Source organism: Pseudoduganella lurida (genome assembly GCF_007830455.1).
Classification (GTDB): Bacteria; Pseudomonadota; Gammaproteobacteria; order Burkholderiales; family Burkholderiaceae_D; genus Rugamonas; species Rugamonas lurida.
On record NZ_VLLB01000003.1, the window covers coordinates 57672 to 115342 of the forward strand.

The window sequence follows — 57671 nt, forward strand, 5'->3', positions numbered from 1 at the left end:
GCCATCAGGCTCGTGGCACTGGCAGCGTCGCTGGGCGTCTCGGCAGGCGCCGCGGCGCAGGCCAAGGGCGACTGGACCGTCAAGGTCGGCGTCAACAAGATCACGCCGAAAGTGGAAAGCGGCGATGTCAGCGCGCCCGCGCTGCCCGGCACGAAGGCCGACGTGGGCCCGGACACGAAGCCGATCCTGAACCTGGCCTACTTCATCACCGACAATATCTCGGCGGAGCTGGACCTGGGCGTGCCGTACCGGCATAAACTGTTCGGCGCCGGCTCGATCGACGGCACCGGCCAGCTGGGCACCGCCGACGTGCTGCCGCCCACGCTGTTCGCGCAGTACCGCTTCTTCCAGCCGGAAGCCGTGTTCCGTCCCTACGTGGGCCTGGGCGTGACCTATGCCTACTTCCGCCGCGAGCGCGGGTCGGCGCAGCTGACTTCCGTGCTGAACACGGGCGGCCCGGATTCCACGTTCTCGCTGGAGGCGAAATGGGCCGCCAGCGCGCAGCTGGGCGCCAGCTTCCGCCTGAACGAGCGCTGGTCGATCGACGGCGGCGTGATCGCCACCAAGCTGAAAACGACGGCCACGTACTCCACCGGCCAGACGCAGGCAATGAAGCTCGATCCGATCGCCATCAACCTGGGCGTCGTGTTCAAGTTCTGATGGCCTGACCTGTCCCGCCAAGCCGGCCTCGCGCCGGCTTTTTTGCGTTTGGGAACTGAACCGTCCACCGGCCGGCCCCTTCGCTATACTCGGCCAAAGACTGGACGGAGCAAATCGATGGCAGGCGGCACGGCGGCATTCCTGACGGGCGAAGGCGACATGGTGGCGCTGATGCGCAGCCACGACTGGACCGGCTCTCCCCTTGGCGCGCCGGAGGACTGGCCGGCGCCCCTGCGCACCGTGGTGTCGTTGATGCTGGGGTCGAAGTTCCCCATGTTCGCCGCCTGGGGCCCCGAGCTGGGCTTCCTGTACAACGATGCGTATGTGGACATCCTCGGCGACAAGCACCCGCGCGCGCTGGGCCGCGCCTTCCACGACATCTGGGCCGAGATCTGGGACGACCTGCTGCCCAGCATCGAGCTGGCCATGGCGGGCGAAGCCAGCTACCACGAGAACCTGCTGCTGACGATGTGCCGCAAGGGCTATGACGAGGACACCTGGTTCACGTTCTCGTATTCGCCGCTGCGCGACGAGGCAGGGGGCGTGCGCGGCATGTTCTGCGCCTGCGTGGAGACCACCGAGCAGGTGCTGGCCGCGCGCCACCGGGCCGAGGAAGTGGAGCGCATGCGCCAGCTGTTCCAGCAGGCCCCCGGCGCCATCGTCGTGCTGCGCGGCCCGGAGCATGTCTACGAGATCGCCAACGATGCCTACCAGCGCCTGGTGGGCCGCACCGCGCTGGTGGGCCGTGCGCTGGCCGAAGCGCTGCCCGAGGTGCGTGGCCAGGGCTTCATCGAGCTGCTCGACCGCGTGTACGACAGCGGCGAAGCACACGTGGGCCATGCGATGCCGATCACCCTGCGGCGCGGCGCGGACGGTGCGCTGGAAGAGCGCTATGTCGACTTCATCTTCCAGCCCACGCGCGACCACCGCGGCGCCGTCTCCGGCATCTTCGTGGAAGGCAGCGACGTGACGGATGCCGTGCTGGCGGCGCGCGCCGTGGCCGAAAGCGAAGAGGGCCTGCGCCAGCTGGCCAACGCGGTGCCGCAGATGGCATGGATGGCTACCGCGGACGGCACCGTGGACTGGGTCAACGAGCGCTGGGTGCACTACACGGGCATGGGGCTGGACGTGGCGCGGGAACAGGGCTGGCAGCAGCACTTCCACCCGGACGATCTGCCATCCATGCTGGAGAGCTGGAGGGGCTCGCTCGCCAGCGGCCAGCGCTACGAGGCCCGGGCACGCATCCGCGCGGCGAACGGCGAGTACCGCGGCTTCCTGATCACGGCCGCGCCGCTGCGCGATGCGGAAGGCCGCATCGTGCGCTGGTTCGGCACCAACACGGATGTGACACCGATCGAGAAGGCGCAGCAGGAACTGCGCGATGCCGGCCGCCGCAAGGACGAGTTCCTGGCCATGCTGGCCCACGAGCTGCGCAACCCGCTGGCGCCGATCGCCACGGCGGCCGAGCTGCTGCGCCTGGGCGTGCTCGATCCGGCGCGCGTGCAGCAGACCAGCGGCGTGATCGCGCGCCAGGTCGACCACATGACCAAGCTGGTGGACGACCTGCTCGATGTCTCGCGCGTCACGCGCGGCCTGATCACGCTGCGGCGCGAACCGCTCGACTTCAGCGCCGTCGTGGCCGAAGCCGTGGAACAGGCCGAGACGCTGATGAACGCCAAGGGCCACCGCCTCACCGTGGAACTGCCGGACGATGCCGGCTGGGTGCTGGGCGACCGCACGCGGCTGATCCAGGTGCTCTCCAACCTGCTCAACAACGCGGCGCGCTACACACCGGCGCGCGGCACGATCGCGGTGCGCGTCACCAGCGATGCGGGCCAGGTCTGCGCCAGCGTGGAGGACAGCGGCATCGGCATCGCCGCGCCGCTGCTGCCCCATGTATTCGAACTGTTCACGCAGGCCGAGCGCTCGTCCGACCGCTCGCAGGGCGGGCTGGGACTGGGGCTGGCGCTGGTGAAAAGCCTCGTCGAACTGCAGGGCGGCACGGTGGACGTGCGCAGCGAAGGGCAGGGCCTGGGCAGCCGCTTCACGGTGCGGCTGCCCCGCATCGGCATGCCCCTCTTCGCACCGGCAACGGCGGCCGACGCACAGGCCGTCCACGGTACGGCAGGGCGTCACATGATGGTGGTGGATGACAACCTGGACGCCGCGCGCATGCTGGCGCTGCTGCTGGAATCGTCCGGCCATTCGGCCGAAGTGTGCACCGACGGGTTCATGGCGCTGGAAGCGGTGGTGCACAGCGCACCCTCGGCGCTGTTCCTGGACATCGGCCTGCCGGGCATGGACGGCTACGAGCTGGTACGGCGCCTGCGCGCGCTGCCGGAAACCTCGCACGCCTGCATCGTGGCCGTGACGGGCTACGGCACCCCCGAGGACCGCGCCCGCGCGCTGGCGGCAGGCTTCGACGAGCACCTCGTCAAGCCCGTGCAGCCGAAGGCGCTGTACACGATTCTCGCGCGGCTGGCGGGGGAGAAGTCAATGTGACAGCGGCAGGGAAAGGGGACCAAGGAAAGGAAAGGGGACAGGCACCTATTCATTTGCAACACGAGTGTTGCAAATGAATAGGTGCCTGTCCCCGATGTCATCTCTCCGCGCTTACTGGAACGCCTGGATGCCCGTCTGCGCGCGGCCCAGGATCAGCGCATGGATATCGTGCGTGCCTTCGTAGGTGTTGACCACCTCCAGGTTGACCATGTGGCGGATCACGCCGAATTCGTCGGAGATGCCGTTCCCGCCCAGCATGTCGCGGGCGACGCGGGCGATGTCGAGCGCCTTGCCGCAGGAGTTCCGCTTCATCATGGACGTGATCTCGACGGCGGCCGTGCCTTCGTCCTTCATGCGGCCCAGGCGCAGGCAGCCCTGCAGGCCCAGCGTGATCTCCGTCTGCATGTCGGCCAGCTTCTTCTGCACCAGCTGGTTGGCGGCCAGCGGACGGCCGAACTGGTGGCGGTCCAGCACGTACTGGCGCGCCGTGTGCCAGCAGCTTTCCGCGGCACCGAGCGCGCCCCAGGCGATGCCGTAGCGGGCCGAGTTCAGGCAGGTGAACGGCCCCTTCAGGCCGCGCACGTCGGGGAACGCGTTCTCTTCCGGGCAGAACACATTGTCCATCACGATCTCGCCGGTGACGGAGGCGCGCAGGCCGAACTTGCCGTGGATGGCCGGCGCGGACAGGCCGGCCATGTCCTTTTCCAGGATGAAGCCGCGGATCGCGCCGTCGTCGTCCTTGGCCCAGACCACGAACACGTCGGCCACGGGGGAGTTGGTGATCCACATCTTCGAACCCGTCAGCGCGTAGCCGCCCGGGACTTTCTTCGCGCGCGTGATCATCGCGCCGGGGTCGGAGCCGTGGTTCGGTTCCGTCAGGCCGAAGCAGCCGATCCATTCGCCGGTGGCCAGCTTCGGCAGGAATTTCTGGCGCTGCGCCTCGGTGCCGAATTCGAAGATGGGCACCATCACCAGCGAGGACTGCACGCTCATCATGGAGCGGTAGCCGGAGTCGACGCGTTCCACTTCGCGGGCGATCAGGCCGTACGCCACGTAGTTCAGGCCGGGGCCGCCGTACTGCTCGGGAATCGTGGGACCCAGCAGGCCCAGTTCGCCCATCTCGCGGAAGATCGACGTGTCCATCCGCTCATGGCGGAACGCTTCGAGGATGCGGGGCGCCAGCTGGTCCTGGCAGTACGCGGCGGCCGCATCGCGCACCATGCGTTCGTCGTCGGCAAGCTGCTCGTTCAGCAGCAGGGGATCGTCCCAATGGAACTGGGCGCGCGGGTGGCTCATGGTCGGGTCTCCGATTATCGTGTCCGGCGATTCTATGCGCGGCGCGACGGGCGGGCTTTTGAAATAACGACACCGATTTGCGGCTTTCGGCGGCGCCCGCTCCCGTTATGCGGACAGGTGCAGGCCGCTCAGCCGGCCGCCATGGAACACCAGCGGTTCGCGCGGATGCACCTCGCAGTGCTCCACTTCGCCCACGAAGATCACGTGGTCGCCTTCCGGATAGCGGCTGCGGTTGTGGCACTCGAACCAGGCCGTGCAGCCCTTCAGCACAGGATGGCCGGTGCGCGACAGCTCGAACTCCACCTGGCCGAACGGGTCCTCGCCGCGCGTGGCGAACAGGTGGGCCAGATGGGCCTGGTCCGCCGCCAGGATATTGATCACGTAGTGCGAATTGCCCGAGAAGATGGGCATGCTGGACGCCTGCGACTTCAGGCTCCACAGCACCAGCGGCGGGTCCAGCGACACGGAATTGAAGGAGCTGGCCGTCAGGCCGCGAAAGCTGCCGTCCGCCAGCCGGGTGGTGATCACGGTGACGCCGGTGGCGAATTGCGACAGGGCCTGCTTGAAATGCACGCTGTCGAAGCCGGGCGTGGCGGCGCGGGGAGAGCTGGTATTCATGGGGGCATTATGCCAAAGATTGCCGCGCGCGAGCGCAGCCACGGTGCGGCATGGCGGCGGCCGGCCAGCCGCACTGCATCACCCTGCCAATTGCGTTACAGTAGACCATCAATGAATGCGTGAGGAATCTATGGCACAGACTGAAATCGCCGTGCTGGGCGGCGGGTGTTTCTGGTGTACGGAAGCCGTGTACCTGGAAGTGAAGGGCGTCACCAAGGTGGAGTCGGGGTACACGGGTGGCCCGCAGCCCGATCCCACCTACGAACAGATCTGCACGGGCACGACGGGGCACGCGGAAGTGGTGCGGCTGGAGTTCGATCCGGCAGCGATCAGCTACCGCGACATCCTCGAGATCTTCTTCACGATCCACGACCCCACCACGCTCAACCGCCAGGGCAACGACGTGGGCACGCAGTACCGCTCCGTGATCTATTACCAGTCGCCGGAGCAGGAAGCCACGGCGCGGCAGGTGATGGCCGAGATGGCGCATGTGTGGGATGCGCCGATCGTCACCGAGATCTCGCCGGCCCAGCCGTACTACAAGGCCGAGGAGTATCACCAGAACTACTTCGAGCAGCATCCGCTGCAGGGTTATTGCGCGTTCGTGGTGGAGCCGAAGGTGGTCAAGTTCCGCAAGATGCATGCGGCGCGGGTGAAATAACTTCGGGGACAGGCACCTATTTTCATCGGGGACAGGCACCTATTTCCGAGCAACGTTAGCGATGTTGCTCGGAAATAGGTGCCTGTCCCCTTTCAGCTGCGCCTTTCTAGCTGTACATGTACTCCCGCGACCACGGCAGCACGCGCGGATGCCGGCCGGCCTTGCCGCAGACGATCTGGTACAGGCTGATCCAGTCCTGGTCGAACGCATAGGAGCAGCCGGCCAGGTAGACGTGCCAGATGCGGAAGCGCTTGTCGCCGGCCAGTTCGCGGGCCCGGTCCGCCCGGGCCTCGAAGTTGTCGGTCCAGATCGACAGCGTGCGGGCGTAGTGGCGGCGCAGGTTTTCCACGTCGTAGGCTTCCAGGTTCCCGCGCTGCATGGCCTTCAGCACCTCGCCGATGTGCGCCAGCTCGCCGTGCGGGAACACGTATTTCTGGATGAATTCGCCGCCGCCGTACGGCGTCTCGCCGTTGTCCGGATCGGTGGACGTGATGCCGTGGTTCATGGCCACGCCGTCCTCGGCCAGCAGGCGGTGGATGATGGCGAAGTAGTCCGGCAGGTGGCGGATGCCCACGTGCTCGAACATGCCGACACTCGTGACGCGGTCGAAGGTGCCGCGCACGTCGCGGTAATCCTGCAGGCGGATCTCGACCAGGTGTTCCAGCCCGGCCGCCTTGACGCGCTGCCGCGCCAGCGCGCACTGGTTCTCGGACAGCGTGATGCCCACGCAGCGCGCGCCGAACTTCTGCGCCGCGCGGATGACCAGCGCACCCCAGCCGCAGCCGATGTCGAGCAGCGTGTGCCCCGGCTGCACGCGGATCTTGGCGAGGATGTGGTCGATCTTGCGGATCTGCGCGGTGGCCAGGTCCTCGTCGCCGCGCGCGAAGTAGGCACACGAATACACCATCTGCGGATCGAGGAACTGCTGGTAGAACTCGTTCGACACGTCGTAGTGGTAGCGGATCGATTCGGCATCGCGCTTGCGGTCGTGCGTGAAGCTGCGCACGATGCGGGCCAGCTTGCCGTCCGCCTTCAGCGTGCTGCGTGCCAGCGCGTTGACGATGTCGATCATGTCGTGCGCCGCGCCCTTCACCTCGATGGCGCCTTCCACGTAGGCCGTGCCCAGGTTGGATAGCGAGGGCGTGAGCAGGTAGCGCGCGGCCGATGCCTGGGGCAGGCGGATCGTCACGCGCGGCACGTCGTTGGAAAAGTCGATCTTCTGGCCGTTCCACAGTTCCACGCGGAGCGGCAGCTTGATCTGGCTGGTGACGCCGGCGACCCAGGCGGCAAGACGGTTCTGGACAAACATGGACGGCCTCCTCGATTCAACGAAAATCGACTGCGCTGCGCTGGCGGCCATTGCCTGTCTCTTACGGCTGGATCCTTCCCTTGGTCCAGCTGCCGTCTGCCTGCAGCTCAAACACGATGCGGTCATGGAAGCGCGAGGCGCGTCCCTGCCAGAATTCCACCCGCTCGGGCACCAGGCGGTAGCCGCCCCAGTGCGCCGGCCGTTGCGGCTTGCCCGCGGCGGCTTCCTCGGCGGCGGCAAACTGCGCTTCCATGTCGGCGCGGCTGCCGATCGGCGCGCTCTGCGCCGAGGCGATCGCCCCCAGCTGGCTCTTCACGGGCCGGCTGTAGAAATACGTGTCGCTCTCGGCAGGCGACGTGCGTTCCACGCGGCCTTCGATGCGCACCTGGCGTTCCAGCTCCGGCCAGAAGAACAGCAGCGCCGCGTGCGGGTTCTGCGCCAGCTGCGCGCCTTTCCGGCTGTCGTAGTTCGTGTACCAGGTAAAGCCGCGCGCATCGAACTGCTTGATCAGCACGATGCGCGAGGAGGGCCGGCCGTCGCCGTCGACGGTGGCCACGCTCATCGCATTCGGCTCGTTCACCTGCGCCTTCATCGCCTCGTCGAACCACTTGCCGAACTGCGCCACCGGATCGGCCAGCGTGTCGTCCTCGGACAGGCTGGCGCGCCCGTAGTCCATGCGCAGGTCCGCCAGCGCGATGCCGCCGCCGACCGTGGTGCCGTTCCCGTTCGCCGGTGCCACGCCGCGCCGGCGCGCCATCGCCTCGCCCATCACGCCCATCTGCACTGGGCTGAACAGACGCTTCGCCATCGGCGCGATATGCGTCTCCTCGGTCGTCATGTGCGAGGTGTAGGCCTGCACGAAGCGCTGCACGCTTTCCGGCGCCAGCTCGCCGGAACTGCCATTCGCCACCTTGTCCAGTTGACCGTTAATAATAAGCCAATCATCGTCCATCTGCTTGTGCTGTGCAAGGATCTGCGGCCGCAGCGAGCGCACCAGGTCCAGGTCTTCGCCCGTTGCCGTCGCTTCCAGCATGGGGAGAAGATCGAGTTCCTCGTCGTCGTGGTGGAAGTGGGCCGCCACGTTGAAATATTTTTGAACGGCCACCGCCGCCTGTTGCGCGGCTGCGTCAGGTCCGTGCGCCGGCAGGTGCGCCAGCAGCTTTTCCAGCGTGGCGAGCTGCTGGCGGATCTTGTCGTGGCAGTGCTTCAGCATGGCGATCGGCTGGTCGAAGCCGGGGGCGGCGGGCAGGAGGGAATCTTTCATGGGGGAATCCTTGGTTCGCGATCGGCCGATTGTAAAAGAATCCAACAGGCCGTGTCCGTTAAAATGGCGGCATGAACGACATTCCCGACCCCACGCAAGATATCGAGCACAACGTCGCGAACGACAGCGAACACGATATCGGTAACGACCGCGCGCACGACATCGAGCACGACATCGATTATGACCGCCGCTTCGGCGGCATCGCCCGGCTGTACGGCGACCTGGCGCTGGCCCGCTACCGCACGGCGCACGTGTGTGTGATCGGCGTGGGCGGCGTGGGTTCCTGGATCGTCGAGGCGCTGGCGCGCAGCGCGATCGGCCGCCTGACCCTGATCGACCTGGACAACGTGGCCGAATCGAACATCAACCGCCAGCTGCAGGCATTGACCGACACCGTCGGCATGGCCAAGGTCACCGCCCTGCGCCAGCGCATCGCCCAGATCAATCCGTATTGCCAGGTGACGGAGATCGAGGATTTCGTCACGCCCGACAATCTCGATGAAATGATCGGCGCGCACGACTACGACTACGTGATCGACGCCATGGACAACACGCGCGCCAAGACGGCGCTGGTGCACTACTGCCGCACCAAGGCCATCCCGCTGATCCTGATCGGCAGCGCCGGCGGACAGACGGATCCGACCAGGATCGAGGTGCGCGACCTGGCCCGCACCGAGCAGGAGCCGCTGCTCAAGAAGGTGCGCCGCCGCCTGCGCAACGAATACCACTATCCGCCGAACGGCAAGAACAAGCTGGGCGTGGACGCCGTGTTCTCGATGGAGCCGCTGAAGTTCCCCGAACCGGACGATGCCTGCGAGGTCGGCCCCGATGCCGTGCAGGCGCCGAAGCAGGGCCTCACCGGCATCAACTGCGCGGGCTTCGGTTCGGCGATGGTGGTCACGGCCACCTTCGGCATGATCGCCGCGGGGCATGTGCTGAAGAAGCTGGCCGAGCAGGTCACGCCACAGGACAGGATGGCCGGGAGCTGAAGTGGCGGGCAAATGAAGCGGCGGGTTTGTCGTGAACCTGTCACATCGCTTCTCTACACTGGCGGCTGGCGTCCGGTCGGGCGCCCGCCCAACCTGATGAGGATTCCCATGAAAGCACGTCCGGCTTCCCGCCTCGCCCTTGGCCTTTCCGTGCTGACCCTGGCGCTGCTGAGCGCCTGCGGCAGCGACAACGATCCGCCGCGCGCCTCCAACACCAGCATCGACAGCTTCGTGGCCGACTACAACCGCGGCCTGGCGTCGGTATCGAACATGAATGCGGCCACGTTTGCCGACCTGGTGGACGACAGCTTCCTGGACGCCGGCTACAACAAGGCGCAGCTGCTGTCGAACGTGAAGGCCGATGCCGCCGCGCTGGCCGATGCGAGCAACGAGATCCCCGCCGACCAGGTCTTCCCGCTGCTGACGATCAAGGATGCCGCCGTCTCCAACTGCGACGACAGCACGGGCATCTGCACGCTCACCGCCACCTATGTCAATCCGGACAAGGACGCCACGTCCGCCCCGATGACGGTGCAGGTGCGCTTCCAGGACGGCCGCTTCCGCCTGTACGGCGACCAGAAGAGCGCCTGAAACCCGGCCCGCGCCGGCGGGCCTGCCTTCAGTGCGCGCCGATCGACACCATCACGTGCATCGTGCCGGACTTCTCGAATTCGATCGCCAGGGGATAGCTGCGGCCCAGCTCGAGCGGCTGCTTCAGGCCCACCAGCACCAGGTGCGCGCCGCCCGGTTTCAGCACCGTGTCCGGCCGCACCTCGATGCCCTGCGCTGCAGGCTTGCCGCCGCGCCCGCGCACTTCCACGCTGGTCGCGATGTCGCTGCTGGCACGCAGCAGCCGGTCGCCCTGTTCCACGCCGTCGAAGTGCATGTACACGTCGGCACGGGTGGCCTTTGGCGGCGAGGGATCGGCCCACGGATGGATCAGCGTGAAGCCCTTGCCGTAGTACTCGTGGGCCAGGGCGGCGCCGGACAGCGCCAGGCAGGCAACTGTGAAGAAGAAGCGTTTCATGAAGACCTTCCGGTGGAAAAACGGATCGCATAATCCCAGGACGCCAGTTGCGCCGGGATGGCATTGAAGGCCAGCGTGAGGCGTTCGCCGCCTGCGTTGGCCGGCACCTCGTGCAGCAGGTAGCTGGGGAACAGCACGGCATCGCCGGCGTCGCCGGCCGGGGCCACCCAGCGGTCGGCATTGAAGGCGGTGACCTCGACACCGGGCCCGGCGTGGCTGAACGCGAAGTCGTTCCCGCCCAGCCCGCGCAGGAAGACGGTGCGCGCCGACGCGTCGGACGTGGTCACGTACACCACGCCGGAAATGAAGCTGTTGGCATGCCTGTGCACGCCCTGGCTGCCGCCCGGCGCCATGCGGTTGCCCCACAATTCCTTGATCGACCAGTCCAGCGCCGCGCCGAACATCTGCTCGCCCAGCGCCACCAGCCGCGGGGCGAGCCGTTCCGCCAGCATCGCAAGGAGCGGATGCCCGTCCAGCCGCAATGGCGCGCTGTGTGTGAGCCGGTCGCTGCGGCTGTTGGGTACCTGGTCCGACTGCATGCGCAGCCACGCCGCCAGTTCGGCCGCTTCGGCCGCATCGAGCAGGCCCGTACAGCTGAGGAACGGTGTCGGGAACAGGCCGATCAGCTGGTCCATCAGGCCCCCGCCGCCAGCACCGCCACGCGCGCGATGGTCCAGTAGGCGGCCATCGCGCCGATGCCGTACAGGGCGGGGCGGCGCAGGCGCTGGTACCACGTGAAGCGCGCCAGCAACCGGTGCAGCAGCCAGGCCAGTCCCAGCACGAGCAGCTGGCCCAGTTCCACGCCGAGATTAAATGTCAGCAGCGCCGTGAACAGGTGCGATGCGGGCAGGCCGATCTCCTTCAGCGCGCCGGCAAAGCCCAGGCCGTGCACGAGGCCGAACAGGAAGGCCACCAGCGCCGGCCAGCGCCGCGACCAGGTGGGCCGGTCGTGCAGCGCCTCGGCCGCCACCAGCATGATCGACAGCGCGATGGTTGCTTCCACGGGCGGGCTGCGCAGGGCCAGCCAGCCCAGCGCGCTGCTGGCCAGGGTCAGGCTGTGCGCGGCCGTGAAGGCCGTCACCGTCCATGCCAGCCGGCGCCGGAAGCCGACCAGGAACAGCAGGCCGAACACGAACAGCAGGTGGTCGATGCCGGACAGGATGTGCTCCACCCCCAGCACCGTGTAGGCGCGCGCGATCATGCCGGCATCGCGCCGGTCGTCCGCGCTGCCCAGCAATTGCACGGTGGGCTGGGCGGCCGTCAGCGTGTAGACGCGGACCTGGCCGTCGCGCCAGCGCACCTTCACGAGCGCGGCCGAGTAGGCCTTGCCGACACCGTCCACCGACAGTGGCCCGGTCAAACCGTCCGGGCCGCAGTGCAGTACCTGGGCTTCGGCCTGGCAGCCGGCCGGCCACCGGGGCGTCAGGTCCTCGGCGATCGGCCGCGGCGTGCCGGCGGCGCCCCAGTTCCACAGGAATTCGCCCGGCGCGTATTCGTGCAGCGTCAGCTCCGCCATGCTCATCTCGTGCGCTTGGCTGACGGCGGGCAGCAGGCCGGCCAGCAGCAGGAAGAGGACGAAAAAGCGGGCCAGTGAAGGGCGCAGCGTCACGAGCGCACTCCCGGCGCCTGCACCGTGTACTTGCGGCCCAGTTCCCGCACGGCGCGGGTGCGCATGGCCTGCAGCGTCTGGTCCTTCCAGTCCTGCAGCACGCGGCCGCGCACGTCCTCGAAGCGCACCGGTTCGCCGGCATGCAGCCCTTCGAGGCGCACCACGTGGTAGCCCTGGCTGGAGCGCAGCACCTGCCAGCTGCCGGCCGGCAGCGCGACGAGCGAGGCGGCAAACGGCGCGCCATAGCCCAGTTCCAGGCTGTTGCGGGGCCGGCCCTTGAACACGCGCAGGTCGCTCTCGACGCTGGCCGCACCCCGCCCGTTCAGCGCGGCGGCAAACTGGGCGGCAGTGGCCGGATCGGGCCGGCCCTGCATGACGGCTTCCAGGAAATCGACGCGCTGGGGCGCATCGTAGGCGGCGCGGTGTCCCTCGAACCAGGCGCGCAGCGTGGCATCGCTGGCCGGCGGCAGCGTCAGGCCCGCCTCGATCATGCTGAGCGCCTTGAAGATCACGCGCTCGCGGATGGTCGGGTCGCCCTGGTCCATGCGCAGCGCCAGGCCTTCGCGGTACAGCACCTCGTTGTCGACCCAGCGCTGGCGCAGCGTGGCGCGTTCCTGGACGGTGGGGGCGCGGCCCATCGACGCGGCAAACAGGCGGGCCGCTTCCGTGTCGACCTGTTCCGTCACCTCGATGCGGGCGGCCGGATCGGCGCCGCGGGTGTGCAGCCAGTCGGCGCCGAAGATCAGGGCGCCCAGCAGAAGGAAATGAAGGAGAGGTTCGCGGGCCAGGCCGCGCAGGGAAAGGGGAAGGGCAGGGAAGGACATGTGTTCGGTTCCAGCTGAAAAAGCAAATGCGCCGGCCGAAGATTCGGCCGGCGCGCAACGGCCCGGTGCTTACTTGATGCCGGCGACCTTGACCGACTTGGCCACTTCGATGAACACCGGATTACTGTAGAACCACAGGTCGGCCCACGCCGCCACGTCGTAGCTCGAGGTGCGCTGGCCGTTGGCCGTCTGCAGGTGCGCCGGGCAGCCCGCTTCCGTGCACGGGATCTTGAACTCGGCGCCGAAGTCCAGCAGCGGGTTGCCGGCGGCATCCGTCTCGAACGGCGTGGCGACCGGCAGGTTGGTGCCGCGCAGGCGCACGTACTGCGACTGCGTGACGGCCGGGATGCGGAACGTCATGCGGCGCGTGCCGTCCGTCGACGCGGTCCAGCTGGTGCTGTTGAAGGTCTTCAGCAGCGCGGCCGACGGATTGGTGGCGGCAGGGGAGCCCAGCGCGCCGGCATAGGCGGCCAGGTTGGTGGGCGCCACATAGCCGGTGACATTGCCGCGGATGACGTCCACATGATCCAGCACGGGCTGGTTCAGCGGCTGCGTGATGCCCACCTGTTTCAGCGACGGATTGGCGAAGCTGTACGGCGAGTTGTTGTTGCCGGCCGGGTCGCGCAGGATGATCGACACGATCAGGTCGGCACCGGGACGCACCACCAGTTTTTCGCCCATCGTGGCGCAGCCGTTCATCACCACGTCGCCATTCTTGCCGACGGCGGCCGCGGCGGCAGCTTCCAGCGCGCCATGCTGGGCCTTGCGGATCACGGCCGGGTTGCTGGCGCAGACGACGAACGACAGGCGGTCGATCAGCTGGCCGTTGGCGACGAAGCTGTTCCCGCTGCGCAGGCCGTCGATGATCAGCTGCGGCGTGACGCTGTTCGTTCCATTCCTGACCAGCACGTGGTCGCGGGTGTACTCGCCCGGATAGAAGTCGGCCGTCGATTCGCGCTGGTCCGGGCCGAAGGTGCCGCGGTTGTGGTAGTCGGAGCTGGCGAAGAAGAACCAGTTGCGGCCTTCGCCCAGCAGCGCATCCCACACGCCGCCGATGGCTGCCGCGTACACGCCGGTGCCGCCATACGTGCCGCCGCCGACGGCGCCCGTGCTGTAGCTGCCGCGGTCATGCTCGGCCTGGTGGCCGGGCATCGATTCGAAGCCGAAGGCCACGGTGGGCGCGGCGTTGTTGAAGTCGCGCAGGCTCTCCACGTTGAAGCCGTTGTTGCCGTTCGGGTTGAACGCGCCGGCACGCTCCAGGTGGGCCGGCACGTAGTAGCTCGTGTTCGGGTACTTGGCGGCCATCCACTTCACGCCTTCGACGGCCTTCACGTGGCCGGCCGTGCCCGAACCCGTGCCGCTGGCGACGATGATCTTGCGGGCGGCCGCGTCCAGCAGGCCGTTGTTGGCACTGTTCGGCACGGCGCAGTCCCACTGGTTTTCGGCACCGCGGCTGCGGTCCGTGTCGCTGCGGTCGAAGCAGTATTCGAACTGCGCCATCGCGTTGGCATTGCCGCTGCCGGTGGCCGGCAGCTGGCCTTCGAAGATGGTCGAGCTCACGTGTTCGTGGCCCGGCGCGTTCTGTTCCAGGCCGATCCAGATCGGCTTGTTGCGGTCGCGCGCTTCCTTCTCGATGACGGGGTAAGAGTATTCCTTGATGTTCTGCCAGCGCCACATATTGCGCTGCGCATCCGTGCCGGACACGTCGCCCTTGATGGCCGCGTTGCCGATGGTGGACGTCCACGTCTGGTTCGGGCCCTTGCCGGCCGTGGCGGGCTGGCCGCCCGACGGGTAGGTGGGCGGTACCGTCAGGCCCAGCGCCGGGGCGACCGGTTCGAACGGGTCCTCGGCCAGCGTGCAGTTGCGCGCGCCGTTGCCGCCGTGTTCGGACTGCACGAACCAGTCCAGGCCGAAGGTATTGGCCGACTTGTCCACCAGCTTCTTCAGCGAGATGGTGCCGTCCGTGCAGGTGGTGTGGTTGTGGAAGTCGCCGGTGACGTATTTGCCGGCCGGCTTGTTGGCGGCCTTTTCCGCGGCCTGCGCCGGCGCGGCCTGCAGCCCCAGCATGCTGACGCCGACAGCACCCATCATGACGAACCCCATGCGGGACGAATTGTTTTTCATCGATGCGACTCCCCGATAGTCCAGTATGACCGGGCAGACACCCGGCAGTTCGGACTAGGTTAGCCGCGCAATATGACAGCATGACGACTTGGAAAGTCTAACCGGCAAACTCTTCTCTGGACAGGTGGTCGCCATGGCGGTCGACCGGAACGTAGCGTCCGTCGGGCAGCGATTCCACCAGCACGGCCCGGTCCACGTGCCAGGTCACCGGTACCAGGGGCGCGGCGGATGGCGCTTCCCTGGCCTCGCGCGCCAGCGTCACGTGCGGCCGGAACGCGTCGTGCGTGGCGGCGGAAAAGCCCGCTGCTGCCACCCGCCGGACCAGGTCCTCGTGCAGCGCCACCAGTGCCGGCGGCACGTCGCTCATGCCGGCCCAGGCGATGCGAGGACGGGTGAAGTAGCCGTAGCAGTCGACGACCAGCGCCAGGGGCGGGACGACGAGGGCGTCGCGGATGTCCAGCAGGGCAGGGACGGCATCGGCCGGCACCTGGCCCAGGAAGGCCAGCGTGAGGTGCAGTTTCGCCGATGGGGTGAGGCGGCCCGCCACGCCGTCCTGCAGCGAGGCGAGCGCCTCGCGTGCCGCCGCGTCGGGCCACAGCGCATAGAAAAGCTTGCGGGTGGCGGGGCCGGTCGGTTGATTTGCTATCATGATGCCGCCTCGAATCCGGCTTTGTTCAAACAAGCCCAGTCCAGAAAGAATACATGATGACCCGTCTGTCCCGTTTCCAGTTGTCCCTGCTGACCGCGCTGCTGAGCGGCGCTGCGTTCGCCCAGGCGCAAGCGCCTGCCGCTCAGCCGGCCTCCGCCACCCAATCCGCCACCCAGAGCGCCATGCAGGCCGCGGGCTCGGCCGCCAACGAGCCGCAGGCCGCCGCGCCGGCCGCCGAGGGTCCCGTCGTCGTCGGCTCGGCCGCGCCCGGCCCGGCCGCCGAGAAGCTGATCATCAACGAGGTGAAGGCCGGCACCGGCCGCGAAGCCACCACCGGCAGCAAGGTGTTCGTGCACTACACGGGCTGGCTGTACCGTCCGCTGGCGCGCGCCCAGCATGGCCGCCAGTTCGATTCCTCGCGCACGCGCGGCGAGCCGATCGACTTCCAGCTGGGCGCCGGCCAGGTCATCAAGGGCTGGGACCAGGGCGTCACCGGCATGAAGGTGGGCGGCAAGCGCACCCTGATCATTCCTGCCGAGCTGGCCTATGGCGCGCGCGCGCAGCCGGGCATTCCCGCCAATTCGGCGCTGATCTTCGACGTCGAGCTGATGGACGTGAAGTAAACGGGGTTGGTAACCAAAGTCAGTGGGCATGGCCGTGATGGCCGTGTCCATGATCGTGGTCGTGGTCGTGATCGTGTTCCGCGTGATCATGATCCGAGTGATCGTCCGCGCCGGCCTCCTGGCGCAGGCAGCACGCATGGTCCGTCGTGCCCTGTTCCGTCTGCAGCGTGCTGTGGTGGATGGCGAACTCCTCGCGCAGCGTGCGGGCGATGGCGTCCAGCGCCTCGTCGCCCGGGTAACCTGCCGGCATCACCAGGTGGGCCGTCAGCGCCGTCTCCGTCGTGCTCATGGACCAGATATGCAGGTCGTGGATGTCCGTCACGCCGGGCCGGCCGCGCAGGAATGCCTCCACCTTCGCCGAATCCACATTGGCCGGCACGGCCGCCATCATCATCCGCAGCGAGGTCTTCAGCAGCGACCAGGTGCCCAGCACGATCATCACCACGATGCCGAGGCTGACGAGCGGGTCGAGCCAGATCCAGCCCGTGAACATCACCGCCAGGCCGGAGACCAGCACCCCCAGCGAAATCGCCGCATCGGCCGCCAGGTGCAGGTAGGCGCCGCGGATATTGATGTCGTCCTTGCTGCCGGCCATGAACAGCCAGGCCGACACGCCGTTGACGAGGATGCCGACCCCGGCCACCACCGACACCGTGCTGCCATGCACCGCCACCGGGTGGATCAGCTGCAGCACCGCTTCCCACGCGATCGCACCGCAGGCCGCCATCAGCAGCATGCCGTTGAACAGCGCCGCCAGCATCGAACTGCTGCGCAGGCCGTAGGTGAAGCGGCGCGATGGTTCGCGCTTGGCCAGGATCGCCGCACCCCATGCCAGCATCAGGCCCAGCACGTCGGACAGATTGTGGCCCGCATCGGCCATCAGCGCAGTGGAATTGGCGACGAAGCCGTAGCCGAATTCCACCGCCACGAACACGGTGTTCAGGACGATGGCGATGGCGAACGCGCGGCCGTGGTCCGCCGGGTCGCCGTGGTGATGGTGGTGGCCTTGGCCGCCGTCGTGGTCATGATGATGGTGGCCGCTCATGCGTCGCTCCCGGTGGCTGGTTCGGCGATATGTTCGAGCATGTCGCGCAGGACGCCGCTGATGTGCGCATCGGCGGTGGAATAGAACACCTGCTTGCCCTGCCGCTCGGACTTGACGATGCGGGCCGCGCGCAGCAGGCGCAGGTGGTGGCTGACGAGGGAATTGCTGAGTTCCAGCGTGCCGGCGATGTCGCCGACGGCAATCGGTGCCGCGACGCAGGCCAGCACGATGCGCAGGCGGGTCGGGTCGCCCAGCAGGTGGAACAGGTCGGCCAGCTGGGCCACCGATTCCTCGTGGACCGCGGCGTTCAGGTCGTGCATATCTCGTCCATAACATATGAATACATGTTCATATGTTAGTCGCTATGCTGCACTTGTGCAAGTTATGCGATAGAACAGCGAATGGATGAGCCCGTGTCCTGGTGCCTGGCCCCGGGACACGAGCTCTCCAGTTTGCAATCAGGTCCCGGATTCCACTGTCGAGCTTGTGTCACAGTGCCTGATCCCGTGTGGCACTGGCCCCATGCGACACGGGCTGGGCCGTAGCAGGGCCACGGCGAGCCGGTCAGTTAATGAACCGCAGCAGTCCCTGCATGGCGTGAATGACGGTCTGTTCGCGCACGGCGCGGCGGTCGCCCGGGAAGACCAGGCGTTCCGTGTGGACGGTGTCGCCGTTGGCCCAGCCGAAGCAGACCGTGCCGACCGGCTTGCCGGGCACGGCGCCCGTGGGGCCGGCGATGCCGGTGGTGGACACCGCCACGTGGGCATTGCTGTTGGCCAGCGCACCCTGGGCCATGGCCGCCGCCACTTCCTCGCTCACGCTGCCGAACTGCGCGATCAGCGCGGCCGGCACTTCCAGCAGCTCCTCCTTCGAGGCGTTGGAGTACGACACGAAGCCGCAATCGAACCAGCCCGTCGAGCCGGCGATTTCCGTGATCGCCTGCGCCACGCCGCCGCCGGTGCATGACTCCGCCGTCACCAGCAGCAATCCGTTGTCCTGCAGGGCCCGCCCTACCTGGGCGGCCAGTTCGTTGATGTCCGTACTCACGGGTATCTCCTCGGGAAAGTGTCGGGACCATTCTAGCGCGCCACCTTCACGGCTGGCCACGCACGCTGCAAAAAAGTGGCGCCGCTGGCGGTTTGCTACCAAGCTCGCGCTGCCGCCCCGAACTGAGCGATAGAATGAACCGACAACCCATCACATCAGGCGGCTGTGCAAGGTGCCACATCGAGAGCTCATCCGGAGAAGCATCCTGATCCCCATGCAGGAGCGGGCCATGCCGCCGGCCGTGGCCCGGTGCGCGCCGCCGGGAGCGTCCCGATGATCCGCCTGCGCTCGCTGCGCAACAAGCTGCTGGCCGTGATCGCGCTGGTGATGCTGCCGGCCGTGCTGGTCTCGATCGGCACCATCGTCGTCTACGACCTGCACATGTACGAGCAGACCATCACGGACGACATGACGACCCAGGCCGAGCTGCTGGGGCATATGAGCGCCCCCGCGCTGTCCTTCGACGACCGCCGCCTGGCCTTCGAGAACCTGGCGCTGCTGCGCCTGCGCCCGCAGGTGAACGCCGGCGCCATCTACGATGCGAAGGGCCGGCTGTTCGCCCGCTACGCCGCCTACAACGAGCTGGCCGGCGTGCCCGCCGCGGCCGGTCCGGAGGGCTTCCGGATCGAACACGGCAAGCTGCAGCTGTTCAAGCGCATCGAGGACAACGGCGAGCTGCTGGGCACCGTCTACCTGCGCGCCAACTATGAAGTGCTGGCCCGCTTCCTCGACTATGTGCTGATCGGCTTCGTGGCCGGCCTGCTGGCGCTGTTCTGCGCCTGGCTGGTGAGCCGCCGCCTGAACGACGTGATCACGCGCCCGATCCTGTCGATCGCCCACGTGGCGCGCGAGGTGATGGCCACCGGCGACATGGCGCACCGCGCGCCGCGGCTGGGCCAGGACGAGGTGGCGGATCTGGCCGACACGTTCAATCGCATGCTGGCCGAGATCGAGGTGCGCAAGCGCGAACTGGAATCTTCCAACCGCGAGATCGCCCGCGAATCCGAGCAGCGCCACGAGGCCCAGCACGAAGTGATGCGGCTGAACGAGGAACTGGAGCGCCGCGTGCACGAGCGCACGATGCAGCTGGAGACGGCCAACCGCGAGCTGGGCCTGGCGATGGAGGAGGCGAAAAGCGCCAACCAGGCCAAGTCGGCCTTCCTGTCGTCGATGAGCCACGAGCTGCGCACGCCGCTCAACGCCATCCTCGGCTTCGCGCAGATCCTCACATCGGACCGCCTGCCGTCCACGCTGGTGCAGAAGAAGGAGTTCGCCAACCACATCCTGAAGTCGGGCCGCCACCTGCTCACGCTGATCAACGAGATCCTCGACCTGGCCAAGATCGAGTCAGGCGCCGTGGCGCTGTCGATGGAGCCGGTGGCGCTGCCCGAGGTGCTGCAGGAATGCGACGCGATGATGGCGCCGCTGGCCGCGGGGCGGGGCATCCGCCTGCTGTTCCCGCAGCGCTGCGCGTTCAACGTGCAGGCCGACCGCACGCGCCTCAAGCAGATCCTGCTGAACCTGCTCTCGAACGCCATCAAGTACAACCGCGAGGGTGGCGCGGTCGTCATCGACTGTTCGGTGCCGGCGCCCGGCCTGCAGCGCGTGACGGTGCAGGATACCGGCATGGGCCTGAAACCCGAACAGGTGCGCATGCTGTTCCAGCCGTTCAACCGGCTGGGCCAGGAGGCCGGCGCGGAGGAGGGCTCCGGCATCGGCCTGGTGGTCACCAAGCGCCTGGTGGAACTGATGGGCGGCACGATCGGCGTTTCCAGCAGCCCGGGCGTGGGCAGCATGTTCTGGATCGAGCTGGCCTCCACCGAACCGGTGCCGGCGCCGCGCGCCCCTGCGGCCCTCCCACCGGCCGCCGGCAGCGCGGCGCCGCGCGACAGCATCACGCTGCTGTATGTGGAGGACAATCCGGCCAACCTGAAGCTGGTGCAGGAAATCATCCGCTACCGCCCCGGCCTGCGGCTGCTGTCCGCGCCGGACGGCCAGCTGGGCCTGGAGATGGCGCGCGCCCACCTGCCGGACCTGATCCTGCTCGACATCAACCTGCCCGGCATGAACGGCTTCGAGGTGCTGCGCCAGCTGCGCGCCGAGCCGGCCACCGCCCACATTCCCGTCATCGCCCTGACGGCCAACGCGATGCCGCGCGACGTGGAACGGGGAATTGCGGCAGGATTCTTCCGCTACCTGATCAAGCCGATCAATATCGACGAGTTCACGGCAGCGGTGAACGGCACGACCGCCCGGCTGCGCAGCGATGCGCCCGCGCCGGCGGCAGCTGCCAGTCCGACAGGCGAACGACGTCCCGCGCAGACGGCCCCTCTGCCGCCGGACCGGAAGGAGGAACGATGATCAACCGGGCCGACATCCACAACGCGAGCATCCTGATCGTCGACGACCAGCCGGTCAACGTGCAGCTGCTCGAATACCTGCTGCAGTCGACGGGCTACACGCACGTCACGTCCACCACCGATCCGCGCGTGGTGGCCGGCTGGCACGCCCAGTACAACTACGACATCATCATCCTCGACCTGCAGATGCCCGGCATGGACGGCTTTGCCGTGATGGCGGCGCTGCGCCCGCTCGAGCCGGAGGGCTACCTGCCGGTGCTGGTGGTGACGGCCGATCCGGACAAGAAGCAGGCCGCCCTCGATGCCGGCGCGCGCGATTTCGTCAGCAAGCCGTTCGACCCGGTCGAGGTGCTCACGCGCATCCGCAACCTGATCGAGGTGCGGCTGATGCAGCGCGAGGCCAAGTTCCACAACCTGGTGCTGGAACGCACGGTGCGCGAACGCACGGCCGACCTGCAGCGCTTCCGCAGCGCGATGGATGCCACGGCGGATGCGATCTTCCTGATCGATCCGCAGTCGATGCGGCTGGTGGACGTGAACGACGGCGCCTGCCGCATGCTCGATTATTCGCGCGCCCAGCTGCTGGGCCAGGAGCCGGAGCGCATCGGCCTGGGCGACCGCGAAACGCTGCAGCGCCATGTCGCCGAAGCGCATGCCGCCGCGCAGTCCGAGGCCAGCGCCACGCTGGCGCCCGTGCTGAGCGAGATCGAGCTGCTGCGCCAGGACCTGGGCACCGTGCCCGTCGAGGTGTACTGGCAGCTGCAGGAGCAGCTGCACCGGGAAGGCGAAGGGGCCGCCGACACGCTGATGTGCGTGGCGCGCGACATCAGCGAACGGCGCGCCGCCGCCGGGCGCCTGCTGCACATGGCCCATTACGACAGCCTCACGGGCCTGCCGAACCGCACGCTGTTCTACCGCACCCTGGCCGAGGCGATCGACCTGGCGCGCGACAAGGAGTGGCGCATCGTCGTGCTGTTCATCGGCCTGGACCGCTTCAAGAACATCAACGATTCGCTGGGCGCGGCGATGGGCGACCAGCTGCTGCGCGAGTTCTCCAACCGGCTGGTGCGCTGCGTGCGCATCCGCGACACGGTGGGCCGCCTGGGCGGCGACGAGTTCGGCCTGATCCTGACGATGCCGCGCGACCAGCAGGATGCCGTGCTGGTGGCGAACGAGGTGCGCGAGGCGCTGCACGCCCACTTCCAGCTGGGCGAGCAGCAGGCCACCATGACGGCCTCGATCGGCATCGCCGTGTATCCGGACGATGCGGCCGATCCGGAAACGCTGGTCAAGTACGCCAACACGGCGATGAGCCAGGCCAAGGAAGCGGGCAGCGATGCCTACCGCTTCTTCACGGCCGGCATGAACGTGCAGGTGCTGGCCCGCCTCGACCTGGAAATGGCGCTGCGCCGCGCCGTCGAGCAGGACGAGCTGGAGCTGTTCTTCCAGCCGAAGGTGAACCTGCTGACGGGCCGCGTGTCCGGCGCGGAGGCGCTGCTGCGCTGGAACCGGCCCGGCCACGGCACCGTGTACCCGGCCGAATTCGTGGGGGTGCTGGAGGACACGGGCCTGATCGTCCGCACCGGCAACTGGATCATCGACGCGGCCTGCCGCCGCATCGCCGAGTGGCTGGCCTCGCCCGTGGGTGCGGTGCACGTGGCCGTCAACGTGGCCTCGCGCCAGTTCGCCGAGGGCGACCTGGAAAAGGAAGTGGCCGAGGCGCTGCAGCGCCATGGCGTGCCGGCCGAACTGCTGGAGCTGGAGCTGACGGAAACGGCGCTGATGTCGAATGCCGAGCGCACCATCGAGGTGCTGACGAACCTGCGCGAACTGGGCGTGAAGGTGGCCATCGACGATTTCGGCACGGGCTACTCGTCGCTGGCCTACCTGCAGCGCTTCCCGATCGACAAGCTGAAGATCGACATCGCCTTCGTGCGCAATATCGTCACGAATCCGAACGATGCGGCGATCGCGCTGGCCATCATCAGCATGGCCCACAGCCTGAAACTGCGCGTGGTGGCCGAAGGCGTGGAGACCCGCCCGCAGCTGGAGTACCTGCGGCGCCACCGCTGCGACGAGGTGCAGGGCTTCTACTTCAGCCGTCCGCTCAGCGCCGCCGCTTTCGGCGAGCTGGTGGTGGCCGGCAAGTCGCTGCCACCGGACCCGGGCCAGGCCGCCGAACCGCCGCAGACCTTGCTGATCGTGGACGACGACGTCAACGTGCTGTCGTCGCTGCACCGGCTGTTCCGGCGCGACCGCTACCGCATCCTCACGGCCGCGTCGCCGGCCGAAGGATTCGATCTGCTAGCGCTGCATCCCGTGCAGGTGATCGTGTGCGACCAGCGCATGCCGGGCATGAGCGGCACGGAATTCCTCAGCAAGGTGAAGGACATGTACCCGGAAACCATCCGCATCATCCTGTCCGGCTACACGGGCCTGGAGGCGATGCTGGACTCGATCAACCGGGGCGCGATCTACCGTTTCTACACGAAGCCGTGGGACGACATCCAGCTGCGCGACAATATCCGGCTGGCGTTCCACCATTACTGGCTGATGAACGGGGGCGGGAAGCATCCGGGGATCGCGGGGGAGGACAGCACGGCCATCGAGGTCAAGTGAAGTGATCGAAGCCCGCCAGCTGCAGGTCGAGCGGCGCGCCGTGGCCATCGGTCAGCCGCAGCCCCGCTGCCGCCTCGATGCGCCCCACGCGCGTGACGGGCGTGCCGCAAGCCGCACCGGCCGCTGCGATGGCGTCGCGCCGTGACGGGGCCGCCGTGAAACACAGCTCGTAATCGTCGCCGCCGGCCGCCGTGAACGCACGCCGCAGTGCCGGCTCGCGCGTGGCCAGCACCGGCCCGGCCGGCAGCGCATCGACATCGAGCGTGGCGCCGACCTTCGAGCGGGCCAGGATGTGCCCCAGGTCACCCACCAGCCCGTCCGAGATGTCGATCGCGGCACGGGCCAGCCCCTGCTCGGCCAGCAGGCGGCCCAGCGCCACGCGTGGCGTGGGCATGGTCAGGCGCGGCGTGGCGGCCGCCAGCGCTTCGGCCGATACCGCCACTTCGCCGCGCAGCGCCGCCAGGGCCAGGCGGGCGTCGCCCAGCGTGCCGGAGATCCACACGTCGTCGCCCGGCCGGGCCGCGTCGCGCCGAAGCGCGCGCCCGGCCTCCACTTCGCCGAAGATGGTGATGCAGAGGTTCAGCGGTCCCTTCGTCGTGTCGCCGCCAATCAGCGGGCAGGCATGCGCATCGGCCAGCGCGAACAGGCCGGCCGCGAAGCCGGCCAGCCAGTCGCGGTCCGCCGCGGGCAGGGCGAGGGCCAGCGTGAAGCCGACCGGCCGGGCGCCCATTGCGGCCAGGTCGGACAGGTTGACGGCCAGGCTCTTGTGGCCCAGCCGGCGCGCGTCCTCGCCGGCAAAGAAATGGCGGCCCTCGACCAGCATGTCGGAGGAAATGGCCAGGGAAGTCCCGGGCGTGGGGCGCAGCAGGGCGCAGTCGTCGCCGATGCCCAGTTCCACCTGGGGGCCGGGCGCACCGGGGCGAACGAAGTACTGCCTGATCAGGTCGAATTCGGAAAGCATGACGCATTTTACGGCAGCGGCCGGGCAGGGCCCAGTGTCCGCCGGCGGCTTCGGCAGGCGCCCGCGATGTTGCAAGGGTGTAAACAACCGCGCGGCCCGGCAGCCGTCCGCCCGCCCGGCCATAAGCGCTTGATTACGTTCCGCTTTTGCATGGCGCGGCAGGAATGGCAACGCCTGTTGGTGAAAATACTAGCCGGGGGGCTTGACGCGGTCTGCTAAAATCGCGTGATTTTCAGACCGCACAGGAAGGCAGCACGGCAATGGATTCGTCCTCTGACAAGAAAGAACTACTCCGTCAACAACTGCGTCTGGCTGCGCTCGAGTACCACGAGTTCCCCCGGCCCGGCAAGATCAGCGTCACCCCGACCAAGCAGCTGATGAACCAGCGCGACCTGGCGCTGGCCTATTCGCCCGGCGTGGCTGCCCCCTGTGAAGAAATCGTCGTCGACCCGGCCGCCGCCTACAAGTACACGGCGCGCGGCAACCTCGTGGCCGTGATCTCGAACGGCACGGCCGTGCTGGGCCTGGGCAATATCGGCGCGCTGGCGTCGAAGCCCGTCATGGAAGGCAAGGGCGTGCTGTTCAAGAAGTTCGCCGGCATCGACGTGTTCGACATCGAGATCAACGAGCAGGATCCGGACAAGCTGATCGACATCATCGCCGCGCTGGAACCCACGTTCGGCGGCGTCAACCTGGAAGACATCAAGGCGCCCGAGTGCTTCTACATCGAGCGCGAGCTGCGCAAGCGCATGAAGATCCCCGTCTTCCACGATGACCAGCACGGCACCGCGATCATCGTCGGCGCGGCCATCCTGAACGGCATCTCGCTGGTCGGCAAGAACATCAAGGAATGCAAGCTGGTGGTCTCCGGCGCCGGCGCCGCGGCGCTGGCCTGCCTGGACCTGATCGTCGACCTGGGCTTCCCGATCGAGAACATCTTCGTCACCGACCTGGCCGGCGTGGTCTACCAGGGCCGCACCGAACTGATGGACCCGGACAAGGAACGCTTCGCCCGCGAGACCAATGCCCGCACGCTGGGCGAAGTGATCGCCGATGCCGACATCTTCCTGGGGCTGTCCGCCGGCGGCGTGCTGAAGCAGGACATGGTGCGCCAGATGGCGCCCCGGCCGATCATCCTGGCGCTGGCCAACCCGAATCCGGAAATCCTGCCGGAAGACGTGAAGGCCGTGCGCGACGACGCCGTCATCTGCACCGGCCGTTCGGACTACCCGAACCAGGTCAACAACGTGCTCTGCTTCCCGTACATCTTCCGCGGCGCGCTCGATTGCGGCGCCACCACGATCACGCGGGAAATGGAGATCGCCGTCGTCCACGCGATCGCCGAACTGGCGCATGCCGAGCAGTCGGACATCGTGGCCACCACCTACGGCTTCACCAACCTGTCGTTCGGTCCCGAGTACCTGATCCCGATGCCGTTCGACCCGCGCCTGCTGATGAAGATCGCGCCGGCCGTGGCGAAAGCGGCCGAGGACTCCGGCGTGGCCACGCGCCCGATCCAGAACCTGGAAGCCTACGCCGACAGCCTGCAGGAATTCGTCTACCGCAGCGGCACCTTCATGAAGCCGCTGTTCTCGGTGGCCAAGAAGGCCGCGCCGGAAATCAAGCGCATCGTCTATGCCGAAGGCGAAGAGGAACGCGTGCTGCGCGCCGTGCAGGTGGTGGTCGACGAACGCCTGGCCCGGCCGATCCTGGTGGGCCGTCCGGCCGTGCTGGAAACGCGCATCCAGAAGTTCGGCCTGCGCCTGAAGCTGGGCGTGGACTTCGACGTCATCAACCCGGACTACGACGACCGCTACCGCGACTACTGGACCAGCTACTACGAGCTCACCAGCCGCAAGGGCGTGACGCAGGAATGGGCCAAGCTGGAAATGCGCCGCCGCCACAGCCTGATCGGCGCCATGATGATCAAGAAGGGCGATGCGGACGGCATGATCTGCGGCACCTTCGGCACCACCCAGCTGCACCTGCACTACATCGACCAGGTGCTGGGCAAGCGCGCCGGCGCCAATGTGTATGCGGCGATGAACGTGCTGGTGCTGCCGGAGCGCCAACTGGTGATGGTCGACACGCATGTGAACGAGAACCCGACCGCCGACCAGCTGGCCGAGATCACCATCATGGCCGCCGAAGAGATGCGCCGCTTCGGCCTGTCGCCTTCGGCGGCGCTGCTGTCGCATTCGAACTTCGGCTCGGCCAACAACGAGTCGGCGCAGAAGATGCGCGCCGCGCTGGCGCTGATCCGCGAACGCGCGCCGGACCTGGAAGTCGATGGCGAGATGCACGGCGACACGGCACTCGATTCGAAGCTGCGCAAGAAGATCATGCCGGAATCGACGCTGGAGCGGAACGCCAACCTGCTGGTGATGCCGAACATCGAATCGGCCAACATCGCCTACAACCTGGTCAAGACGGCGGCCGGCAACGGCATCGCCATCGGCCCGATCCTGCTGGGCTGCGCGGCACCCGTGCACATCCTGACGCCATCGGCCACCGTGCGCCGCATCGTCAACATGACGGCGCTGTGCGTCGTCGATGCGGTGGCGCAGCAGCTGAAGAACTAGAGCCCAGCGCTCCAGCCGAAGGCCGCCGCGAGGCGGCCTTTTCACTTCCGGAGACCCGTCGATTATTGCCCTGTAACAATCTGTAAGTGATGTAAAACCGGCCATATCCGGGGCGGCGGGTGAAAAGCGCGTCTGTTACAATATTCGGCTCGTTATTAAAACTTTCATTCCTCGACCACTATGCAAAACAACAAACGCGCCCTGGTGACGGGCATCTCCGGACAAGACGGTGCCTACCTGGCGCAGCTGCTGCTCGAAAAGGGGTACGAAGTCACCGGCACGTTCCGCCGCACCAGCTCCGTGAATTTCTGGCGCATCGAGGAACTGGGCATCCAGGACCACCCGAACCTGAAGCTGGTCGAGCATGACCTGACGGATCTGTCGTCGTCGATCCGCCTGCTGCAGAACGGCCGGTTCGGCGAGATCTACAACCTGGCCGCGCAGAGTTTTGTTGGCGTGTCGTTCGAGCAGCCCGTCACGACGGCCGAGATCACCGGCATCGGCGCCGTCAACCTGTTGGAGGCGATCCGCATCGTCGATCCGAAGATCCGCTTCTACCAGGCGTCGACTTCCGAAATGTTCGGCAAGGTGCAGGCCATCCCGCAGAAGGAAGACACGCCGTTCTACCCGCGCAGCCCGTATGGCGTGGCGAAGCTGTACGCGCACTGGATGACGGTGAACTACCGCGAGTCGTACGGCATCTTCGGCTCCTCCGGCATCCTGTTCAACCACGAGTCGCCGCTGCGCGGCCGCGAATTCGTCACCCGCAAGATCACCGACTCCGTCGCCAAGATCAAGCTGGGCAAGCTGGACGTGCTCGAACTGGGCAACCTGGACGCGAAACGCGACTGGGGCTTCGCCAAGGAATACGTGGAAGGCATGTGGCGCATCCTGCAGGCGGACCAGCCGGACACCTACGTGCTGGCCACCAACCGCACCGAGACCGTGCGCGACTTCGTGACGATGGCGTTCAAGGCCGTCGACATCGCGATCGACTGGCAGGGCAGCGGCGAAGCGGAAACGGGCACCGACAAGGCCACGGGCAAAACGCTGGTGCGCATCAGCCCGAAATTCTACCGCCCCGCCGAAGTGGAACTGCTGATCGGCGACGCCACCAAGGCGCGCACGGAACTGGGCTGGGAACCGAAGACCACGCTGGAAGAGCTGTGCCAGATGATGGTCGAGGCCGACCTGCGCCGCAACACCGCCGGCTTCTCGTTCTGAGATGACGGACGCACTGCAGTTGCTGGCGACCGCGCACGAAGGCGAAGGCCGGCGCGCACTCGTGACCGGCATCGCCGGCTTCACGGGGCGCTATGTCGCGCAGGAGCTGCGGCTGGCCGGCTATGACGTGTCCGGCCTGGTCGATGCGGCCGGTGCTTCTGTGGACCTGACGGACCGCGCCGCCGTGGCCGCCGCCGTGGCGGCACTGCAGCCGGACGTGGTGGTGCACCTGGCCGCCATCGCGTTCGTGGCGCACGACGACATCGAGCGCATGTACCAGGTCAATGTGGTCGGCACGCGCAACCTGCTCGAGGCGCTGGCCGGGCTGGCGAAGAAGCCGTCCGCCGTGCTGCTGGCGTCGTCCGCGAACATCTACGGCAACGCCGACGTGGAAGTGATCCACGAAGACGTACCGGCCGCGCCCGCCAACGACTACGCCGTCAGCAAGCTGGCCATGGAATACATGGCGCGCCTGTGGATGGGCCGCCTGCCGCTCATCATCGCGCGGCCGTTCAACTACACGGGCGTGGGCCAGGCGGAGAATTTCCTGCTGCCGAAGATCGTTGCGCACTTCAGGCGGCGCGAGGCCCGCATCGAGCTGGGCAACCTGCACGTGTGGCGCGATTTCTCCGACGTGCGCGTGGTGGCCGCCAGCTACCGCCACCTGCTGGCAGCGCCGGCCGCGATCGGCCAGACCTTCAACATCAGCGCCGGCAAGGCCTATTCGCTGGGCGAGGCGATCGACCTGATGGACGGCATCGCCGGCTACCGCATCGACGTGCAGGTCAATCCCGCGTTCGTACGCGCCAATGAAGTGGTGCGCCTGACGGGCGACAACCGCCGCCTGCAGTCCGTGGTGGGCACGCTCGTGCCGCCGCCGCTCGAACAGACGCTGCGCTGGATGTACGAGGCGTGACAGTACAGGGTGTGATGCCTGCGCACGGGCCGACGGTCGGCCTTTCGGTCACCACGGCGGAACCCGGCCTCACCGGCGGGCATCTCGATGGCATCGGCGTGTACAGCAGTGCCCTGCTGCGCGAGCTGCCGCGTGCCGGCGTGGCCGTGCAGCCGTATTCGTACGGCCGGGCGCGGCAGCTGGGCGTGGGCCGCCCGATGCCCCATTCGTTCGCGCTGGCCACGGTGCGCGACCTGCTGCTGCCGGGCCGCGCGGCGATGGACGTGGACCTGTACCACGCCACCGACTACCGCATCGTGCGCATGAACCGGCCCGTCGTGGCCACCCTGCACGACGCGCTGCCGGTCGCCCATCCCGAGTGGTGCAATCCGCGCCTGCGCGGCCTGAAGAACTGGCTGCAGGCCGGCGCCGCCCGCAAGGCCGACCACGTGATCGCCCACACGCAGTTCACGATCGCCGAACTGGTGCAGTGCTTCGGCGTCGACGAGGCGCGCATCAGCGTGGTGCCGTGCGGCGTCGACGAAGCGTGGCTGGACGCGCCGGAAGCGGTGGAAGTGGCCGCCACGCTGGCCCGCCACGGCCTGCGCCGCGGCTACTTCCTCACCGTCGGCACGCTGCAGCCGCGCAAGAACATCGAACGGCTGCTGGCCGCCTACCTGGGGCTGCCGGCCGCCGTGCGGTCGCAGCGCCAGCTGGTGATCGTCGGCGCCGCCGGTGCGCGCAGCGCCGGCCTGGTGGCGCAGATCCGGGCGGCGCAGCAGCGCGGCGAGAACGTGGTCTGGCTCAACGAACTGACATCGGCCGAATCGCTGCGCCATGTGTATGCCGGCGCCGGCGTGTTCGTGTTCCCGTCGCTGTACGAAGGCTTCGGCATCCCGGTGGTGGAGGCGTTCGCTTCCGGCGTGCCGGTGGTGGTGTCGAACGCCACGTCGCTGCCGGAAGTGGCGGGCGGCGCGGCGCTGGAAGTCGATCCGCTGTCGGTCTCCGCCATCGGCGCGGCGATGCTGGAACTGGCGCGCGACGAGGCGCTGCGCGCCCGCCATATCGCCGCCGGCCGCGTGCGCGCGCTGGGGCTGACCTGGCGCGAGACGGCGCGGCGCACGGCGGCCGTCTACACCCAGGTTCTCGAAAAGGCATAGAAGGTCATGCGCGTCCTGCATTTCTACAAGACCTACTATCCCGATTCCTGGGGCGGCGTGGAGCAGGCCATCCGGCAGATCTGCGTGGGCACGGCGCGGCGCGGCATCCATAACGAGGTGCTCACGCTGACGCGGCAGGACGGCCCGGCGCGCATGGAGATCGATGGCGTGGTGGTGCACCGCGTGCGGCAGGATGTGGAGATCGCGTCGAACGCGATGTCGCTCCGCGCCATCGGCCGGCTGCGCGAACTGGCCCGCGAGGCGGACGTGGTGCATTACCATTTCCCGTGGCCGTTCGGCGACCTGGCGCACTTCCTGGCCGGCGTGAAGAAGCCGTCCGTGGTCACCTACCACTCGGACATCGTGCGGCAGAAAACCCTGCTCAAGCTGTACTCGCCGCTGATGCGCCGCTTCCTGGCCGATGTCGACGGCATCGTGGCCACGTCGCCGAACTACTTTGCCTCGTCCGATGTGCTCAAGCGCTATGGCGCAAAGGTGCGCGCGATTCCGTTCGGCCTGGATCGCACCACCTACCCGCAGCCCACGCCGGAACGGCTGGCCTACTGGCGCGAGCGGGCCGGCGAGCGCTTCTTCCTGTTCGTGGGCGTGCTGCGCTACTACAAGGGCCTGCACATCCTGCTCGACGCGATGGCGCAGCTGGACTATCCGGTCGTGATCGTCGGCGCGGGCCCCATCGAGAACGAGCTGAAGGAACACGCGCTGCGCCTGGGCCTGACGCACGTGCAGTTCGTGGGCGCGGTCGACGAGGCGGACAAGGTGGCGCTGCTGACGCTGTGCTACGCGATGGCGTTCCCGTCGCACCTGCGCTCCGAGGCGTTCGGCATCTCGCTGCTGGAGGGGGCGATGTTCGGCAAGCCGATGATCTCGAGCGAGATCGGCACGGGCACCACCTACATCAACGCCGATGGCGACACGGGCCTGGTGGTGCCGCCCAGCGATGCGGCGGCGTTCGGCAATGCGATGCGCACGCTGTGGGAAAACCCGCAGCTGGCGGCGGCCATGGGCGAGCGTGCCACGCACCGCTTCGAGGCGCTGTTCACGGCGGCGAAGATGGCCGAGGACTATGCCGCGCTGTACGCCGATATCGTGGAAAGTTCTGCGAAGCGCTGACTAGAAGTGAGAATCTTGAGATAGATCAAGGCTATTTGTTGATCTATCACTAACATTGGTGGGGAACTTCCTGCCGTCACCACGGTCTGCCACTTCCCGAACGTGCAGCGCAACAACGGGGTGGCGGCAGGGGTTCTCGCCGCAGCACGCCGCGGTGCAGCCGGGCACGACGGCGCCGTCAGGCCGCCTGCGCCACTGGCATTGCGGCCGTCTGTGCCGCGACGGGCGCTTTCGCTTCGCCTGCCTTTTCCTCGCCCGCTTTCATTTCGCCCGATTTCGTGTCGCCCACCTTCAGCTCGCTCTGCACCTCCGCCCATTTCTCCTTGATGGCGCAGATCGCCGGCAGCTGGGCGACGAACAGGTCCACCAGCCGCGGGTCGAACTGCACGCCGCGCTGCTTGACCAGCAGGTCTACCGCTTCCTGCACCGGCCAGGCCTTCTTGTACGGCCGCTCCGAGGTCAGCGCATCGAACACGTCGGCGATCGCGCAGATGCGGCCTTCGATCGGGATGTCCTCGCCGGCCAGGCCGTTCGGGTAGCCGCTGCCGTCCCACTTCTCGTGGTGGGACAGGGCGATATTGCGGGCCAGCGCCAGCATGCCGTGCGGGTGGTCGCCGATGATGTCGGCACCGATCGTGGCATGCGATTTCATGATCGTCCATTCGTCCGGATCGAGCGGTCCCGGTTTCTGCAGGATGCGGTCGGGGATGCCGATCTTGCCCACGTCGTGCATCGGCGCGGCGTGCAGCAGGTCGTCCGCCTGCGCCTCGCTCATGCCGGCGGCGATGCCCAGCAGGCGCGAATAATGGCTCATGCGGATCACGTGCATGCCCGTCTCGTTGTCCTTGTACTCGGCGGCCAGGCCGAGGCGCTGGACGATCTCCAGGCGGCTTTCCTTCAGCTCCTCCATGCGCACCAGCGACAGGTGGGTGCGCACGCGCGCGCGCACGATGGGCGGGCTGACGGGCTTGGTGATGTAGTCCACGCCGCCGGCATCGAAGCCGCGCAGCTCGTCGTCCGTGTCGGTCAGCGCCGTCACGAAGATCACCGGGATCGATGCCGTGCGCGGATCGCTCTTGAGGATCGCGCAGGCCTCGTGGCCCGTCATCCCCGGCATCATCACGTCCATCAGCACCAGGTTGGGACGCTCCTGGCGCGCCAGTTCCAGCGCGCGCGCGGCGTCCTTGGCAAACAGCAGGCGGTAGTGGTCCTGCAGGATCTGGCGCAGCAGCTGCAGGTTGGAGGCTTCGTCGTCGACGGCCAGGATCAGTGGTTTCTGCGCCTGGGGCGCGGCTGGGACTTGCGTGGTCATGTGGCGGATTCCATATCGTCGTTCGTGTGCGCGGCCAGCAGGGTCTCGAGAAGAGCGTCCAGGCGGGTTTCCGCGAGCGAGAAGTCGAAGTCGCCCAGCGCCATGTGCAGCGGCGCCAGCATGGCAGGGGCGACATGGCCCAGCAGCGATTGCGACAGGCGGGCGAGCGCATCGTCGTCGAGCGCGCCCCGCTTCAGCGATTGCCGCAAGGCCGAGGCGGAATCGTGTACCGCGGCCACGTCGAACGCGGCGGCGGGTGTTTCGGTATTGATGGCGTCGGGACGCGGGCAGGCGCGCGTGCGCACGTCGGCCAGCGCTTCGTCGAGCTGCGCAGCCAGTTCCTGCAGGGTGGCGCCCAGCGTGGTGTCGGGGCTGGCGGCGGCGCTGCGCCGTTCGATGTCGGCCAGCGTGACCACCAGCTGCTCGAAGCCCAGGTTGGCGGCCACGCCGCGCACGCGGTGCGCTTCGGCGTGCAGGCCGTCCAGGTCGCCGGCATCATGCAGGGCCGCCAGGCGCTGTGCGCAGGCGGCATGGTCGGCATCGAAGCGGCACAGGGCGATCTGGTGCTCCTCCTCGCTGCCGCCCCAGCGCTGCGCGCCGGCCTTGCGGTTCAGCACCAGCGGCTGCACCTGCGGCTGCGTGGTGGCGATGGCCCCCACCGGCTGCAGGCCCAGCACGCGGGCGATCTCGTGCGACAGCGCATACCAGTCGACCGGCTTAGAGGCGAAGCCGTCCATGCCGGCGGCCGTGCTGGCCTTGCGGTGCGCTTCCAGCACGCTGGCCGTCATGGCGATGATCGGCACGCGCGTGCGGCCCGCGTCGAGCGCCTCGGCACGGATGCGGCGCGTGGCGGCCAGGCCGTCCAGCACGGGCATCTGCACGTCCATCAGGATCACGTCGAAGTCCTGCGTGGCGGCCAGTTCGGCCGCGTGGGCGCCGTCGTGCGCCATCGTCAGCGTGTGGCCGCGCTTGGCCATCAGCAGCGCCAGCAGTTCCAGGTTCTGCGTCACGTCGTCCGCCGCCAGCACGCGCAGCGGCGGCAGTTCGCAGGCGATGCGCTGGCGCGGGCGCGGCATGTGCGCCAGGTGCGGTTCCAGTGCCGGCGTGTGCGGCAGCACCACGTGGAAAGTGGTGCCCTGGCCGGGCGTGCTCTCGGCCCAGATGCGGCCCTTCATCAGTTCCACCAGCTGCTTGCTGATGGTGGTGCCCAGGCCCGTGCCGCCGAAGCGGCGCGTCATCGAGGCATCGGCCTGCGTGAACGGTTCGAAGATGGCGGCCAGGCGGTCCGGCGCGATGCCGATGCCGGTGTCGCGCACGGCGATCGCCAGGTTCGGGCCGTCGACGGCCACGGACAGCGTGACGCTGCCGCTGGCGGTGAACTTGATGGCGTTGTCCAGCAGGTTGGTGAGCACCTGGCGCACGCGCAGCTCGTCGCCGTGCAGCCAGGGCGACATGCCGGGCGCGAAGCGGATGTTCAGCGCCAGGCCCTTGCTGCGCGCCGTGTTGTTATAGGTGGACGACAGTTCGTCGATCAGCGACAGCAGGCTGAAGTCGGCCAGTTCCAGTTCGACCGCGCCTTTTTCCAGCTTGGCCGTGTCGAGGATCTCGTTGAGCAGGCGCAGCAGGGCACGGCCGGCGTTGCGCACCGTGTCCAGGTGGCCCCGCTGTTCCGGCTTCAGGTCGCTGTCGAGCAGCACGTCGGTGAAGCCGAGGATGGAATTCATCGGCGTGCGGATCTCGTGGCTCATGTTGGCCACGAAGGTGGCGCGCGACGCGGCCGCCTGTTCGGCCTTTTCCTTGGCGTGGCGGAGGTCTTCCTCCATCTGGCGCCGCTCGGTGGTGTCGAGGATCACGCCGTCGAACCAGCGCGGCTTGCCGTCCTCGCCGCGCACCATCGTGCCGTGTTCCCATACCCAGCGCCAGGCACCGTCGGCATGGCGGATGCGGTATTCCACCGTGTAGGGCAGGCCGTTCTGGGCGCACAGGCGGCAGATCGCCTCCACGCGCGGCAGGTCGACGGGCGACACCAGCTCGTTCATCGTGCGGAAGCGGTCCGGTCCCACGAAATCGGCGACCGGATAGCCGGTGACCCATTCCACGCCGTCGCTGATGAAGTCGAGCGGGTAGTCGTTTTCCGCGCGGGCGCGGAACGAGATGCCGGGAATGCTGCTGATCAGCGAACGGAACTGCTCCTCGCTGTCGCGCAGCGCCTGCATGATCTGGCGCCGCTCGGAGATGTCGGTAATGAACAGCACGTACACATTGCGGTCGCTCAGCTGGGCGTGGCCCAGCGCCTTGCGGATCGGGACCTCGCTGCCGTCCTTGCGGCGGCCCATCACTTCCTCGCCGGCGCGCGCCAGCACGGTGTCGCCGGCGCGGATGCTGGCCAGCAGGCCGATGCGCTCCGATTCTTCCGGATCGGCCATCAGCATCTTGGCCGGCTGGCCGATGATCTCCTCGCGGGTCCAGCCGAAGATGCGCTCGGCCGAGGCGTTCACTTCCTGGATGATGCCGTCCTGGCCGATGGTCACGACGCCGTCCACGGTGGTGGTCATCAGCGCGCGCATCCAGCTCTCGCCCTGCAGCAGGCTGCGGTACATCTCGCGGTAGCGCACCAGGCCGTTGACGCCGACCACGGCGATCGTGAACAGCACGGCGATGGCGGTCACGGACAGTGCCAGGAAATCGGAATCGTCGCCCGTCGTCGCCGCCGGCGCATGGCCCACGAAGCGTGCCGCGGCCATGCCGGTGTAGTGCATGCCGGCGATGGCGCTGCCCATCACGATGGCGCTGATGGCGAGGCGCTGCTGGCTCGACAGTTTCTGGCGCAGGCCGCGCAGGCCGAAGCGCACGCCCAGCGCCACGGTCGCCAGCACGACGGCCACGATAATCGACAGCGCGAACATCAGCGGGTCGTAGCGCAGGTTCAGCGCGGTACGCAGCGCACCCATGCCGGCGTAGTGCATCATGCCGATGCCGGCGCCCACCAGCACGCCGCCGACGAGCAGCGTATTGCGGTTGAGCTTGTCACGGCGGGTGATCGACAGCGCCACGGCGGAAGCGGCCAGGCTGGGTGCCATCGACAGCAGCGTGATCGCAGGATCGTAATGGGTGTCCGTGCACAGGTCGAAGGCCAGCATGCCGATGAAGTGCATCGCCCACACGCCGGAGCCGAGCGCCAGGCTGCCCGCCACGAGGGTGGCCACGCGCAGGGTGCGGTTGGTGGCGGCGCGCTGCTGGCCTGCCAGCTGCAGGCCCATCCACGACGCGAAAATGGCCACGAGCACCGACAGTGCCACCAGTTTCGGATCGTGGGTACCGTATTGCAGCAGCGATGGATCCGCGGGCGGCGAGAACAGGTCGGTCAGCGCTTGAATGATCATGGTGTGGAGCGAATGGGGAGTCGACCGAACAGTAGCACATTTTCCGTGTGGCAATTCGATATAACTATCATTTTTACTGATTCAAGGCAGTTAACTGGCATGGCTGTACCTGTCGCGTTGTCGTACCGCGACAGCCTTTGGAAGCGGTAATTTGAATATTATCAATGGGTTGCAGAAGGAGAAAGAAAGTCTGTCACCGGCATGCCAGAAGCAGGAAGGACCGTCACGTTCCGGCGGCGCGGGGTGCCGCGACCGGGTGCCAGGAAAGGGGAGCGGAGGACCGTCAAGGCGACCGATTATCGCTTGCTTAACGATGTGTTAGGTTGTACGATGACATACAACTTTGGCCGCAGGCCGGGTGCAGCTGATCTCGCCGGAGACCGAGAGATCAAACGATAACCAAACCTAAGTGATTCCATGAAGCTGAACGAGCCTGTTAGCCAGCAGGGTGCTGGCCAGCGCGCCGTGGCCCCTGCCGGTAAATACCGCTGGACCATCTGCGCGCTGCTGTTCTTTGCCACCACCGTCAACTATCTCGACCGCCAGGTGCTCTCGCTGCTGGCGCCGCAGCTCTCGAAGGAATTCAACTGGTCCAATTCGGACTACGCCAACATCACCGCCGCGTTCCAGTTCGTCTATGCGCTGGCGATGATCTTTGCCGGCCCGATCGTCGACAAGCTGGGCACCAAGAAGGCATACATGTGGGCCATCGCCATCTGGTCCGGCGGCGCGATCCTGCACGCGTACTCGGTCCCGATGGGCAATGCGGTCGGTTCCGCGATGGGCGCGCTGGGCATGGTGGCGGCACCGGCCTCGATCATTGGCTTCATCATCTCGCGCGCCGTGCTGGCGATCGGCGAGGCGGGCAACTTCCCTGCCGCGATCAAGGCCACCGCCGAATTCTTCCCGAAGAAGGAACGCGCGTTCGCCACCGGCATCTTCAATTCCGGCGCCAACGTGGGCGCCATCCTGGCACCGCTGACGGTGCCGGTGATCGCCATCTACTGGGGCTGGCAGGCGGCCTTCATCGCCATCGGCGTGATCGGCTTCGTCTGGATGATCCTGTGGCAGATCATGTTCGACACGCCGGAGAAGAAGCTGTCGCCGGAAGAGCTGGCGTATGTGCGCAGCGATGCGGGCAGCACCGTGTCGTCGCTGCCGGCCGGCACCAAGGTGTCGTGGTTCAAGCTGCTGACCTACCGCCAGACCTGGGCCTTTGCCGCCGGCAAGTTCCTGACGGATGGCGTGTGGTGGTTCTTCCTGTTCTGGCTGCCGAAATACCTGGCCTCCGAATACCAGATGGGCCCGGCGGACATCGTGCTGCCGCTGGCCGTGCTGTACAGCATGACGATGTTCGGCAGTATCGGCGGCGGCTACTTCCCCGCCTACTTCATGAACCGCGGCTACGCGCCGTATGACGGCCGCATGCGGGCGATGTTCGTGATCGCGCTGTTCCCGCTGGTGGTGCTGGCCGCGCAGCCGCTGGGCTCGATCAGCCACTGGCTGCCCGTCATCCTGATCGGCATCGGCGCCTCGGCGCACCAGGCCTGGTCGGCCAACCTGTTCACCACCGTCTCCGACATGTTCCCGCAACGCAGCGTCGCTTCCATCGTCGGCATCGGCGGCATGGCCGGCGGCATCGGCGGCGTGGTGATGTCGAAACTGGGCGGCTACCTGTTCGACTACTACGGCGCGCTGGGCAAACTCTCCACCGGCTACACGATCATGTTCACGATCTGCGCGGTGGCCTACCTGCTCGCCTGGTTCATCATGAAGGCGCTGGTACCGCAGCACAAGGAAATCACGGACCTCTGATGCGTTCATCCATCACGATGGCGGCGCTGGCGGCAGTTCTTGCCGGCGCCGCGACGGAAGGGGGCTGCACCGGCATCGCCGTGCGGCCCCTTGGCACATTGGCGTCCGGCCAGGCGGTCGAAGGCGTCACCTTGACGAACGACCGCGGCATGACGCTGTCCTATATGGACTACGGCGCCACCATCACCGGCGCCACGGTTGCCGACCGCAACGGCCGGCGCGACAACGTGATGCTGCACCTGCCCGACCTGGCGGCCTACGAGCGCTCGAAAACCAAGTATGCCGCCGTGATCGGCCGGTATGCGGGCCGCATCGGCAACGCGCGCTATACGCTCGATGGCAAGACGGTCGAACTGATCCCGAATGCCAAGGGGCTCACCATCCATGGCGGGCCGGACGGCTACGAGAAGCGCGTCTGGCAGCGCCGCGACTTCACCGACAAGGCGTCCCTCGGTTCCGTGTACACGCTGGTGAGCCCGGACGGCGACCAGCGCTTCCCCGGCACGGTGACGATCGAAGTCACCTACCGCCTGCAGCGCGCGAGCGACGAGTTCTCGATGGAATACGCGGTGCGCACGGATGCGCCGACGGTCGTCAACCTGACCAACCACGGCTACTTCAACCTGTCCGGCGCCGGCAGCGGCGGCCTGGCGTCGCACCGCTTCTGCATCGCCGCCAGCCGCTATGCCGTGACGGACGAGAACCGCGTGCCGACCGGCGCGCTGGCACCGGTTGCCGGCACGGTGCTGGACCTGCGCCGGCCCACGGTCATTGCACCGCTGCTGACGCGGCCGTCGCCCCTGCTGGGCGATCCGCCCGGGTTCGATCACAGCTATCTGTTCGACCAGCCGGGCAGCCGTGTGGCCGTGATCGACGACAGCGTGAGTGGCCGCCGGCTGGAAATCGTCAGCAGCGCACCGTCCGCCCAGTTCTACACGGGCAATGGCTTCAATGGCAGCGAGCGGGGCACGAGCGGCAAGCCGTACGACAAATACGACGGCTTCGCATTCGAGACGCAGTACCTGCCGGACAGCCCGAACCATCCGGATTTTCCCAGCACCGCCGTCTATCCGGGGCAGGTGCAGCGCACGATGACGTCGTTCCGCTTCTCCACCGTGCCGCGCGACGGCAGCGGCGGGGCTTGCATGCCGTCCGTGCGCTGATTTTTACCAGGACACCATGCCGCACCTGAAGATCGACTACACCGTCAACCTCGACGCCCACCTCGACGTGCCGGCCCTGTGCACCGCGCTGTGCGCCACGCTGACCGGCTACCGGGACGACACGGGCAAGAATGTCTTCCCGCTGCTCGGCACGCGCGTGCTGGCTGCCCCGGCACCGTACTTTGCCGTGGCGGACGGCGCCCCCGACCGCGCCTTCGTCTACCTGAACCTGCGCCTCACGCCCGGCCGCCCGCAGGCGCTGCTCGATGCCATCGGCGCCGCCCTGCTGGCCGAGGTCGAGCGCCACCTGGCGCCCATCACCACCCTGCGTTCGATCCGCGCCACGCTGCACTTCGACGAAACTCCGCCTTCATACGAAGGGAAGTGGGCCTCGGCATAAGCCACTACTGCCGAGTTCGTGTCCACCATGGGGTCAGACCCCGACACGGACACGAGCTCATCTTTGCAGGACGTTGCACGCGATGAAGGCCGGTCGAATTTGCCTGGGTGAGTATCTGAAGCGTTGAATCACAGCTCAGCTCGTGTCTCTGTCGGGGTCAGACCCCAAGGTGGACACGGGCTGGACAGTAGGGACGATAAAAAGCCCGTGGCCACTTGCGTGGGCACGGGCTTTTGCCGTCAGGAGGCGATCAGAACGCGCAGGGGGTATCCGGCAGGCCCTGCACGCCGGGGCGCAGCGTGACGACGGTGCCGCCCCATTCGGCGTCTTCCGGCTTGCCGGAGACGATCGACGTGACCAGCAGCGTCTTCAGGTCGGCGCCGCCGAACGTCATCATCGACGGCTTGGCGAACGGCAGCTCGATCTGCATGTCCAGCTCCCCCCGCGGCGTGAAGCGCAGCAGGCAGCCGGCGTCGTTGGCGGCGGACCAGTAGCAGCCGTCCGCATCGACGACGGCACCGTCCGGGCGCCCCACGTGCTCGGCCAGGTTGGCGAACACGCGGCGGTTGCTCGGCGTGCCGGTCGCGATGTCGTAATCGAAGGCCCACACGAGGCGGCTCTTCGGATGCGAATCGGACAGGTACATCGTGCGTCCATCCGGCGACCACGACAGCCCGTTCTGCGTGAACAGACCGGCCACCAGCGGCTGCGACAGGCCCCGTTCATCGTAGCGGTACAGCTGCCCGATGTCCTTCCCGGCACTCATGTCCATGAACATGGTGCCGCTCCAGAAGCGGCCCTGGCGGTCGGTGCGGCCATCGTTGAAGCGCATGCCTTCGCCGAGGTCCGCGGGCTTGCCCACCAGCGTCGTTTTGACCGTGCCGTTGTCGATCAGGTCGACATCGTACATGCCCGTTTCCATGCCGGCGATCAGGCCGCCACGTGCGCGCGGGGCGACGCAGCCGGCCATCTCGGGCAGGTCCCAGGAACGTGGGCTGCCGGGTTCCCCCAGCCGCCAGACTTTTTTCGCGGGAATGTCGGACCAGTGCCAGGCACCGGCAGTCGCGTCCCACGATGGGCTTTCGCCCACCGTGCAACGCACGCCGTCGATCCGGGTGACCGACGGACGGGACTTCACTTCAGCACCAGCTCGCCGTCGACGACGCGCGGGATGCCCAGCGAGTTCGCGCCATCCAGTGCGGCCGGCAGCAGCTCGGCCGGCACGTCCTGGTACGACACCGGCCGCAGGAAGCGGTCGATCGCGGAGGCGCCCACCGAGGTGGAGCGGCTGTCGGACGTGGACGGGAACGGACCGCCGTGCACCATCGCGTACGACACTTCCACGCCGGTACCGAAGCCGTTGAACAGGATGCGGCCGGCCTTGCGTTCCAGCGTCGGCAGCAGCTTCTTCGCGATGGCGATGTCGGCACCGGTGGCGTGCACGGCGGCGGTCAGCTGACCTTCGACGTGTTCGGCCACTGCGACCAGCTCGGCTTCATCCTTCACGCGGATCAGCAGGGACGTCGGGCCAAAGATCTCGCCTTCCAGTTCCGGCTTGGCCAGGAAGTGTTCGCCCGACGTTTCGTACAGGCCGGCAACGGCGCCGCACGGCACTTCGCTCGTCTTGCCCAGACCGACGACCTTGACGCCTTCGATGCCGGCCAGTTGTGCCACGCCCTTGTTGTAGGCGGAGTGGATGCCTGGCGTCAGCATCGTGGCGGCACCCTTGGCGGCCAGGGCCACTTTGGTACCTTCCAGGAACTTGTCCAGCGCTGGCGAATCCAGGGCGATCAGCAGGCCCGGGTTCGTGCAGAACTGGCCGGCGCCCAGGGTCAGCGAATCGGCGAACTGCTGCGGCAGTTTTTCGTTGGCTTCCAGCGCGCCCGGGAGGATGAACACCGGGTTGATCGAGCTCATTTCCGCATACACGGGAATCGGCTCTTCACGGGCGGCAGCCGTCTTCATCAGTGCCACGCCGCCGGCGCGGGAGCCGGTGAAGCCCACGGCCTTGATGTGCGGATGGCTCACCAGGTTCTGGCCGATGGTCTGGCCGGAGCCGATCAGCATCGAGAACACGCCTTCCGGCATGTTGCACTCGATGGCGGCCTGCTGCACGGCTTTCGCCACCAGCTCGGACGTGCCCAGGTGGGCCGAGTGCGCCTTCACGATGACCGGGCAGCCTGCCGCCAGTGCCGAGGCGGTGTCGCCACCGGCCACGGAGAACGCCAGCGGGAAGTTGCTGGCGCCGAACACGGCGACGGGACCCAGGCCGATCTTGCGCAGGCGGATGTCCGGACGGGGGGCCGGTGCGCGGTCGGGCAGGGCCGAATCCAGCGTGGCCGACAGGTAACGGCCTTCACGGACCACCTTGGCGAACAGACGCAGCTGATTGCAGGTGCGGCCACGCTCGCCTTCCAGGCGGGCCTGCGGCAGACCCGATTCCTGCATCGCACGCTCGACCAGGGCCGGGCCCAGGTCCATGATGCGGTCGGCGATCGTTTCCAGGAACTTGGCACGCACGTCCGGCGTCGTTTCGCGGTACGTGTCGAACGCTTCCCAGGCCAGCTTGGCAGCCAGGTCCAGTTCGGCTTGCGAGGCCAGGCCGAAGGCCGGTTCGATCTGCTCGTTACGCGACGGATCGATGGCCTTGACGGAGCCTTCCTTGCCGCTCACGGTCGAGCGGCCAATGATCATTTCACCCTTAATCTGCTGCATGTATTCTCCTTTACTGCGGGCCTTGGGCCTGCATCAGTTTTTCCAGCATCGCGTATTCTTCCTCGTCCAGGTCGGTCAGCGGTGCGCGCACCGGACCGGCGTCGTAGCCGGCAATCTTTGCGCCGGCCTTGACGATCGACACTGCATAGCCATGCTTGCGGTTGCGGATGGCCAGGTAAGGCAGGAAGAACTCGTCGATCAGGCGGTTCTGGGTCACGCTGTCGTTGTTGGCGATTGCGTGGTAGAAGTCCATCGCCAGCTTCGGCACGAAGTTGAAGACAGCGGACGAGTATACAGGGACTCCGAGCGCTTTGTACGCAGCGGCGTAAATCTCCGCCGTCGGCAGGCCGCCCAGGTAGCTGAAACGGTCGCCCAGGCGACGCCAGATCGACATCATCAGTTCGATGTCGCCGATGCCGTCCTTGAAGCCGATCAGGTTCGGGTTGCGGTCGGCCAGCTTTTCCAGCGAGTCGGCCGTCAGGCGGCAGCCGCCACGGTTGTACACGACGACGCCGAAATCGACGGATTTGCAGACCTCTTCCACGTGACGGATCAGGCCGTCCTGCGATGCTTCGGTCAGGTAGTGCGGCAGCAGCAGGATGCCTTCTGCGCCGGCCTTTTCAGCTTCCTGGGCGTAGGCGATGGCCTGACGGGTCGGGCCGCCGGCACCGGCCAGGATCGGCACCACGCCGCGGCAGGTGTCCACGGCGGTCTTGATGATTTCCGGGTATTCCTGCGGGGTCAGCGAGAAGAACTCCCCCGTGCCGCCGGCTGCGAACAGGGCCGTTGCGCCATACGGTGCCAGCCATTCCAGGCGCTTTTCGTAGCCCTGCTTGTTGAAGTCGCCATTCTGGTCGAAGTCGGTAACAGGGAACGACAGCAGGCCGTGGTTCAGGATTTTTTGGAGTTCCAAAGGTTGCATGTGTCTTCTCGCTTCTTTCTCAAGTTGAACTACAGGTAAGGTTGAGGATGGCTGGCCATCGTTGTATGACATCGTACAACTATAACGTCAGCGGGGCAAGCACTTTGGTCGCTACCGGCAACGTTGCCTCGAAAATGGGGACAGACCCCATTTTTCAGGCAACATTCGCCGCGTTCATTAGTCGTGGGTACGCTCTTCCTGCGCCTTGCGCAGCCGTTCGCGGCTGTTGGAGAGGTGCGTGCGCATCGCGGCGCGGGCGCCTTCCGGATCCTGCCGCTCGATGGCGTGGAAGATGTCCTCGTGCTCGCGGTTCACGCGCTGCAGGTAGGCGGAGGGTTCGTCATGTGCCAGCTGCGCCGAGTTGAGACGGGCGCGGGGAATGATCGTGGTGCCCAGGTGGGTGAGGATGTCGGTGAAGTAGCGGTTGCCGGTCGACTGGGCGATCAGCATGTGGAACTGCATGTCCGCCTCGATCGAGCCGCCGTTCAGGATGCGCTGCAGCGCCTCGCCCATGTCGCGCGCCTGCTGTTCGGTGCGGCGCGCGGCGGCCAGCCAGGCCGCTTCCGTCTCCAGGCTGATGCGCAGTTCCAGGATGGCCAGCACGTCTTCGATGGTGCGGATCGTGTCGGCAGAGATCAGCAGGCCGGGCGCCGGCGGTTCCAGCACGAAGGTGCCGATGCCATGGCGCGTCTCGACCAGCGCGGCAGCCTGCAGGTGCGAGATGGCTTCTCGTACCACGGTGCGGCTGACGCCGTGCAGGGCCATGATCACGGATTCCGTGGGCAGCTTTTCCCCCGGCTTGAGCACGCCCTCGCGGATGCTCGCGCCGATGCTCTCGACCACGCCCTGGGCGAGATTGCGGTAGCGTTTCTTTGGCGCGGCAGGGGTGGCGGTGGTATCGGTCATGCTCGTCGGATCCTCAATAAGTGCCGATTATACCAGCAGCCAGTAGGGCTATTGCCAGTTGTATGATGACCGTGGCCATTCCTGTGGTTGTTTGAAAGTTACAATTTCGGCAAGCGATATATTCATGCCAGCACGGCGGTGCTAAGCTTGGCGGCTCAATCCACACGGGGGAAACCGATGAAACATGCCGTCGCCGCTGTTATTGCCGCCATTGCTGCCTGTCTGCTGTCCGCCTGCGCTGCGCCCCAGGAAGGCGACCAGGTCAATACCTTCAATGAGCAGGATGTGTACACGCCGACCGGCAGCAATATCCCCCGCAAGACGGTCGACAAGGATGGCAAGCGCATCGTGCTGTCAAAAGGCGATGCCCAGAAGATGCTGCAGGACATCCAGCAGATGAACAACGGCCTGGGTTCGAACCAGAAATAATTCCGCGTAAGCACCGCGTCGTCCTGCACAACGCGGGCTTGCTACACTTGCAATGAAAAAGCATTCCGCCTGATCGTCCCTGATATACTGTATAAAAACACAGTTATTTCCAGGCGGTATCATGAGAATCAAGATGGTCAAATTGCGCATGGGCGGCATCTCGTTGCCCAGTCGCGTGCTCGGCGACCGGGCCGCGCCCCGCTTCGGCGACCTGCGCATCCTCGACACGGACGACCAGGGGCTGCGCCGCCCCGTCAAGCTGGCGCGCCTGATGGAACACAACACCCAGATGATCCGCGAAACGCTGATCGATCCGCGCATCCTGTGGTGCGGCGACAACCGTTTCACGCTGACGGGCTTCGAGCGTGTGCGCAACCGCCACGATGAAGTGGTGGAGTACGCCCAGTCCTGGCTGTGCGAGATCGATACCAGCCCGCCCGAGCCCTCCCGCGACACCCTGCGCGCGGCGCCCTACAAGGACCGCTGAGGAAGTTCTGCCATCCCGCGGCGGGTAACCCGCCGCGTTTGGTTCCCCGTCCGGACAGCGCCCTTGAGAAAGCTCAGCACTTCCTGCATGACCGCCGCATGCGACATTAGCATTTGCTAAATTGACCGCATGGCCCTGGCACCTGCCGGGCCGCAGAGGCAACGGCAACCCGGCAGGGCCGGCTTCAACTGCGGAGGCGCACATGACACCCGAAGCGGCATCCACCATCATCGAGCAACTGGCGCTGGGCATCGATCCGCGCACCGGCGCGGCGCTGCCGGGCGGGGACGCGTGTACCGCGCCGGAAATCATCCGCGCCCTGTTCGTGGCACGGCAGGCGCTGCTGGGCCGGGTGCCGGGCGAGACCGCTGGCGCGCGGCGTGGGCCCGTGATCCGCAACGGCGTCGTGCTGGCCAATGTGGGCAAGCGCTGGTCGGCCGAGGATGGCGACACATTGATGGAACTGTTCGCGGCCGGCACACCGATCCGCGACATCGGCATGCGGCTGGGCCGTACGGATTCCGGCATCATTTCACGGCTCGTGCTGGCCGGCGCGCTGCCGGACCGCGACACGGGCTACGGGCTGCTACGGGGCGCCCGTGAATCGTCGCAGCAGCTCGCGTGAACGGCTGCCAGGGGCATGACGCCGGCCGGGCGATCCACCGCCATGCCTTCAAGCGGTCGCCATGTCGTCGGTCTGCCGCCATGCCTTCACTCGGCCGCCATGTATTCAGTCTGCCGCCATGCCTTCAGCCTGCCGCCATGCCTTCAGTCTTCCGCATAGCCGAGCCAGGGATGCGCGGCCAGCCAGCGCCCCAGCTCGTTGTCGTTGGCGCACTGCAGCTTGCTGAAGATATTGGCGCGGTGGGTTTCGACGGAGCGGGGCCCGCAGGGCGGCACCAGCAGGCGGGCGATTTCCTTGTTGGGCTGCCCGAGGCCGACGAGGCGGGCGACTTCCCGTTCGCGCGGCGTGAGCTCGTCCCACTGGCGCAGCGCCTGGCTGCGGGCGCGCGCCTCGCCGATGGCGGCCGGTAGTTTGTCGAGCAGCTGCTGCGTGTCCGGCTTGGTGACCCAGTCGTGGGCGCCGCGCCGTACCGCCTCGAGCGCGGTGGGAATATCGCCATGGCCGGAAAGGAAGATCGTCACCAGCGGACTGTGCGCGGCGCGCAGGCGTTCGAACACCGTCAGGCCGCTGATGCCGCCCATGCGCAGGTCGAGGATCACGCAACCTGGCTGGCGCATGTCGACGGCGTCGAGGAACGCTTCGCCCGAATCGAAGGCCTGCACGGCCAGCCCCTGCGAGAACAGCAGCAGGAGCATCGAGCGGCGCAGGGCCTCGTCGTCATCGACGACATACAGGGTGAGGGGAATGTCTTTCATGGGGCGCTGGTTGACATGGGGGCCGGAACGACCGGCAGCGTGAAGGAGAAAACGGCGCCGCCATCGGGCCGGTTGGCCACGGCCATGGCGCCGCCATGCGCTTCGATGATGGTACGGCAGATGTTCAGGCCGAGTCCCAGGCCGTCCGGCTTGGTGGTGAAGAACGGGGCGAATACCTGGTCGAGCTGGTCGGCCGGAATGCCCGGGCCCTGGTCGCCGACGGCAATGCGAATGCCATGCGCATCGCGCTCGCCGCCGAGGTCGATGGTGCGGCGGTGCCGCGGCTGGTCCTGCATGGCATGGAGGGCATTATGGATGAGGTTGACGAGCACCTGTTCGAGCAGCACCTTGTCGCCGCGCACCTGCACGGTGGCGTCCGGCAGGGCGAGCCGCAGCGTGACGCCGTGGCGGTCCAGCTCCGGCCTGAGCAGAGCCTGCGCATGGGTGATCACGCCGTCGATGGCAAAGTTTTCGTGGTCGGCGCGCTGCGGGTTGATCATGGCGCGCACGCGCCGCACGATGGCGCTGGCACGCTGCGCCTGCTCCACGATGTCGTCCAGCGCGCCGGTCAGCATCGCCGGTACGCCGCGCGCCACCAGCGCCCGGGCTGCGATCGCGAAGTTGGAGAGCGCCATCAGTGGCTGGTTGAGTTCATGGGCCAGCGTGGAGGCCATCTCGCCGGCGCTGGCCAGGCGCGCGCTGCGCTGCAGGCGCAGTTCCTGGTCGCGCTGACGCGCCTCGGCCTGCTTCTGGGCCGTGATGTCCACGACCGAACTCATCCAGCCGCGATGGACGCCCCCGGCATCGATCAGCGGCGCCGTGTAGACCATCGTGATCACGTCATGCCCGTCCTTGTGGCGGATGCGCGACTCGAAGCCGTGCGGCGCCGCGCGTCCCTGCAGCGCCTCGGCGCTCTCTCTCGCCTGCTTCTCCAGGTCGTCCGGATGCCAGTACGGATAAGGGGGCCGGCAGCCCAGCAATTCCTCGCGGCTGTAGCCGACCATCGCGCACAGGGCCGGATTCACGTAGATGATGCGGCCTTCCGGATCGCGCGCGCGCATGCCGACGAGCAGCGATTCCTCCATCGCCTGGCGGAACGCATGCGCCTCCTGCAGGTCGCGGGTGCGCTCCTCCACGCGCCGCTCCAGCTCGAGCCGCGCCGACTGCTGCTCCGCATAGCGCCGCTCGCGCAGCCGCCAGTACAGCACGCCCAGCAGCAGCAGGGCGGCGGCCAGCGTGGCGAGCGCCAGGGCCAGTCGCCGCGCCTGGCGCACTTCGCGCATGTCTTCCGTCACCGTCAGGGTCCAGCCCAGTTCCGGCAGCCGCGTGTCGAGGGCCAGCAGGTCCCTGTCGCGGCCCTGCACGGCGGTGCGCAGGAAGAAGCCGGGCGTGGCATCGTTCGCCTCCATCTTCCAGGGCAGGGGCGGGAAACGGTCCCGCTTGCCGTACTGGGCGTGTTCCGTCACCCAGGTGAGGTCCGCCGCGGAAACCGGCGCAACGCTGCGGTAGAGCCAGTCCGGCACGGCGCTCAGGAAGACGATGCCGCGGCTGTCGCGCAAGGCAACGGGATTGGCACCGCGCATCCACGTGGCCTCCAGCGCCGCGAGGCTGATCTTCACGACCATCACGCCCAGCACCCGGCCGGCCACTCGTACCGGTTCGGCGATGAACAGGCCGGACTGGCCGGTCGTCAATCCCAGCCCGTAGAAGATGCCGCGGCGGCCTTCGATGGCATCCTCGAAATAGGGACGCTGGCGGTACGACTGGCCCACGAAGCTGGACGGCAGGTTCCAGTTGCTGGCGGCCAGGGTCAGGCCCGCATCGTCGATCAGGAACAGCGCCGCCGCGCCGGTGGTCTTCTGCAGGTCGGCGAAGTAGCCGTTGACGCGTGCACGCAGGGCCGCGTCGCCGGGCGCGCGCAGCAGGTCCTGCACATCCGGATGGCGCGCCGCCGCGTGGGGCAGGAAATCGTGCTTCTCCACCAGCCCGCGCAGGCCCAGCACGTGCGCCGCCGTGGCCTGCCGCAGCGCTTCCATCTTGGTCTGCAGCTCGCGCTCCTCGGCCCAGTTCCCCGACACGAACACGAGCACCAGCACGCCGGCCAGCAGCAGCAGTCGGCGCCAGTGCAGTGGATTGAACAGGGATGCCATGGAAAATGCGTCGGCCAAATCCCCAACGATAGCAGTTGCGGGAGGCGGATGGTCGCGCCTCCGTAGTTTTACGGAGGCGGGGGCGCCAGTCTTGCGGATGTGCCGCCGCGCGCCCGGCGGGAGAATGGAATTTCCGCATGGGGATATCAAGCGGAATTCCAAACAGAGGAGACACCATGAACACAATGACCGGCAATCCGGCCCTCGGCGCCCACCCGGCCGCCACCGAACGCATCTCCGGCTCGCGCCTGCGCGCCATCTTCGTCGGCTCGGCCGGCAACCTGGTGGAGTGGTTCGACTTCTACTGCTACGCCGCCTTCGCGCTGTACTTCGCCAGCTCCTTCTTCCCGGCCCAGGACCCGACGGCGCAGATGATGTCCACGGCCGGCATCTTTGCACTGGGCTTCTTCGTGCGCCCGCTGGGGGGCATCCTGTTCGGCCACCTGGGCGACCGGCATGGCCGCAAGGTGGCGCTGATGGCGTCCGTGCTGCTGATGTGCCTCGGTTCGCTGCTGATCGCCTGCGCGCCCACCTATGCGACCGCCGGCATCCTGTCGCCCTGCATCCTGCTGCTGGCACGCCTGCTGCAAGGCCTCAGCCTGGGCGGCGAATACGGCGCCAGCGCCACCTACCTGTCGGAGATGGCGGACTCGAAACGGCGCGGCTTCTACGCCAGCTTCCAGTACGTGACGCTGATCGGCGGCCAGCTGCTGGCGCTGTTGCTTCTGCTGGTGCTGCAGAACTTCGTCCTCGATGCGGCGGAGCTGAAAGCCTGGGGCTGGCGCATCCCGTTCTTCGCCGGTGCAGCGCTGGCGCTGGTGGCGCTGCTGATGCGGCACGACATGCCGGAAACGGCGTCGTTCGAAACGGCGCGCCGGAAGGCCAAGCCAATGGGCGGCCTGAAGCAGCTGGCAAAGCATCCGAAGGAAGTGCTGCTGGTGGTGGGCCTGACGATGGGCGGCACGCTGGCGTTCTATGTGTACACCGTCTACATGCAGAAGTTCCTGCGCCTGTCCGTGGGCCTGACGGATGCGCAGACCACGGCCGTCTCGGCCGGCTCGCTGCTGTTCGCGATGTGCCTGCAGCCGCTGTATGGCGCGCTGTCCGACCGGATCGGCCGCCGTCCGCTGCTGGTGGGCTTCGCGCTGCTGGGCACGCTGTTCACGGTGCCGCTGCTGACGGCCATCCGCAACGCCAGCGGCCCGTGGGAAGCGTTCGCGCTGATCGCCTGCGCCTGGCTGATCGTGTCCGGTTACACGTCGATCAATGCGCTGGTGAAGGCAGAGCTGTTCCCGGCCAATATCCGCGCCACCGGCGTGGGCGTGCCGTACGCGGTGGCCGTATCGCTGTTCGGCGGAACGGCCGAGTACCTGGGCCTGTGGTTCAAGTCGGTCAACCTGGAGAGCGGTTTCTACTGGTACACCACGGCCGTGATTTCCTGCACGCTGCTGGTCTGCTGGTTCATGCGCGATACGGCGGCCACGTCGCGCATCGATGCGGAGGAGAAGGGCGCGGAGTAAGGGCGCGGAGAAAGTAAAGGGCGCCGGGTCGCGCAGGGGGCAAGCTGGTAAACTCGCCCCTTTCTCCGTACGGATGTCGAGCATGAAAAACAGCAGCAGCGGCCTGGTCTATTCCACCGAAAGCGGACGCATGTGCCCGCAATGCCGGGCGCCGGTGGCCGCCTGCACGTGCAAGACATCGGTCATCATCGGCGACGGCGTGGTGCGCGTCTCGCGCCAGACAAAGGGGCGTGGCGGCAAGAGCGTCACGGTGGTCAAGGGGCTCGCGCTCGATGCCGTTGCGCTGGCCGCGCTCGGCAAGCAGCTGCGCACGGCATGCGGTTCCGGCGGCACCGTGAAGGATGGTGTGATCGAGGTGCAGGGCGATCACTGCGAGCTGGTCATGGAAACGCTCAGGAAGCTCGGTCACGATCCCAAACGGGCTGGCGGCTGATTGTGTGCTGCAGGCTTACAAGGGGCTTATGGGGCAGCGGGAGTTCCACTCATGCAGATTCATTCGTGCTGTAGAGTCGGAATCCGCCCGGTTCGGAGGAGTGAGGGAAACGAATTCAATTCGTTCAGAAGAGTAGATAAAGATCCGGTAGATCTCGTACGTACCCATTCCGTCATCAAGGTGTGATATGGAAAAATCGATGTGGCCATGGAAATTGTAATCTGCCAGATTTATCTTCAGTTTCTTTTCCGCTTCCACGACAATGGTTTTTCTTCTGGGGCCTTGGGGCCGCAGCAAGTCGATTCTCACCTTCTGACCGTATACCTGCACATGCGCCCTTACGCTGACGGCTGGCGAAAAAACCACGTCCACGTCTTTTGAATAGGTACCCTTTGCCGGGAATATGCCAAATGCACCGGTAAAAAAATAATCGAATTTCTCTTTGTGCTAGTTATCATCGGGCGATGCCCTGTCAGTGTCGGGGATGAGGGCAAGCATAATCAAGTCGGAAGCATCTGCTATCAGGCGTTCTCGAACCCGGCAATGGTGATGAGTCGCGTACCGGAGTCGCGAAAGATGTGGGCCAGACTTTTATGACAGAGCGTATAGGCTTCCTGCGTCTCCCCCATCTTGAACAGAAGTCGCTGGTTCAACGGGGTATCATTCAGCTTTTCTTTATCCAGGCTGTATGCATAAATACTATGAAGGTTGAAGCCGCCCAGCCGGATCGGATCGGGATTGTAATCAGATTTCTTTCTATCCCAGCAATCGAACCTTTTCGGAAATATCAAGAACCAGAAATCTTCGTGCCAGTGATCTTTTTCATCGATATAAACAGATGGGTGCATGAATAGGCCTGGAATTTCCATTGCCAATAATGCGTCACGAAGATGCGTGCGAATTACGAGATTGGTACCGTTGAAAAGGATGTTTGGCATCTGTGTTGTTGGCGGAATTCCTCTCCGTTCTTTGAATTCTCTGGCGCCGTTGAAAAAGAAGAAAGGCGATGAGCCAGGAGGAGGTGGCTGAAAAGAATAATTCCTCTCCACTGTTTCTTCTGTTGCAGTAAGCGAGGGCAGGCTCTCATTTAGTTCTTCCATTATGAAAAAATAATCTTCATCAAAATTTTTCATATTGCTCCAAAATTCCTCGCAGTCTGTTGCCGATTTAAGTGCCGCTTCATCAGGAGCACAGATGATTTCGTTATCCACGTGGCGGCACTTCAAATGCATAATTCCTGTCGACCTTCTCTTCGGTCGGCGTTAAACGATGCAGGCCTTCGTCATCTGCTGGGAAGACTAACCAGTATTCCACATCATATTTGGATAGCATCGAGACGCTTTCAAAAATGTCGAATAGCTATTTTGTCGATAGGGAAATCAGATGCATCCGTTACCAGGCATTCTCGAACCCGGCAATGGTGATGAGTCGCGTGCCGGAGTCGCGAAAGATGTGGGCCAGACTTTTATGACAGAGCGTATAGGCTTCCTGTGTCTCTCCCATCTTGAACAGAAGTCGCTGGTTCAACGGGGTATTATTCAGCTTCTCTTCATCCAGGCTGTATGCATAAATACTATGAAGGTTGAAGCCGCCCAGCCGGATCGGATCGGGATTGTAATCGGATTTCTTTCTGTCCCAGCAATCGAACCTTCTCGGAAATATCAAGTACCAGAAATCTTCATGCCAGTGATCTTTTTCATCGATGTAAACAGATGGATGCATGAATAGGCCTGGAATTTCCAATGGCAATAGCGCATTGCGAAGATGTGTTCGAATTACAAGATTAGTGCCATCGAACAAAATATCCGGCATCTGTGCTATCGGTGGAATTCCTCTCCGTTCGTTGAATTCTTTAGCGCCGTTGAAAAAGAAGAAAGGCGATGAGCCAGGAGGAGGTGGTTCAAAGGAATAATTTCTGTCGACTGTTTCTTCTGTTGCAGTAAGCGAGGGGAGGTTGTCATCACGCTTCTTCATCACGAAAAAATAATCTTCATCAAAAATTTCCATATTAATCAAAAATTCCTCGCAGGCTGTTGCCGATTTAAGTTTCGCTTCCTCAGGAAGCACAAATGATTCGTCATCCACTGGCGGCCCTTCGAATGCTTAATTCCTGCCAACCGTTGCTTCGATTGGCGTTACATGAGGCAGCCTTCGTGATCTGCTGGCAAGACTAACCAGTCCATATTATATTTGTATACCATCGAGTCGCTTTCAAAAATGCCGGATAGCGATTTAGTCGATAGGGAAATTGGAAGCATCCGTTACTAGGCGTTCTCGAACCCGGCAATGGTGATGAGTCGCGTACCGGAGTCGCGGAAGATGTTGGCGAGACTTTTATGACAGAGCGTAAAGGCTTCCTGTGTCTCGCCCATCTTGAACAGGAGTCGCTGGTTCAACGGTGTATTATTCAGCTTTTCCTCATCCAGGCTATACGAGTAAATACTATGAAGGTTGAAGCCGCCCAGCCGGATCGGCTCGGGATTATAGTCGGACTTTTTTCTGTCCCAGCAATCGAACCTTTTAGAAAATATCAAAAACCAGAAATCTTCGTGCCAGTGATCTTTTTCATCGATATAAACAGACGGATGCATGAATAGGCCTGGAATTTCCATTGCCAATAGTGCATCACGAAGGTGCGTGCGAATTACGAGATTGGTACCGTTGAAAAGGATGTCTGGCATCTGTGCTATTGGTGGAATTCCTCGCCGTTCTTTGAATTCTCTGGCGCCGTTGAAAAAGAAGAACGGCGATGAGCCAGGAGGAGGTGGCGAAAACGAATAATTCCTGTCGACTGTTTCTTCTGTTGGAGTAAGCGAGGGCAGACTGTCATTGAGCTCCTTCATTACGAAGAAATAATCATCATCATAAATTTTCATATTATTCGAAAATTCCTGGCAGTCCATTTCTGCTTTACGTATCGCAGGTATTGTTGTCATCCAAAGTTCTGATGACTGTTGATGTAGCTCGTCAATAGTCGGGAACTGGAATCAGTTTGCTTCCGGGGGACCTGAAAATGCCGGCTATGCTTTGATGACACATCAATACGGCATCCTGGGCCCCGCCCAGCTTGAAGAAAAGACGTTCCTTGAGCGGCGTTCTGTCCAGCAGTTCCTCACTCAAGCTAATCTTTTCGATTTCGTAGAGCTCGAACCCCCCTATCTCCATGGGGTCATCATCGTAATCCGATGCTTCCTTATCCCAGCAGTCAAACCGTTCTGGTATACAAACAAACCAGAAATCTTCGTGCCAGGTACCGTCGTCATCCATGAACACAGCTGGATGCAGCTCGAAGCCGCTGGCGTCAAGCTCAAGCAATTCCTTGCGCACCCGGTCCCTGACAATGACATGGTTGCCATTGAAAAGCACGTCAGGCAGGTCTTTGATGACGTCAATGCGCTTTTTCTTCTGGTAGTCACTCGCGCCATTGAAGAAGAAAAATGGTGCGGATCCACGAGGCGGCACTTCAAACGCATAATTCCTGTCCACCGTCTCTTCGGTCGGCGTTAAACGCGGCAGGCGGTCGCTATTCGCCGGATCGATTACGTAATATTCTTGGTCGTATTTACTCATTTCAGCGTCCGGGTTTCAGGGTGAAGGGGATGCTGCTTTCGAAGGAGATGGCCTCTTCCTTTTGGCCAGTACCTTGTTTGTTCCCGGCATGGTGGCGCTTCACGGGGCAGGCTTCGCCGGGGCGATGCAAGCCGACCGAATCGACCCCGCCACATCCAGTCAGGCTCCCGGTGGTAAAACTGGCCGCGATCGAAGTCAGAGGCAACTTTGCAGGACTGTTCTGGATCAGTTTTGCCAGTCTGGCGCTGAGTTTATCAAGGTCCTGTTTGATCTGATCGTTACGATGATCCGCGGCGCCCTTGCATTCCTTCGCAAGCGGCAACTGCAAATCGGTCAGGCGCTTGGCGACGACATCGTGATAGGTGATGGGTTCATTGTCATCGTCGTAATCGTCCTGGTCCACAGCAGCCGTATGATTGCCTCGATGCGGCTGAACCCCGAGATAGCATGCCCCCTGAAGCGTGCATGGGATGAAGGCGAGATTCATCAAGTTATTGATGTCATAGCCGAATTTTTCAATTTTCTTGCCCAGATTGGTGCGTTTCATACCCTCACCCGAAATGAGGTGATGGGCCTGCATTTTGACGCCGTGATGGCGGGGATGCGCTTTATTGTGTTCGATTGCAGTCTTGATGGTTTTCAAGTACTTGCTGTCCTTGGAGGAGTTGCCAAGTTTCAGGGGCATCAGGATTGTCCTCAATTTGCGGTCAACGGTACTCCACCGTGCCCGGCCGGAACCGCGGTGTCTCATGCTGCGTACTGCCGCACAGCCGGCATTTCTTGTCCCGCTTGATCGATTCCTTCTTTGCCTGCAATGTCGTCTTGGTCTGCCCGCGGACCACGAGATTCTTGCTGCGCGCCTGGACCAGTTTCGCCCCCAGGGTGTGAAGCTCATCCACCGCGGTCGACAGGTCTTCCAGCGCGCGGGTGAACGACTGGATGGCGGCCGTTGCGCGCTTGATCTTGCGGTTCGCCGTGACCACTTTCGCGCTGCTGGCGGCGAAGCGGGCGACCAGCGTCGTGATGCGGGCCGCCGCCGCAGTGCCGGCACTGAGCAGTGCCGTGACGATCAGCATCACCACCTCGATCATCAGGTAGGCGCCGCCCTTGCCGGCGGCATAGGCGTAGAAGTTGGGCGGAATGGCTTCGATCATCAGTCCCATATAGGACAGGTAGCTGAGCACGCTGTCATGGTCGGCAATGATCTCCAGCACCACGGGAAAGTTCGGGTCGTTGCGGATTGCCTTGGCCAGCTTCGGATCGATATCCATCAGCACCGTGTCAACGAAGGCCTGGATCGGGCGTGGCTGCCCATTCGCGATGAGGACCGGCAGGTTCAGGATCGCGTCGCGGTGCTTGAAGATCTTGCGGGCCTTCTCCACGGTCTCGAGGACGGTATGGCCCGTGTCCTTCAGCGCCTGTCCCGCGTCGCGCAACTGCTGCAGTTGCTGCTGGCCGATTTCCTCCGCGCCGGCAGTGATGGCGCGCTGCCACCAGGCCCAGTTGTACAGCGTGTCTTCCGGGTGCTCGATGTGCTTGTTCAGCTCTTTCTGCAGCAGGCCGTAGCGACGCGATGCGTAGCTGCCCAGGCGGTCATAGGCCGTGCTGGCGGCATCCTTCACCTTGCCGCCGAGGTCCGTCCACAGCTTTGCCGAAAACAGTTCCATCTGGTCGTCGAGCCAGTCGGCGCCGCCGGCATTCAGGCCTTCCCGGGCACTGGTGAGATAGGCGGTCGCCGGATCGCTGTCCCACTGCGCCTGGAATTCGCTCATTTCGTCGGTCAGCGTCAGGTAGGCCGCGTGCAGCCGCTGGACGATGATCTCGCGGTCCTCGTAGATTTCGCGTTCGGTGACGGTGGTGGTGGTGGTCACGAGGACCGCACCGTCCTTGGTGGCTTGCAGCCGTTTGGTTTCGGATGTTCCGGTCATGTCTTTTTCGGTGACTGGTTGATGGGCACCTTGTCCGCCAGCGTGCTGCCATCGACCTTGAACTGCAGGCCCTGCACTGGCCACGGCGTATTCCATGCATCGTCGTACTGCGCTTCCAGTTCGACCCAGGTGTTCTCGGCGCGGGGCATCACGGGCATCACGTAATCGGTCCGGGCCGGCCCGTCGAAATGCTTCCTGCCGGCGTGGATGGTGATCTTGCCCGGCGCCTGCACGGTGATGTTGCCGCCCTCGATCGTGATGTTCGCGCCGCCCGCCGTCGACAGGCTGATGCTACTGGCGGTGGCCCAGTCCACATGGGCATTCGCGCTGATCACGTTCACGTCGTCGCGCGCCTGGACTTTCAGTGTGTCCGACTGTGCCTGGATGTCGATCGCGTCGCGCGCGGCGGTCAGCTGGACGCCGATGCCCTCGTCGCCCGCCGCCACGGCGCCACCCAGCACGCCGATGGCCTGGCCGGTATGCATGCGCATCTGCGCGCCGCCGATGAACTGGGTGTCGGCGCCGCTCATCAGCGCGATCGTCTCGCCACTGGCCAGCTGCACCGCCCCGCCGGCCGTCACCGCCAGGCCGGCCTGCGCGCTGACCGCGATGAGCTGGTCCGTCACGTGCGGCAGCTGGCCATCTCCAGGCGCGGTTTTCTTCTCCTTCGCATCCGCCTGCGCCGCATCGAGTCCGGTGTCGGCCACCATGCCGGACAGCGCTGTCAGCGTCGCCTGCAGCGGCGCGGCCTTCGCATCGAGCATGCTGCTGCCGACCTTTGCCGGACCGAGGTGGCTGGCCAGTGCGACTGTCTCGTGCGTTGTCGCGGCGGTGCTGAAGGTTTCGGCCAGCTTCACCGCCTGTTTCAGCAGCGCGATGCCGGGGGCGTTGTCGCCGGCCGGGTCGCGCGCCTCGGCGCCGTGGCTGGCCCGGTAGCTGGAGAGCAGCAGACCGGCGCCCGCGCGTACGGCGCCATACGCATCGGTGCGCAGCTCCGCGCCCTGGCCGCGCAGGCTGCCGCGGTAGTTGTCCGCGCTGTGGATCAGGTGGCCCAGGTTCAGCTCCGTGGCGGCGTGCGTGGAGCGCAGCTGCACGCGGCCCTGCGCGTCGGTATCGTCGAACAGCAGCTGGTTGTAGCCGGCGCCGCCGAACTCCTTGGTGCGCACGCCCCATTGTGTGGCGCCATTGCGGTGCCCGGCATCGTCGCCGGACGCGCCGTGCCACACGGGGCTGTTGCCGCCGGCGAGATTGCCCTGCGCGGAGACCGTGTGGTCGGCAGCCGACGCAAAGGGTGACGACGCAAAGGGTGACGACGACGGGGACGCTACCGGCTGTCCGCCCGGGGTAGGCTCGATGCCGCCTTCGCCCTGGCCGTTGTAGAGCGTGCCGACGACGATCGGCCGGTCGATATCGTTCTCGATGAACTGCACCAGCACCTCCTGGCCGATGCGGGGCAGGAACTGGCTGCCCATGCCGCCGCCGGCCGTGCGCTGCGCCACGCGCACCCAGCACGTGGCATCGCCCTGGTCCTGCCAGTGGAAGCGGATGCGGATGCGCCCCAGCGCATCGCAGTACAGTTCATCGGCGCCGGCCGGTCCTCGCCGTTCGCGCCGATCACGATGGCCGATTGCGTGCCGTGCGCGGTGGGCCGGGGATGATTGCGGCCGTCGCTGCCGGGCAGTTCGGGGCGCCAGGGCACATCGGCGGGAACCGCCTCGAAGACATTCGCGTAACCGCTGCCGCGCGCCTGTTCGATGACCAGCGCCAGGTCGCCAGGCGGCACGGTGGCGTCGTACAGGGATTCCTGCAGCAGTTCCGGGATGGGGCCGAACAGCTCGGCCAGGCCCTGCACGACCGGCGCGGGCAGGTTGTTCACGCCAACGCTCGTCACGCGCAGCACGGTGTACGACAGGGGGGCATCGCCGGCGCCGGCCAGCGGCCCCTGCGTGACATCGACCCGCGTGCCGGCTGCCAGCGTG

General features: G+C 65.9%; 49 protein-coding genes and 1 pseudogene (2 of these 50 cut by a window edge). 21 read left to right on the forward strand and 29 right to left on the reverse strand.

Annotation, left to right across the window (positions count from 1 at the left end):
- Together IP91_RS09780 and IP91_RS09785 are read left to right on the forward strand one after the other, a co-directional pair.
- A protein-coding gene (locus IP91_RS09780; protein WP_145648794.1) for an OmpW/AlkL family protein crosses the window boundary here: on the forward strand, positions 1-660 show its 3' portion. Its footprint begins 21 nt before the window's first position; 660 of the gene's 681 nt are visible here — the last part of the coding sequence; the start codon falls outside the window, past its left edge; it ends in the stop codon at positions 658-660.
- A 117-nt stretch (positions 661-777) separates the two neighbouring features.
- Positions 778-3162 carry a hybrid sensor histidine kinase/response regulator gene (locus IP91_RS09785; protein WP_145648795.1) on the forward strand — a complete coding sequence of 795 codons (2385 nt, stop codon included), beginning with the start codon at positions 778-780 and terminating at the stop codon, positions 3160-3162.
- A 111-nt stretch (positions 3163-3273) separates the two neighbouring features.
- Here the strand turns inward: IP91_RS09785 and IP91_RS09790 are convergent, their stop codons facing one another.
- Together IP91_RS09790 and IP91_RS09795 are read right to left on the reverse strand one after the other, a co-directional pair.
- The gene (locus tag IP91_RS09790) at positions 3274-4458 is read right to left on the reverse strand and encodes an acyl-CoA dehydrogenase (protein ID WP_145648796.1); all 1185 of its coding nucleotides are present in this window, start codon (positions 4456-4458) and stop codon (positions 3274-3276) included.
- 105 nt (positions 4459-4563) lie between these two features.
- Positions 4564-5076 (reverse strand): flavin reductase family protein, encoded by a 513-nt coding sequence (locus IP91_RS09795; RefSeq protein ID WP_145648797.1) that lies wholly within the window; start codon positions 5074-5076, stop codon positions 4564-4566.
- A 130-nt stretch (positions 5077-5206) separates the two neighbouring features.
- Between IP91_RS09795 and msrA the strand changes: the two genes are divergently transcribed.
- On the forward strand, positions 5207-5737 hold the full coding sequence (msrA, locus tag IP91_RS09800) for a peptide-methionine (S)-S-oxide reductase MsrA (protein ID WP_229474228.1): 531 nt from the start codon (positions 5207-5209) through the stop codon (positions 5735-5737).
- A 106-nt stretch (positions 5738-5843) separates the two neighbouring features.
- Here msrA and IP91_RS09805 read toward each other — a convergent pair whose 3' ends face one another.
- Complete coding sequence (locus IP91_RS09805; protein WP_145648799.1) at positions 5844-7046, reverse strand: class I SAM-dependent methyltransferase; 1203 nt, start codon at positions 7044-7046, stop codon at positions 5844-5846.
- Between the two features lie 61 nt (positions 7047-7107).
- Positions 7108-8310 carry a pyridoxamine 5'-phosphate oxidase gene (gene pdxH / locus IP91_RS09810; RefSeq protein WP_145648800.1) on the reverse strand — a complete coding sequence of 401 codons (1203 nt, stop codon included), beginning with the start codon at positions 8308-8310 and terminating at the stop codon, positions 7108-7110.
- A 71-nt stretch (positions 8311-8381) separates the two neighbouring features.
- Between pdxH and tcdA the strand changes: the two genes are divergently transcribed.
- A complete protein-coding gene (gene tcdA, locus IP91_RS09815) occupies positions 8382-9299 on the forward strand; it encodes a tRNA cyclic N6-threonylcarbamoyladenosine(37) synthase TcdA (RefSeq protein WP_145648801.1) in 918 nt (305 codons plus the stop codon).
- A gap of 108 nt (positions 9300-9407) precedes the next feature.
- Positions 9408-9890 (forward strand): hypothetical protein, encoded by a 483-nt coding sequence (locus tag IP91_RS09820; protein WP_145648802.1) that lies wholly within the window; start codon positions 9408-9410, stop codon positions 9888-9890.
- Positions 9891-9918: 28 nt separating this feature from the next.
- On the opposite strand, the gene IP91_RS09825 is transcribed toward IP91_RS09820, so the two are convergent.
- The 6 genes from IP91_RS09825 to thpR form a co-directional block, all read right to left on the reverse strand.
- Positions 9919-10326 carry a copper chaperone PCu(A)C gene (locus IP91_RS09825; RefSeq protein ID WP_145648803.1) on the reverse strand — a complete coding sequence of 136 codons (408 nt, stop codon included), beginning with the start codon at positions 10324-10326 and terminating at the stop codon, positions 9919-9921.
- Positions 10323-10961, reverse strand: a complete 639-nt coding sequence (locus IP91_RS09830) for a putative 2OG-Fe(II) oxygenase (RefSeq protein ID WP_145648804.1) — start codon at positions 10959-10961, stop codon at positions 10323-10325. Before IP91_RS09830 ends, IP91_RS09825 begins: the two co-directional genes overlap by 4 nt.
- Complete coding sequence (locus tag IP91_RS09835; RefSeq protein ID WP_229474230.1) at positions 10961-11935, reverse strand: HupE/UreJ family protein; 975 nt, start codon at positions 11933-11935, stop codon at positions 10961-10963. The genes IP91_RS09830 and IP91_RS09835 overlap by 1 nt, the downstream gene beginning before the upstream one ends.
- Positions 11932-12759: a peptidylprolyl isomerase gene (locus IP91_RS09840; RefSeq protein WP_145648805.1), complete on the reverse strand. Its 828-nt coding sequence runs from the start codon at positions 12757-12759 to the stop codon at positions 11932-11934. Before IP91_RS09840 ends, IP91_RS09835 begins: the two co-directional genes overlap by 4 nt.
- A gap of 69 nt (positions 12760-12828) precedes the next feature.
- Positions 12829-14883 carry a hypothetical protein gene (locus IP91_RS09845; protein WP_145648806.1) on the reverse strand — a complete coding sequence of 685 codons (2055 nt, stop codon included), beginning with the start codon at positions 14881-14883 and terminating at the stop codon, positions 12829-12831.
- 97 nt (positions 14884-14980) lie between these two features.
- Positions 14981-15532 (reverse strand): RNA 2',3'-cyclic phosphodiesterase, encoded by a 552-nt coding sequence (gene thpR / locus IP91_RS09850; RefSeq protein ID WP_145648807.1) that lies wholly within the window; start codon positions 15530-15532, stop codon positions 14981-14983.
- A gap of 53 nt (positions 15533-15585) precedes the next feature.
- On the opposite strand from thpR, the gene IP91_RS09855 reads away from it, so the two are divergent.
- The gene (locus IP91_RS09855) at positions 15586-16155 is read left to right on the forward strand and encodes an FKBP-type peptidyl-prolyl cis-trans isomerase (protein ID WP_307724409.1); all 570 of its coding nucleotides are present in this window, start codon (positions 15586-15588) and stop codon (positions 16153-16155) included.
- 19 nt (positions 16156-16174) lie between these two features.
- Here IP91_RS09855 and IP91_RS09860 read toward each other — a convergent pair whose 3' ends face one another.
- From IP91_RS09860 to IP91_RS09870, 3 genes are all read right to left on the reverse strand, one after another.
- Entirely contained in the window at positions 16175-17200 is a 1026-nt protein-coding gene (locus IP91_RS09860) for a cation diffusion facilitator family transporter (protein ID WP_145648808.1), read from the reverse strand.
- Positions 17197-17520: an ArsR/SmtB family transcription factor gene (locus IP91_RS09865; RefSeq protein ID WP_145648809.1), complete on the reverse strand. Its 324-nt coding sequence runs from the start codon at positions 17518-17520 to the stop codon at positions 17197-17199. The genes IP91_RS09860 and IP91_RS09865 overlap by 4 nt, the downstream gene beginning before the upstream one ends.
- A 244-nt stretch (positions 17521-17764) precedes the next feature.
- Positions 17765-18247, reverse strand: coding sequence for a CinA family protein (locus tag IP91_RS09870; protein ID WP_145648810.1), 483 nt, complete (start codon positions 18245-18247; stop codon positions 17765-17767).
- 273 nt (positions 18248-18520) lie between these two features.
- Here IP91_RS09870 and IP91_RS09875 point away from each other — a divergent pair, with 273 nt between their 5' ends.
- Both IP91_RS09875 and IP91_RS09880 read left to right on the forward strand, forming a co-directional pair.
- Entirely contained in the window at positions 18521-20608 is a 2088-nt protein-coding gene (locus IP91_RS09875; RefSeq protein ID WP_145648811.1) for a sensor histidine kinase, YfiR-like protein-associated, read from the forward strand.
- The gene (locus IP91_RS09880; RefSeq protein WP_145648812.1) at positions 20605-23226 is read left to right on the forward strand and encodes an EAL domain-containing protein; all 2622 of its coding nucleotides are present in this window, start codon (positions 20605-20607) and stop codon (positions 23224-23226) included. Before IP91_RS09875 ends, IP91_RS09880 begins: the two co-directional genes overlap by 4 nt.
- On the opposite strand, the gene thiL is transcribed toward IP91_RS09880, so the two are convergent.
- On the reverse strand, positions 23219-24187 hold the full coding sequence (gene thiL, locus IP91_RS09885; RefSeq protein ID WP_145648813.1) for a thiamine-phosphate kinase: 969 nt from the start codon (positions 24185-24187) through the stop codon (positions 23219-23221). The genes IP91_RS09880 and thiL overlap by 8 nt on opposite strands.
- Before the next feature lie 260 nt (positions 24188-24447).
- Between thiL and IP91_RS09890 the strand changes: the two genes are divergently transcribed.
- From IP91_RS09890 to IP91_RS09910, 5 genes are all read left to right on the forward strand, one after another.
- Positions 24448-26769, forward strand: coding sequence for an NADP-dependent malic enzyme (locus tag IP91_RS09890; protein ID WP_145648814.1), 2322 nt, complete (start codon positions 24448-24450; stop codon positions 26767-26769).
- Between the two features lie 180 nt (positions 26770-26949).
- A complete protein-coding gene (gene gmd / locus IP91_RS09895) occupies positions 26950-27993 on the forward strand; it encodes a GDP-mannose 4,6-dehydratase (RefSeq protein WP_145648815.1) in 1044 nt (347 codons plus the stop codon).
- Between the two features lies 1 nt (position 27994).
- The gene (locus IP91_RS09900) at positions 27995-28909 is read left to right on the forward strand and encodes an NAD-dependent epimerase/dehydratase family protein (protein WP_145648816.1); all 915 of its coding nucleotides are present in this window, start codon (positions 27995-27997) and stop codon (positions 28907-28909) included.
- On the forward strand, positions 28906-30048 hold the full coding sequence (locus tag IP91_RS09905; protein ID WP_307724411.1) for a glycosyltransferase family 4 protein: 1143 nt from the start codon (positions 28906-28908) through the stop codon (positions 30046-30048). The genes IP91_RS09900 and IP91_RS09905 overlap by 4 nt, the downstream gene beginning before the upstream one ends.
- Positions 30049-30054: 6 nt before the next feature.
- Complete coding sequence (locus IP91_RS09910; RefSeq protein WP_145648817.1) at positions 30055-31179, forward strand: glycosyltransferase family 4 protein; 1125 nt, start codon at positions 30055-30057, stop codon at positions 31177-31179.
- Positions 31180-31357: 178 nt separating this feature from the next.
- Here the strand turns inward: IP91_RS09910 and IP91_RS09915 are convergent, their stop codons facing one another.
- A complete protein-coding gene (locus tag IP91_RS09915; RefSeq protein WP_145648818.1) occupies positions 31358-32491 on the reverse strand; it encodes an HD domain-containing phosphohydrolase in 1134 nt (377 codons plus the stop codon).
- Positions 32488-35874 carry an MHYT domain-containing protein gene (locus IP91_RS09920; protein ID WP_145648819.1) on the reverse strand — a complete coding sequence of 1129 codons (3387 nt, stop codon included), beginning with the start codon at positions 35872-35874 and terminating at the stop codon, positions 32488-32490. Before IP91_RS09920 ends, IP91_RS09915 begins: the two co-directional genes overlap by 4 nt.
- Positions 35875-36291: 417 nt before the next feature.
- On the opposite strand from IP91_RS09920, the gene IP91_RS09925 reads away from it, so the two are divergent.
- Genes IP91_RS09925 through IP91_RS09935 form a run of 3 tightly spaced genes read left to right on the forward strand, consistent with a single transcriptional unit; the run spans position 36292 to position 39252 of the window.
- Entirely contained in the window at positions 36292-37689 is a 1398-nt protein-coding gene (locus IP91_RS09925; RefSeq protein ID WP_145648820.1) for an MFS transporter, read from the forward strand.
- The gene (locus IP91_RS09930; RefSeq protein ID WP_145648821.1) at positions 37689-38852 is read left to right on the forward strand and encodes an aldose epimerase family protein; all 1164 of its coding nucleotides are present in this window, start codon (positions 37689-37691) and stop codon (positions 38850-38852) included. The genes IP91_RS09925 and IP91_RS09930 overlap by 1 nt, the downstream gene beginning before the upstream one ends.
- Positions 38853-38868: 16 nt before the next feature.
- Positions 38869-39252 carry a 5-carboxymethyl-2-hydroxymuconate Delta-isomerase gene (locus tag IP91_RS09935; protein WP_145648822.1) on the forward strand — a complete coding sequence of 128 codons (384 nt, stop codon included), beginning with the start codon at positions 38869-38871 and terminating at the stop codon, positions 39250-39252.
- A 250-nt stretch (positions 39253-39502) separates the two neighbouring features.
- Here IP91_RS09935 and IP91_RS09940 read toward each other — a convergent pair whose 3' ends face one another.
- From IP91_RS09940 to IP91_RS09955, 4 genes are all read right to left on the reverse strand, one after another.
- Entirely contained in the window at positions 39503-40390 is an 888-nt protein-coding gene (locus IP91_RS09940) for an SMP-30/gluconolactonase/LRE family protein (protein WP_145648823.1), read from the reverse strand.
- Positions 40387-41967, reverse strand: coding sequence for an aldehyde dehydrogenase (NADP(+)) (locus tag IP91_RS09945; RefSeq protein WP_229474232.1), 1581 nt, complete (start codon positions 41965-41967; stop codon positions 40387-40389). Before IP91_RS09945 ends, IP91_RS09940 begins: the two co-directional genes overlap by 4 nt.
- Before the next feature lie 10 nt (positions 41968-41977).
- Positions 41978-42889 carry a 5-dehydro-4-deoxyglucarate dehydratase gene (gene kdgD / locus IP91_RS09950; protein WP_145648824.1) on the reverse strand — a complete coding sequence of 304 codons (912 nt, stop codon included), beginning with the start codon at positions 42887-42889 and terminating at the stop codon, positions 41978-41980.
- A gap of 177 nt (positions 42890-43066) precedes the next feature.
- Positions 43067-43795: a FadR/GntR family transcriptional regulator gene (locus IP91_RS09955; RefSeq protein WP_145648825.1), complete on the reverse strand. Its 729-nt coding sequence runs from the start codon at positions 43793-43795 to the stop codon at positions 43067-43069.
- 177 nt (positions 43796-43972) lie between these two features.
- Here IP91_RS09955 and IP91_RS09960 point away from each other — a divergent pair, with 177 nt between their 5' ends.
- The 3 genes from IP91_RS09960 to IP91_RS09970 all read left to right on the forward strand — a co-directional run bounded on the left by IP91_RS09960 (position 43973) and on the right by IP91_RS09970 (position 45336).
- Positions 43973-44224 (forward strand): hypothetical protein, encoded by a 252-nt coding sequence (locus tag IP91_RS09960; RefSeq protein ID WP_145648826.1) that lies wholly within the window; start codon positions 43973-43975, stop codon positions 44222-44224.
- Between the two features lie 121 nt (positions 44225-44345).
- Entirely contained in the window at positions 44346-44711 is a 366-nt protein-coding gene (locus IP91_RS09965; protein ID WP_145648827.1) for a hypothetical protein, read from the forward strand.
- Between the two features lie 202 nt (positions 44712-44913).
- A complete protein-coding gene (locus IP91_RS09970) occupies positions 44914-45336 on the forward strand; it encodes a hypothetical protein (RefSeq protein ID WP_145648828.1) in 423 nt (140 codons plus the stop codon).
- 143 nt (positions 45337-45479) lie between these two features.
- On the opposite strand, the gene IP91_RS09975 is transcribed toward IP91_RS09970, so the two are convergent.
- The gene (locus IP91_RS09975) at positions 45480-46091 is read right to left on the reverse strand and encodes a response regulator transcription factor (RefSeq protein ID WP_145648829.1); all 612 of its coding nucleotides are present in this window, start codon (positions 46089-46091) and stop codon (positions 45480-45482) included.
- The gene (locus IP91_RS09980) at positions 46088-48241 is read right to left on the reverse strand and encodes a sensor histidine kinase (protein ID WP_145648830.1); all 2154 of its coding nucleotides are present in this window, start codon (positions 48239-48241) and stop codon (positions 46088-46090) included. Before IP91_RS09980 ends, IP91_RS09975 begins: the two co-directional genes overlap by 4 nt.
- 176 nt (positions 48242-48417) lie before the next feature.
- On the opposite strand from IP91_RS09980, the gene IP91_RS09985 reads away from it, so the two are divergent.
- Both IP91_RS09985 and IP91_RS09990 read left to right on the forward strand, forming a co-directional pair.
- Positions 48418-49761 (forward strand): MFS transporter, encoded by a 1344-nt coding sequence (locus IP91_RS09985; RefSeq protein ID WP_371860611.1) that lies wholly within the window; start codon positions 48418-48420, stop codon positions 49759-49761.
- A gap of 82 nt (positions 49762-49843) precedes the next feature.
- On the forward strand, positions 49844-50194 hold the full coding sequence (locus tag IP91_RS09990; protein ID WP_145648831.1) for a translation initiation factor Sui1: 351 nt from the start codon (positions 49844-49846) through the stop codon (positions 50192-50194).
- A 521-nt stretch (positions 50195-50715) separates the two neighbouring features.
- Here IP91_RS09990 and IP91_RS09995 read toward each other — a convergent pair.
- From IP91_RS09995 to IP91_RS10020, 7 genes and pseudogenes are all read right to left on the reverse strand, one after another.
- The gene (locus tag IP91_RS09995) at positions 50716-51405 is read right to left on the reverse strand and encodes a hypothetical protein (RefSeq protein ID WP_145648832.1); all 690 of its coding nucleotides are present in this window, start codon (positions 51403-51405) and stop codon (positions 50716-50718) included.
- 181 nt (positions 51406-51586) lie between these two features.
- Entirely contained in the window at positions 51587-52279 is a 693-nt protein-coding gene (locus tag IP91_RS10000; protein WP_145648833.1) for a hypothetical protein, read from the reverse strand.
- A 179-nt stretch (positions 52280-52458) separates the two neighbouring features.
- Positions 52459-53130, reverse strand: a complete 672-nt coding sequence (locus IP91_RS10005; protein WP_145648834.1) for a hypothetical protein — start codon at positions 53128-53130, stop codon at positions 52459-52461.
- A 31-nt stretch (positions 53131-53161) separates the two neighbouring features.
- Entirely contained in the window at positions 53162-53764 is a 603-nt protein-coding gene (locus IP91_RS10010) for an imm11 family protein (protein ID WP_145648835.1), read from the reverse strand.
- A gap of 1 nt (position 53765) precedes the next feature.
- The gene (locus IP91_RS10015; protein WP_158643120.1) at positions 53766-54449 is read right to left on the reverse strand and encodes an AHH domain-containing protein; all 684 of its coding nucleotides are present in this window, start codon (positions 54447-54449) and stop codon (positions 53766-53768) included.
- A gap of 22 nt (positions 54450-54471) precedes the next feature.
- Positions 54472-55692 (reverse strand): hypothetical protein, encoded by a 1221-nt coding sequence (locus tag IP91_RS26005; protein ID WP_158643121.1) that lies wholly within the window; start codon positions 55690-55692, stop codon positions 54472-54474.
- Positions 55689-57671: pseudogene (locus IP91_RS10020) on the reverse strand (type VI secretion system Vgr family protein); it runs 968 nt beyond the window's last position. The gene IP91_RS26005 and the pseudogene IP91_RS10020 overlap by 4 nt, the downstream one beginning before the upstream one ends.

Bases quoted from the DNA above. Each gene is read 5' to 3' on its own strand.
- IP91_RS09785 (WP_145648795.1), top strand. From the start codon at position 778: ATGGCAGGCGGCACGGCGGCATTCCTGACGGGCGAAGGCGACATGGTG.
- IP91_RS09790 (WP_145648796.1), bottom strand. From the start codon at position 4,458: ATGAGCCACCCGCGCGCCCAGTTCCATTGGGACGATCCCCTGCTGCTG.
- IP91_RS09795 (WP_145648797.1), bottom strand. From the start codon at position 5,076: ATGAATACCAGCTCTCCCCGCGCCGCCACGCCCGGCTTCGACAGCGTG.
- msrA (WP_229474228.1), top strand. From the start codon at position 5,207: ATGGCACAGACTGAAATCGCCGTGCTGGGCGGCGGGTGTTTCTGGTGT.
- IP91_RS09805 (WP_145648799.1), bottom strand. From the start codon at position 7,046: ATGTTTGTCCAGAACCGTCTTGCCGCCTGGGTCGCCGGCGTCACCAGC.
- pdxH (WP_145648800.1), bottom strand. From the start codon at position 8,310: ATGAAAGATTCCCTCCTGCCCGCCGCCCCCGGCTTCGACCAGCCGATC.
- tcdA (WP_145648801.1), top strand. From the start codon at position 8,382: ATGAACGACATTCCCGACCCCACGCAAGATATCGAGCACAACGTCGCG.
- IP91_RS09820 (WP_145648802.1), top strand. From the start codon at position 9,408: ATGAAAGCACGTCCGGCTTCCCGCCTCGCCCTTGGCCTTTCCGTGCTG.
- IP91_RS09825 (WP_145648803.1), bottom strand. From the start codon at position 10,326: ATGAAACGCTTCTTCTTCACAGTTGCCTGCCTGGCGCTGTCCGGCGCC.
- IP91_RS09830 (WP_145648804.1), bottom strand. From the start codon at position 10,961: ATGGACCAGCTGATCGGCCTGTTCCCGACACCGTTCCTCAGCTGTACG.
- IP91_RS09840 (WP_145648805.1), bottom strand. From the start codon at position 12,759: ATGTCCTTCCCTGCCCTTCCCCTTTCCCTGCGCGGCCTGGCCCGCGAA.
- IP91_RS09845 (WP_145648806.1), bottom strand. From the start codon at position 14,883: ATGAAAAACAATTCGTCCCGCATGGGGTTCGTCATGATGGGTGCTGTC.
- thpR (WP_145648807.1), bottom strand. From the start codon at position 15,532: ATGATAGCAAATCAACCGACCGGCCCCGCCACCCGCAAGCTTTTCTAT.
- IP91_RS09855 (WP_307724409.1), top strand. From the start codon at position 15,586: ATGATGACCCGTCTGTCCCGTTTCCAGTTGTCCCTGCTGACCGCGCTG.
- IP91_RS09860 (WP_145648808.1), bottom strand. From the start codon at position 17,200: ATGAGCGGCCACCATCATCATGACCACGACGGCGGCCAAGGCCACCAC.
- IP91_RS09865 (WP_145648809.1), bottom strand. From the start codon at position 17,520: ATGCACGACCTGAACGCCGCGGTCCACGAGGAATCGGTGGCCCAGCTG.
- IP91_RS09875 (WP_145648811.1), top strand. From the start codon at position 18,521: ATGATCCGCCTGCGCTCGCTGCGCAACAAGCTGCTGGCCGTGATCGCG.
- IP91_RS09880 (WP_145648812.1), top strand. From the start codon at position 20,605: ATGATCAACCGGGCCGACATCCACAACGCGAGCATCCTGATCGTCGAC.
- thiL (WP_145648813.1), bottom strand. From the start codon at position 24,187: ATGCTTTCCGAATTCGACCTGATCAGGCAGTACTTCGTTCGCCCCGGT.
- IP91_RS09890 (WP_145648814.1), top strand. From the start codon at position 24,448: ATGGATTCGTCCTCTGACAAGAAAGAACTACTCCGTCAACAACTGCGT.
- gmd (WP_145648815.1), top strand. From the start codon at position 26,950: ATGCAAAACAACAAACGCGCCCTGGTGACGGGCATCTCCGGACAAGAC.
- IP91_RS09900 (WP_145648816.1), top strand. From the start codon at position 27,995: ATGACGGACGCACTGCAGTTGCTGGCGACCGCGCACGAAGGCGAAGGC.
- IP91_RS09910 (WP_145648817.1), top strand. From the start codon at position 30,055: ATGCGCGTCCTGCATTTCTACAAGACCTACTATCCCGATTCCTGGGGC.
- IP91_RS09915 (WP_145648818.1), bottom strand. From the start codon at position 32,491: ATGACCACGCAAGTCCCAGCCGCGCCCCAGGCGCAGAAACCACTGATC.
- IP91_RS09920 (WP_145648819.1), bottom strand. From the start codon at position 35,874: ATGATCATTCAAGCGCTGACCGACCTGTTCTCGCCGCCCGCGGATCCA.
- IP91_RS09925 (WP_145648820.1), top strand. From the start codon at position 36,292: ATGAAGCTGAACGAGCCTGTTAGCCAGCAGGGTGCTGGCCAGCGCGCC.
- IP91_RS09930 (WP_145648821.1), top strand. From the start codon at position 37,689: ATGCGTTCATCCATCACGATGGCGGCGCTGGCGGCAGTTCTTGCCGGC.
- IP91_RS09935 (WP_145648822.1), top strand. From the start codon at position 38,869: ATGCCGCACCTGAAGATCGACTACACCGTCAACCTCGACGCCCACCTC.
- IP91_RS09945 (WP_229474232.1), bottom strand. From the start codon at position 41,967: ATGCAGCAGATTAAGGGTGAAATGATCATTGGCCGCTCGACCGTGAGC.
- kdgD (WP_145648824.1), bottom strand. From the start codon at position 42,889: ATGCAACCTTTGGAACTCCAAAAAATCCTGAACCACGGCCTGCTGTCG.
- IP91_RS09955 (WP_145648825.1), bottom strand. From the start codon at position 43,795: ATGACCGATACCACCGCCACCCCTGCCGCGCCAAAGAAACGCTACCGC.
- IP91_RS09960 (WP_145648826.1), top strand. From the start codon at position 43,973: ATGAAACATGCCGTCGCCGCTGTTATTGCCGCCATTGCTGCCTGTCTG.
- IP91_RS09965 (WP_145648827.1), top strand. From the start codon at position 44,346: ATGAGAATCAAGATGGTCAAATTGCGCATGGGCGGCATCTCGTTGCCC.
- IP91_RS09970 (WP_145648828.1), top strand. From the start codon at position 44,914: ATGACACCCGAAGCGGCATCCACCATCATCGAGCAACTGGCGCTGGGC.
- IP91_RS09975 (WP_145648829.1), bottom strand. From the start codon at position 46,091: ATGAAAGACATTCCCCTCACCCTGTATGTCGTCGATGACGACGAGGCC.
- IP91_RS09980 (WP_145648830.1), bottom strand. From the start codon at position 48,241: ATGGCATCCCTGTTCAATCCACTGCACTGGCGCCGACTGCTGCTGCTG.
- IP91_RS09985 (WP_371860611.1), top strand. From the start codon at position 48,418: ATGAACACAATGACCGGCAATCCGGCCCTCGGCGCCCACCCGGCCGCC.
- IP91_RS09990 (WP_145648831.1), top strand. From the start codon at position 49,844: ATGAAAAACAGCAGCAGCGGCCTGGTCTATTCCACCGAAAGCGGACGC.
- IP91_RS10005 (WP_145648834.1), bottom strand. From the start codon at position 53,130: ATGACAACAATACCTGCGATACGTAAAGCAGAAATGGACTGCCAGGAA.
- IP91_RS10010 (WP_145648835.1), bottom strand. From the start codon at position 53,764: ATGAGTAAATACGACCAAGAATATTACGTAATCGATCCGGCGAATAGC.
- IP91_RS10015 (WP_158643120.1), bottom strand. From the start codon at position 54,449: ATGCCCCTGAAACTTGGCAACTCCTCCAAGGACAGCAAGTACTTGAAA.
- IP91_RS26005 (WP_158643121.1), bottom strand. From the start codon at position 55,692: ATGACCGGAACATCCGAAACCAAACGGCTGCAAGCCACCAAGGACGGT.